The sequence below is a fragment of the Peribacillus huizhouensis genome, assembly GCF_014138605.1.
Lineage (GTDB): Bacteria > Bacillota > Bacilli > Bacillales > DSM-1321 > Peribacillus > Peribacillus huizhouensis.
Window position 1 is genome coordinate 1 of sequence record NZ_JACJHX010000021.1, and the last position, 46,417, is coordinate 46,417.

The following is a 46,417-nucleotide window of genomic DNA, read 5'->3' on the forward strand; positions in this document are numbered from 1 at the left end:
GTAAAAAATTATATTAAGTTTTATAACAATAAACGTTTTCAAAAAAAATTAAATAACCTCAGCCCTACTGAATATAGAGCTAAGGCTGCCTAATAGGTGAACCTTTTTATTAATTGTCTACTTGACGGGGATAAGACCAATTGGAAGATCCTTTTTCAATACCGATAAGTGACTTTATGTTAACTAGTTTTGTATAGAGTATACATTTGATTCTGTGCGATCTTATTGAACTAAAAGGGGAAGGATAGTTGAAAAAGAATTTAGTTCGAAAAATTTATAAATACCCTTGACCTGGAGTTAACTCCAGCTGTTATGCTTTCAAAAGTTAAGGAGGACATTGTTATGATAATTTCAGAAGTAAGCGAAAAATTTGGTATCTCACCTGATACCCTACGCTATTATGAACGAATAGGTCTGATTCCCCCTATTAACCGTAACAAAAGTGGGCTAAGGGAATACACAGAACAGGACTGTCATTGGATTCAAGTAATTTTGTTTATGCGTGACGCAGGTATGTCTATAGAGTTGTTGCTAGAGTATGTAAAAATGGTTCATCAAGGCGATGAGACTATGCAAACAAGAAAGGAACTGTTAATTGAACAACGAAACCAGTTGGTTGCAAGAATTGAGGAACTACAAAAAACCTTGGCACTTTTGAACGGTAAAATTGAAAATTATGAAAAGTCTGTAGTTCCGAATGAAAAAAAACTGAAAAAACAAAAGAATAAGTAATAAACAGAGGAGATAAAACTTATGTCTAAACAGAATAGTTTACTTATAGTTATTTTGACCATAGGAGTTTTCGGTATCCTAACTACTGAGATGGGCGTAATTGGGATATTACCTTCAATTGCTGAGCACTTTGATATCAGTGTAGCCAAAGCAGGTCTGCTAGTGAGTCTCTTTGCACTTACTGTCGCAATATCTGCTCCTATTATGCCGATATTGTTTTCGGGAATAAATCGTAAGAAGATAATGCTACTCGTACTTGGTATTTTCGTTTTAGGTAACATTGTCTCAATATTTGCATCAAACTTTACCGTTTTGCTAATTGCTCGTGTTATTCCAGCTATTTTTCATCCGATTTATTGTTCAATGGCTTTGACAGTAGCTGCCACATCTGTTAGCAAGGAAGAAGCTCCAAAGGCTGTTTCTAAAGTAATTATGGGAGTAACCGCAGGTATGATACTTGGTGTACCAATCACTAATTACATTGCTGGTGAAACCTCCATAGAAATGGCAATGTTATTCTTTGCTATCGTTAATGCAATTGCCTTCATAGCTACATTGATATTTATTCCATCCTTACCTGTTAAAGAAAGGCTTTCTTACGGAACACAAATTAGTGTATTAAAAAAGCCCATTGTTTGGTTAGCTATTACTACTGTCATATTTATAGGTTCTGCAACTTCGAGTATTAATAGTTTCATTGCAGAATATCTTGGAACCGTAACAAATATATCGGGGGGAACCTTAACTTTAGCATTATTTTTATTAGGCTTAGCAAGTCTTTTTGGAAATTTAGTAGGAGGAAGGTTACTTACTAAAAATGCTATGAAAACTGCAACCCTTTTTCCAATCATATTAGGAATCATTCTTCTATTGTCATTCCTTACAGGGAAGTCCACTGGACCTATGTTGATAACGATTATGTTATGGGGGATATTATTTGCTATAGGAAATAATATTAATCAATATTGGATTACTTCTTCGGCTCCAGAAGCTCCTGATTTCGCTAATGGATTATTCTTATCGTGTGGTAACTTAGGGATAACGATTGGAACCGCAGTAGGTGGATTATTTATATCAGGAATGGGTACTCAATATATCGTATTAGGGGGATTACTATTCTTATTAATGAGCTTGGTATCTATTTTGCTAAGAAACTATATGTATAGCCCTACAACAAAACAACTTGCTAGCTAAGAAGTAAAGGTAAGTTTGTGAACATTTGTATTTAAACTTGCTTTAATTGAACAAGTAGCAAAAAGGATCTTCCATCGAAGATCCTTTTTCAGTACCTATAAGCAATTTTATGGAACCTAGATTTGTATAGAGTATTCATGTAATCCTTTAAGGACTTGTTCAATTAAAGGGCCATTTTGTTGAATAATTAAATTCCTATTATTTTGCTACGGTAAATATACTGTGGATATTAAAACTGGTTATTTACGCTTCCTCAACTATAGAAGCATTTTGTAACTTTATAATAAAGTTTGATCAAAAATATCTTATGAGCCTGCATTTTACGGCAAATCAAAAGAAACCATTTTGAAAAAAGTTTGTTCAAAATGGATTCTTTCTTTATCATTTCAAATGTGGTTTTTAAAAAGTTTGATCATTTTCTACCTGTGTCGCCTATAATCGCGCCCTTTAATGGAATAACATGGCCTCATTTAAATTATAATTTTACAGCTTTAATAGGATTAAAAATTTAAAAGGAAAGAGGTATTTCTTTTACCCCTCTTACAACCATACCGGGTCTCCATTCAAGTTCATTCGTATCAACTCTTAATTTGATTTGTGGAAAGCGCTGCAAGAGACTGCTGATAGCAATTTCGCCTTCTAGACGGGCAAGTGGGGCACCCAGGCAAAGATGAATTCCTTTCCCGAAAGCAAGATGAGGACTTTTCTCACGGGTAATATCAAAAACCTCCGGGTCTGTAAATTGATTAGGATCATGGTTAGCGGAATTCAGAGCGATAATCACTAAATCTCCCTTACTTATTTCTTTCCCTTTGAATTCAAAATCTTCACGTGCCCATCGGGATGTGCTAAATTCGACTGGGCCATTATACCGGAGTGATTCTTCAAGTGCTGTATGAATCATTTCAGGATGATCCTGCAAGAGCTGCAACTGATCAGGGTGTTCCAAGAAAGAGAGAATACTATTGCCAATCAGATTTACCGTCGTTTCATGTCCTGCGATAATCAAAAGTGAGACCACCCCATATAACTCTTTCTCTGTTAATTTGTCACCCTCCTCTTCGGCCATAATCAGTTGGCTAATTAAATCTTCCCCTGGACTTTCCCGGACCTTTGAAAACCGGTCTCCCAGATATTTGGTGAATTCTTGCATATGAACTGCCATATCTTTCGCATGTTCACCGTTGGTTCCTTCAATTAATGAATTTGACCATATGCGAAACTTGTCACGGTCTTCTGATGGAACACCTAAAATCTCACATATTACGATAATCGGTAAAGGAAAAGCAAGATCATCGATTAAATTCATACTATCCTTTTTGGCAATTTCGTCTAAAAGATCATCTGTTATCTCCTGAATTCGATCCCTCATTTCTGCTATCATTCGTGGCGTAAATGCCTTTTGAACAAGCCCCCGTAATCTTTTATGATCTGGTGGATCAGAAAAAAGCATATTGTGGGTAAAAATGCTATCGTATCCCTCATTTTCGCCAGTTAACTTTGAAAAATTCTTAATAAGCCTTAAGTCCTTCAGAGCTTCAATGGCATCTTCATATCGTGTAATCATCCAGCCGTACTGACCATCCGGAAGGAGGATTCTGTAAACAGGTTCCGTTTCTCTCAATTTTGCATATGTAGGGTATGGATTCTTTGTGAATTCCTTCGTAAATAAAGTGTTATTAGTTAACTCATTTGAATTCAATTGAAATCTCCTCTCAAATACTTTTTTATGAACGTTCCACTATCCATTTGAAATTGTTATTTTATTTTGCCTTCACTAGTGAGTATGTTATTCAAATGATTGTTTAGATATGTTCTAGATAAGCATTTGCCCCCTTTTGATTATAACTAGGCACCAAACTTTTAATTATTTTAACCTAATCTAAAAACACAAAAACCTAATATATTTATACTTTATGAGTTTTACCATTATGCCTTCTATTTTTTTGGTTCTGGTGCGAAATGTCTGTACCCTTGATCATCCATATATATGTTTTCTTGTTCAATAATCGGGCGCTTTTCTGTAATAAGGAACAGCGCTATTTCCATTATAGGGCCAGATTGTGGAGTAAGTGAGGTAATCAGGTGGTTCATCTTGAAATTGTAAGTTATGCCAGAACAACATGCCGCAAATGAAGTTTTGACTAAAGGGATTATCTATTAAAAGGATTAAATTGGAGGGAATAGAAAATGGATGTAAAGACACTTTTGTTACAGCAATGGGCAAGCTGCTTAGATGAAGAAGATTGGTTTCCACCACTTGAAAAAGTGCTAGAGGATATTACTCTTGAACAGGCAATTTGGAAACCAGCTGATGGGGCAATGAATTCCATTTGGGAATTAGTTTGTCATTTACTTTTCTATGAAAAGAGATTTCTGATACGATTTCTTGGTGAAACAGCAAATGAACCACAGGCAGAAAATAATGAATCTACATTTCGATTACCAACTGAGACGTTAGAAAATTGGAAGGAAACAAAACAAGAATACTTTTATGTTCATCGTGAACTTGAAAAAATACTAGCAAAATCAGAACATGAAGATTTGTATAGACAGATCCCAGGAGAAGATAATTCATTAGTGCTTGAACTGAAGAGTTTAGCATTGCATGACGCATATCATATTGGGCAAATTGTATTCCTAAGTAAAATGCAAGGAGCTTGGCCAGGGAAACGCAGCTTTTAAAAAGCTTAATTAGCTTTATAGTTATTCTACTAAAGGGGTGCGATAGTTGGACAAAGCAACGTCGTTATCTACACACGTTGCTCCTATTTAGTTTATTAGAAATACTTCTGATAAAACTCCTTCCTAAGCCGACCACTTAACTCAGCATTTTTTCGGGTTGTTTCACTTTTAGTTAACTTGAAGGTGATATGCTTTTAATGTTTGTGGCGAAAATCCTTCTATTCGCTTATCCGATTCCCATGCTTGTGATAATAACAAAATACATCTCTCCCTAAAATTCTTTTTTAAAGGAATTATTGACTTGATCCTCGGTCTTGAAACCGAAGAGACTATTCAACTATCGTTGCAGTATAGTGAAAGAAGATTTAAGTATTGTGACTTAAAAACATCTACTGTATAATATAACTCTTGTTTTTCTTTTGTGATTTAGTAATCATTTAAATAAATGACCGATATTTAATGTGACAAGATCACAAGATCGAATTATATAGTATTAAGAAATCAAACATTTACCTATGTAGGAAAGTGAGTTTATATCATAAAAGGGGAACCAAGTAATGATTAGCAGATTGATTAATTATCTATCAGTACGACTATCCAGAGTGAAAAAACTTGATATTGATGTAAATGAATATTTTCCATTAACAGTTCATGATTTTAAGGAATACAAAGGGATTTATACTTCAAAACAAGATAATTTTCCCTTTATATGCCTTAGTGAAAACATGAAAATGATAGATTTTGAAGGAAAGAATACAATATTACAGAACCGAACATATATAAATGACGAAGGCTCTATTTTGTTTTCAGATGAGCTTGTTATTGGAAATAGTAAAGGTGAAGTTTTTGAGTATAGCCGATACAGAAATGGAAAACAAACAGTTCATCCAGTACCGATGGTTTATATAGATACATATAACAAAGGCTTGTATCCAAACAACGTTTTCGTATTTAAATCGTTTGAAACTCAGTTTATAAATGACAAAGAAACGCTGTGTTTATTGGTAACAAAAACATTTTACTCTGGATGGAGATTACAAAGGATTGAAAGATTGTATCTTTTAATGGGAGTTGGGATGGTAAAATATGAGGAAGAATCCCTTTATCCTTATAAATTTAAGCTCTCTTACAAAATATCTGAAGAAAATAGTGGTTATAGAATAATAAATCATGCTATTTTGGGGAATTTATTATATAACCCCAATTCAGAACAATTATCTGGAATGGTTCAAATTGCTTCTGACCATTGGGTGAACCTCATTATATCAACCGAAGCAGGATATAAAGAAGATTCAATTCTTAAAGTAGAAGGGGTTTTAAATGACCTTATTAAAATGGAACACACCCTCAGACATCAAATAGCTGAGGAATTATTAGTCATACATAATGATGAATGGAGCGAAGGGGAAGTTATTACTTCAAAAGAATTTGCTGAAAGAATAAGATTAAATACCATTTCATTATTTGATGATGGAAGTATTGAGACTTATTACGATGATGGAGATCTATTTTGGGGGCATACAATTCTAGCAAAATTGAATAAAGAATTTAGGCTCGAACACGTTGATGCAATTGGTTGATTATGTAAAATTATTGTTGAATATAAGAGGAATACCTACCATACAATATAGTAGTTAATCAAGAAGTAAAAAAGAGTTATTGATAATGGGTAATTAAATGTAAGATATTGATTATATCAGGAGTTGCAACAGCAACTCCTTTTCTAATTAAGCTAAGGATGCAGTTTAGTGAAAGAAAATGGTATGATTTTCAAAAATATTATTGGGAAAAGGGTGAGGTGATAATTTGGAGATTTTTAATGCTTTCTTGAGCTGAAGATCAGAGCTGTCTTTAAGGCAGCTTTTTCTTATGCAACTAAAGGGGTAGAATAGTGGAATAATATGACAAAAACAATTGGTAATTCTGAATTAATCCATCAAAAGAGAAACTTAATTAAACTTTTACATACAACCACTAAATTATGCGAAAAGTTAAATTAATATAAAAACAAGGAATATTCTAATATATATACCAAGGAGGAAGATCCTATGCAAGTACCTAGACAGGTGCTACAAATGCGCCTTAGTGCTTCAACTCTTGTGATCTCTGGAATCTTGTTTGTACTTTATCCAACGATACGACCCTTTTCAGATGAAACATCCTTGCAAGGTGCCTCAGCTTTCGCCTCCACCGATTGGCTTTTGGCACATATACTAGCCATTGTCGCTTTTACACTACTACCATTAGGTTTACTTGGGCTTCACCACTCTTTACAAGGGACAGCCGTAAACTCACTTGCGTCTTGGGCGGTTGTAATGTGTTTGATAGGAATAGGTCTAACCTTGCCGTTTTACGGAGGGGAAACGTTCGGTCTACACGCTATAGGGAAAGAGGCTATAAGGCAACAGGCAGCCTCCCTTGTTAGTTTAGCAACGGTTGTTCGATCTGGTGCAGGTCTCGCAATGTTCCTTGTAGGACTCCTACTACTTGCCATTGCAGCGATTATACTTGCTATCGTAATTTGGCGGTCTGGCAGGTACCCGAAATGGAGTGGTATTCCTTTCGCCTTCGGGATGGGATTATATATTCCGCAATTTTTCGGTGGGCATCCGCTACGAATAGCCCACGGAATTCTGGTCGCCATAGGTTGTCTGTGGATAGCGGTAGGCTTGTGGAGGCAAAGTAACCAGGATATTGATCAGAAGTTACAAATAGTCGACAAATTCGGACTAGGGAAAGGATAACATACTTTATTACTAAAGATTGTGAAGGGACGTACTTAAACTATAGGGTGCTTTAGCTTAGGAGCGGAGCTGTCTTTAACAGGCAGCTTTTTCTTTATGCAACTATCGGGGCAGGTTAATGAAAAAAGGAAAATCATCTAGAGCGAAAGAAATTATATATAAAACAAAAGGGGGAGTGGTTTTCTATGGGGTTCATTAAACCGAAACACTTCGTCAATAAAAACGGTGAACCATACACAATAAGAACGGCATTACCTGAAGATGCGGAGAAGGTATTGAAGTTTAATCAAACCATTATTAGCGAAGCACCTTTTTTACTTACCACGGAAACTGAATTCAAAGTATCCTATGAACAACAAAAACAATTCTTAAAACAGATATTTGATGACAATGGAAAGTTAGCGATAATAGCAGAATATCAAAGCAATATTATCGGGTTTTTAGACTTTCATAATGGTCATAAAAAGCGAATACAACATCAAGGTTCATTTGGTATGAGTATTGCAGACAAATTTAGAAATCAAGGGGTGGGTAAAGCTATGCTAACTTTATTGTTGGCTTGGGCTAAAGAAAATCTTTTAATTGAAAAAGTTTGCCTTGAAGTATTTGCTGAAAATACGAATGCAATCTCTTTATACGCAAAGATTGGCTTTGTTGAGGAAGGTCGTAAAGTAAAAGCTATAAAAGTCAATGAAGATATATATTATGATTTAATCTCAATGGCATACTTTACGAAGTAGTAGAAAATGTTAGAAAATTCGAATTAATGGGTGGGTTAACCAATTATGCAGTGTGAAATGGCACTGATTAATTCACTAAGTGTTTACGGTGAAGGATAATACTTAAACTAACCGGTGTGTTAGTTCAACAAGCTAAAGGCAGCAATCATCATTATCTTGATATTCCACAAAACCAGCCAATAGTTGTCAATATTTTTCAATAAAAATATTAAAAATATCATGTTATACTAAATTTGTGCATACCAAATAACCGTCCAAATACTATATTTGGAAAGTTCTGGACCGATTAGTTAAAATGTTAAATCAAGCTAAATCTAGGAAAGAAGTTTTGTTTTTTAAAAGTGCATAAATCCAATGTAAAAGTTTGTTTGCACAAGCTATCACAGCTACTCTAAAAGGTTTTCCTTCTTCCCGTTTTTTATCATAAAACGCTCGTAATCTCTTATTACGAGGAAGGATTTCATCTGTTGTTTTCTGTTTGCGACAGTCACGAATAGCACATTTAACAGCCATATACAAAGCTTGCCGTAGTCTGCTAGAGCCTCTTTTGGTAATTCGATTGTAAGTACCTTTGAATGTGCCAGATTCAAAGACACTTGGATCAAGACCGGCAAATGCGACTAGTTTCTTAGGATGAGTAAACCTTTCAATTTCCCCAATTTCAGAAATAATCGTGGCTGCGATTTTTTCACCGATACCGGGAATTGATCGGATAATCTTAGATTCTTCAATACCTTTTGCTAAAGCATCTATCTCCTTTTCAATCATGGATAGATGTTTTTTGTATTCAAAGAGCATATTAATAAACATATCTAAGCTCAGGGCAAGACTAGAGTATAAAGCCTTCTGAAAAGGGTTTTGAGTTGCGGCAGTCATTAGCTTTTCAGCCTGTTTGTTTGCCCATTGTAGTGAACGAGTATTACAGAATTCTTTTATTTTTGTTGTTAATGTTTCAGTATCACCTTTCAACACATCTTCTGAAGTAGGAAATGCTTGTAATGTTTTTAAAGAAACGTCCGAATATAAATCTCCAAAAACCTTACTATATTCAGGAAAAACTTGATCCAAAACGGCCTGAAATTGTAATTTGGTTTGTACAAACATGCCTGTAATATTATCGTGCTGTCTTGTAAGGTGACGTAAGTTCATAAGTTGGATACCACGCTTTTTATAAGGCTCTAAATCCTCTTTATAATACAGCTCGCAGAGGTGATTGGCATCAATGATATCTGTTTTTACCTTTCGCAAACTAGAACTTTTTGCTTTATAGGAGATGAGTGGATTTACGATAATGATTAAATAGCCTTTGTCCTCAAAATATTGAACAACCGGTGTGTGATAATGACCCGTTGATTCCATTACGAGAGGGGGACGTTCTCCTGAAATATATTCTATCTCTTTAATAAAATCTAATAAACTAGCTAACCCATCAAGATCATGTTTTACTTTGAAACTTTTCTTGTAGGGCTTCTTTCTTTCCAAGTATGCTTGAATTTGACTTTCACCTTTTGCCACATCCAGACCAACGACTGGATTCATTAAAATTCCTCCTTCAAAAATATAATTGCCGGTAACCCCTGAATCCTCCTCATAGTGTCATAGCTTCGCTTGTTATACGAGATCATTGTCCCAACCAGCCTCAAACATGTTTCTACAAGTAGGGGGCGAACTGTTTTGCGGACGGGGTCTTAGCCCCACGGGCGCGAACGTTCTACCTCGGCTACCGTTATCATATATCGATATAAAAAATGGTCAACCAGAAATAATTTCTGGCTGACCTTATAATACGATCGGGCGGGATTCTTCAATAAAGAAGATCGCTTTTTTCCGTTATAGGGCCAGATTGTGGAGTAACTCCTTTATAGAAAATAGGATATGTATGTTAGAGCTTAGAAGAGATTGTGAAGCTTTGTATTTAAAGTAACGCAGCAGGTTAGTTCAAGAGGAATTTGCTTATTCAAGCTCAGTTATTTATTTTCAAGTTGAAAATATTAAAGAGATTTATGAAAATTTAGTAGGTGAGGAAGTTACTTTTATCGATGAACCACATGTTGTAGCGAAAATGGGACAAACAGATGGATGACATTTTTAAAATATATAGAAAATAATTCTTGTGCTATAATATTTATTACAGAATGCATAATCAAAGGAGTATTGAAAGATTCATATATGTTCATAAAAAGAGTTGGTACCAATCCATTGATCAGAAGAGGATGTAATTGAAATTCCTAAGCGGGATTCATTATCGATTCATGTCCACGAATTATTTTTTTGTGCTTAGGCTAACTCTTTAGAGAAAAACTAGAAGAAGTTTGGAATGAATGAGAACAGACCTAGCTAAACATGGCGGGCTATTTTTTATCAAGTATTTATTTTGCTTTTTAGAGAGGGAGTTAAATTTTGGATAAACGTGTGTATATATTGGCGATTGTCTCGTTTATTGTCGGGATGGTTGAATTAATCATTGGCGGTTTACTAGATATTGTCGCGAATGATTTAGATGTGAGTCTTGGGCAAGCGGGTTTCCTTATCACTGTTTTTTCTATTGCATTCGCGTTAGCTGCGCCCATATTGTTAACAGTAACTCAAAGAGTGGAACGAAAACAGCTAACTTTAATTACTTTGTTTATTTTCTTAATAGGAAATGTCATTGCTGTATTCAGCCCTTCTTATAGTATTTTACTAGTTGGGCGTATCATTACAGCTTCTAGCGGTTCATTGCTTATTGCTTTATGTTTAACGATGGTGCCAAATATTGTAACTGAACAATACCGTGCAAGGGCGATTGGAATTGTTTTTATGGGAGTCAGTGCCTCTCTTGTACTAGGGATACCAATTGGATTGATGCTTGGAAATGCTTTTGGATGGCGGGCACCCTTTATCATGATCTCCATCCTAACCTTAGTATCGATGGCGGGGGTGTTTTTCTTTCTGGAAAGAATGGCACCAAAGCCTTCTATTCCAATTGGAAGACAATTACGTACATTGAAAAATCGAAAAATTCTATTTGCCCAGGTAACTTCCTTTGTCATGTTGACGGGTCATTTAACACTATATGGATACCTAACTCCATTTTTAAAAATGAAACTAGGCCTTGATGGAACATGGGTTAGTATTGTCTATTTAATTTTTGGAATTGCGGCTGTAGTTGGCGGGGGAATTGGAGGCTTTCTGGCTGACCGTTTCGGCCCCAAGCGTACTATAATATCTGTCATTATCCTTTTTGCGGTTTCGATGTTATCAATCCCTTATACAACCTTTGCTTTACCGTTTTTCCTAATCTTGATGGTAATATGGAGTATGCTGAGCTGGGCGATCACACCAGCGATGCAAAGCTATCTGATCGAGCTGTCACCAGAAACCTCGGATATCCAGCAAGCCTTAAACAATTCGGCGGTTCATATGGGTATTGCTTTTGGTTCATTTATTGGCGGAATTGTTATTGAGCAAACCTCTGTCGAGTTCAACCCTACAGTAGGTGGTGTGCTCGTTTTGTTATCCTTAGGAACAGCTGCTCTTTCTGTCATGAATTATGGTCATCAAAAGTTCAAAAAAAGCTGATTTCCCTTTAGCATGGGAGAAAAAAGCTTTTTCCATTAATATTGTCTTAGCGTGGTTTTTTCCTTTTTGCTGGCGGCAGCCGGGTAATACCAGCGTCCGTGCAACCAGAGGCAAAGTAAATCCAATTTTGCTTATATAACCCTATGTATGTACTCCTAAGAAAGGCTTCAGGGAAAATGAAGCCTTTCTGTCATGATTAAAACGTCTGTAAATGTACACTTTTACGAACTTTTTTTGATTGTTACTTCTTTAAAATAGACTAACGGGTGCGTTCGTATTATAAGGTTAGCCAGTTTTTTGCTGGTTGACCTTTTTTTAATAGAATCTATTATATCAGTAGCCAGGGTAGGACGTACGGGTGCGTGGGACATGATCTCGTGAAGTAAACTGTCCGCCACCTACTTGTAGAAACATGTTTGAGGCTGGTTGGGACGTAGATCTCGTATAACAAGCGAAGCTATGACACTACATGAAGGACTAGGGGTACTGGTTAATATATAGAGGAGGAAAAAACTATGAATTCAGTAGTTGGTCTGGATGTGGCAAAGGGAGAGAGCCAAGTTCAGGCATTTTTAGATCAATCAGAACCGTATGGAAAGAGCTTTTCTATAAAGCATACTAGAGAGGAATTAGATCGTTTTATAGGATTTTTAAAAGAAATCGAAGAGGTGACGGCGAAAATGCCTATGATCATTTTAGAATCTACAGGGCATTACCATACTCCCGTTATTCAATACTTGGAGGAACAAGGGGTTCTATATATCTTACTAAATCCGATTATTTCTTATCAGGCAAAGAAGTCCAGTTTACGGAAGGTAAAAACAGACGCAATCGATGCGTACCAGTTGTGTGTGCTGTATTACAAAGAGGATTTTGAACCTCATAAAATTAGAGGAATTCAGCTGTTAGACCTTCGGAATTTGTCAAGACAACAGGAAATCGTAACGAATATGTATGTGGAAGCTAAACTTCAGTTTCATACTATTTTAGATCAAGTGTTTCCTGAATACCGAAAGGTTTTTGGCGATTTATATTCAAAGGTTTCATTATTGATGTTAAAGGAATACCCTACTTCAGAGGCGGTATTAACAGTCGGGGAAAGTAAACTAGCAGAGAGTGTAATGGAGTTCTGTCCTAGCCGATCTGGTCAATGGGCATGGGAAAAAGCCAAAAAAATAATGGATTCCGCATCTCGAAATCCATTTGGAACAAGCGTGTATCAAAGTCACTTAATTAATCTGCGTATGTATATTGAATTGCTTTTTCATTACCAGGGACACCTTTCTGATTTGGAAGATCGTATAGTTGCCCTGGCAAATGAAATGGAAGAATATAAGATGATCCAATCGATTCCCGGTATCGGAGAAAAAATCGCAGCCACGATTATCTCTGAAATTGGTGAAATCGATCGGTTTAATCATCCGAAAAAACTAGTTGCCTTCGCTGGAGTAGATCCAAGTGTCCACTCATCGGGTAAGTTTACGGCAACCATTAATCGTATTACTAAAAGAGGTTCGAGCAGACTACGTCATTCTCTGTATCTTGCCGTTTTATGCGGTATAAGGAGTTCAAGAAACAAAAAGCTTAAAGCGTTCTATGATAAGAAAAAGTCAGAAGGAAAGCCAGCCAAAGTGGCAATCGTTGCCTGTATTAATAAACTTCTTCATTGGATTTACGCTTTATTAAAGAGAAAAGAAATGTTCCTAGATTTAGCCTAATTAACGGTTTTGTGAAACAGAGAAAAATCCTTCCAAAAGGGTTTTGGAGGGTTATTTGTTATGACCAAAAATAGTATATCATAAGGGAAATGAAAATTTTAGAGAAAGATATTGACATCCTATTAGCTGGTTTACTTGAAGATCAGGGCTGCCAACACTGGGGGCTCTTTTTGATTATTGAACTAACGAAGCAGAATAGTTGAATAACGAATCAGAAAAAGGAGGAGGAAAATGGTATCGAACGGAAGGGAAATGATGGATAATGCTTTGAAAAAAGTTGTTATCCCATTTTTACGACAACAAGGATTTAAAGGTTCATTACCTCATTTTAGACGAATGAATGAAAAAAATATTGATTTAATAACCTTTCAATTTAACAAATGGGATGGTTCATTTGTTGTCGAGTTAGCAGTTTGTCCCATACAAGTTGTAACAATGGATTGGGGAGAACAAATACCACCAAACAAAGTTACTGCCCATGATGTAGACAAACGTTTTAGGTAGGGGGCAAAATCCGAAGATGAAGACGGAATATGGTTTGATTTTGAGAATACAATAACCGAAGAAGACTTTGAGAAAGTTGCTTTAAATGTTGTAAATTTATTAAATATTTCAAACCGTTTATGGATTTCTAAGTTATTCCACTAACGGGGTGCGTTAGTTTAATAAGAATTAATTAATTTTAAGACTGAGGTCAAATTTAGTTACTCCATTAAAGGGCGCGTTTGCGTGAATAGAAAAATAAGTATTAAAAAAAGTACAAAATATCTCCAAAAATAGCAATGTAAAATACTAATAAAACTACGTGTCTAAAACTTTTAAATTATAGACGAGTTTTGGAACAAATAATAAAATGTGTGCTTTTTTAACTTTGTTCAGCAATCGGGCCATTTTATGGAATAAGATAGTATCTATACAACTTACGTCAGATAAATTTTATTCTATTTTCAATTTTTAACAAATTAATAACGTTAATTAAAATTAATAATCGGGTTATTATGGTCAAATTATGTATGTTTTTGGCTGGCGTACTCAAATATTGACATACAAAAAAGGGGACAATTAGTGTTAAATTAGATAGCTTTTACAAGTGTGAATAAAGCAGATATAAAAACACGTATGAAATAAAGAAATATACAATATTTTCATTGATTTTAGAATGTAGTTCGTTTTACAGAAATTGGAGGACCTTATACAGTGAAAAATTTAAAATTATCAAAAATCAGAAAACTAATACTAACCATACTTTTCCTTTTTATTACATCATTAAATGAGAAGGCTTTGGCTACTGAGAATCATAATGATGTGGACATTTCTATAATTGATAAATACATGAATAATGAACTTGAGAGACTTAATATCCCTGGTGCTTCAATAGCGATAGTAAAAGATGAAAAGATACAGTATATCAAAGGGTATGGAATGTCAGGTCCTAATGGAAAGGCAATGTCACCAAAGACGCCAGTTGTTCTGGGTTCTGTTAGTAAATCATTTACTGCACTAGCCATCATGCAATTTGTAGACCAGGGAATGATTCAATTGGATCAACCAGTTCAACAATATATACCATGGTTTACTTTGGCAGATGAGGCAGCATCAAAAGAAATTACCATTCGACAGTTATTAAATCATACGAGTGGCATCTCTGAATATGATGGACAAGTTGCTATTTCTCAAGGTGATCAATCGATAAAAAAACTTGTAGAGGGCTTAAGGGAGGTACACCTAACAAAAGTAGTCGGTGAAACATACCAATATTCCAATCTGAATTACAGTATTTTAGGTTTAGTCATCGAAGAAGTCACGAAGACTCCTTATACTGAATATATAAGCAGCAATATTTTTAAACCGCTTCAGATGGAAAATAGTTATGCAGATCCAAAAGAAGATAAAAACAATACGATAGCTGTTGGATATCAAACAATGTTTGGATTTAAAATGCCAACAGAACAATTAAACCATGAAGCGAACGTTCCTCATGGTTATCTCATTTCAAGTGCTGAAGATATGGCAAATTATATGATTGCAATATTAAAAAAAGGACAATTTTATGGTAAGAGTGTTTTATCAAAACAAAGTTTAAACGAAATGCATCAGCCATCATCTTTCATTGGGAATGATATTTATTATGCGATGGGATGGGAAGTAGATAAGAATGTGATTACACATAATGGCTGGACGGAAAATACATATTCAAGAGTCATTTTAGATGAAGAGTATGGAATTACCTTACTGATCAATTCATTCGATTATTATAATAGTAATCGGTACGATGAGATAGTGACGAATCTATACAATTTTATTAAACATAATGAACCTCTTAAAACCAGTGAAGAAAGCCCTTTTATGATTTATATCATATTTGATTTAATAATTGCTGTAGCGATAGCGTACATATTCTTTTCCATCTATAAAATATTTAAACAACAAAAACGTAAAATAACACCTTTCTGGTTGTTTCTTAATGTAGTGTCTTTGATTGTTTTTAACTTCTTAATACCATTTTTACTTTTGTATTTTGTAACTCAAGTAGTTCCATTGTCAGTGGCAACAATATTTGCTCCAGGTATTGGCCATGCTTTATTCATCATTCCATTATTCCTTATAATTATTGGAGTAATTAATATTGGTAAACTAGTACTTGTTAAAGTATGGAGTAGCCAAAAAAAGTTACATTCAAATTATTCTTCATAACTGCAAGAACATCAACTATCAGCCGCAATTATGTCTTCAATAAAGAAGATCGCTTTTTTCCGTTATACGGCCAGGTTGTGGAGTAACTCCTTTAAAGAAAATAGGATATGTATGTTAGAGATTAGAAGTGATTGTGAAACTTTGTACTTAAAGTAACACAGCAGGTTAGTTGAAGAAGAATCGTCTTTAATAATAAAAAATAATTTATAATAAAGATAACGTTTACTGATTGTAGGTGGTGGTTTCTAATGCTTGATGGTGTAGGTGGAATGTTATTAGCCTATTCAGACTTGTTTCTTGTTCAGTGTCCTAGGTGTAGCAGTTGTGCCAGAATTTTCACTCCGAATAACGCAAAAGGTAAAGATGAACCTAGATATTTGGGACATGAATCGAAACGGTTGTTATGTGTCAAATGTGGCTACACCAAAGATATTCATCCCAAAAGAAGATGGGATAATCTATGGGCGTTTAGCCACGAATTATATAATGAGAAACAGGGAGTTGATTGGTACTTTGGTTTGCCCTTGTATCTTCAAACTCAATGTTGTGGGCATAAACTTTGGTTCTTTAATTATGAACATCTTTTCGATATAGAGATTTATATTAAAGAACATGTAAGACCTTCTGGCTTATATTATTTAAGTGCTAAAAGTAGACTACCAAAATGGATGAAACTTTCGAAAAACAGGGATGAAGTCCTTAAAGCAATAACAAAATTAAAATTTCTTTAATAGATTTCATCAAATCAGCTTTTTCTTCTTCCACTAACGGCCAGGATAGCTGTAGAAAGAAATTAATAAATTGAAATTAGCAATTAAAATTAAGTAAGGCAGCCTTAATCATAGCTATTGTGAAAGATGTCAAGATTCAATTGAGAAGAAACAGTAAGTAATGGTTCTTGTTTCACTAATGGAGTGCGATGTTTGAATGAAAATAATAATTTAAAATACTAGGTTAATAAGAGGTTGCTATGAATAGAGAAGAAAGAAAAAAAGATTACAAGATATTATCGAATTAAATAGACAAAATGCCATCAAGCAGGAGTATGAAGAACTTGCTACTGAATTTTGTGATGAACTTTTAGAGAAAGAAAGTATTAATGTGTTAACTGTGGAGCAAAGCGAAGAAACAGTAGATAGGTTTGTGGAAGAATTTCCTTTTGATTCTTCAGGAAGTGTTGCACGAATTGATTGGGAGAAAATGAGTATAAAATTTCAAATAGATGGAGCACATCACCTATCTTCATTCATCAAACAAGGTGGTTTTGAAAATAGTGTTGTTTATCTTATGAGAAAAACATCGTCATCCCCTAACCAAACCCCAGTTATTTCTACAACAATAGAAAATATAATAATCAGTTTCGAAAATATATCATATGAAGAACAGTTTATTTATTGTCCAAGAGAAAAATATGTAATAGAGGTTCTATGGAGTGGAGAGATAATTGCTGGGTGGCAAGAATAATAAACGAATAAGTTCACTTACTGCCAATGAATTAAATTTTCTTATTCAAGTAACTGGGCAATTTAGTTGAAGAAAAGGTAATTAGGTTGTTTAATCGAACGTAAAAAATACGGTCTTAAAGGCGCTTGTCGCGCACCGAAGTTCTCAAAACGTTAATATATCTACGTTCCAAGGCTCTTTTCGTATATGGGAAAGAGTCTTTTTTATTCCTAAAGCATTACCTTCAGCCACCCAAAAACGAAGCACTCTAAACGTAAAAAAATTAAGAAGTTTAGATTTTCCTCTTGCGTTAAAGTGCACTTTAAGGTTTATAGTGAACTCATCAGAAAGGAAAGAGGGAATAATAAATGTCAAAAGTTATCGTAATTACAGGCGCTTCATCAGGTATCGGAGAAGCAACAGCTAAATTATTAGCAAGCCAAGGGAATAAAGTAGTAATCGCAGCTCGTCGTGAAAATCATTTAACGAAAATGGTTGAAGAAATCAAAGCTGAAGGTGGGAAAGCTGCGTACAAAGTTACTGACGTCACAAAACGTGAACAAGTTGAATCACTTGTTAACTTCGTAATCGAAACATACGGACAAATCGATGTATGGATGAATAACGCTGGCATTATGCCAAGCTCAAACTTCGTAGATTACAATTATGAAGAATGGGAAGCAATGATCGACATCAACATTAAAGGTGTAATGTACGGTATTGGTGCTGCCCTTCCAAAAATGCGTGAACGCAAAACTGGTCACTTTATAAATATTTCTTCAATCGCTGGTCATCACGTATGGCCAGGTGGTGGTATCTACTCAGGTACTAAATTTGCAGTTCGTGCAATGAGCGAAGGTTTACGTCAAGAAGAAGCTTTGGCTGGTAGCAATATCCGCGTGACAATCGTTTCTCCAGGCGCAATTGAAACAGAATTAGTTGAAACTATTTCAGACCCTAAAGCGAAAGCTGGTATGCAAGCTCTTTACGATGCGGTTCAAATCCCAGCATCCCGTGTAGCTGATACAATTGCATTTGCGATTAACTCACCAGAAGACACTTGTTTGAACGAGATCATTATCCGCCCAACAATTCAGTTACCTTAAAGTTCACTACAAGTGCATACTAGAAGTATGGAGGTGAGTAGCCTATGAATATCAAAAAAGCTAGTGAATTAACTGGTGTAAAGCCTGAAAACATTCGCTACTATGAGCGTGTTGGATTAATTCCACCGGTTATCCGAAATGAAAATGGCGTTCGCAATTTTTCAGATATTGATATCGGTTGGATTAAATTTTCTAAACATATGCGGGATGCAGGAGTCGGTACGGAAGCCCTGATTGATTATATTTCACTTTTCCAAAAAGGTGATGCTTCAAACATTCAATCACGAAAAGAAATACTTCAAGGTCAATTGGACGAATTGGAAGAACGAATTGAAACAATGGTGCATGCTCGTGATTATTTGAAACTTAAAGTAGAAAATTACGAAGATATCATGGTTCCTTTGGAAAAGAAATTACAAGATGGTAATTGTACTGTATTCGAAGAGAAGAAGGAGGAATTAGAATGGCCGAAAAGGTAACAGCCGGACGTGAATTTTTAGGTGAGTTTGCACCGAAATTTGCAGAATTAAACGATGATGTATTATTTGGTCAAGTTTGGAGCCGTGAAGCAGAGTTGAGCCCACGTGACCGAAGTATGATTACTGTTTCAGCACTTCTTTCAGGCGGGAACTTCGAACAATTACAAGGCCATATGATGAGGGCAAAAGTGAACGGAGTCACAAAAAAAGAAATGGTTGGAGTGATTACACACTTAGCTTTTTACTGTGGATGGCCTAAAGCATGGTCAGCTTTTAATTTAGCAAAAGAAATTTATAAGGACTAAGGGAGGACAAAGCTCATGATTATTAAAGACATGAAAGACACCATTTTATTCGATGCAGGAGAACAAAATCCGTATTCTCAATTTTTCGTTGGGAAAAGTTATTTGAAAATGCTCTCACCTGGACCAAATGCCATTGGAAACGTAACTTTTGAACCAAGTTGCCGTAATAACTGGCATTCTCATGCAGGTGGGCAATTATTGTTTGTGACTGCTGGTGAAGGTTACTATCAAGCTAAAGGTGAACCCGCACAACGCTTAAAAGCAGGGGACGTGGTGAACATTCCAGCCGGTGTAAAACATTGGCATGGTGCAGCAGATGACTCATGGTTTGTTCATTTAGCAGCTGCAGGTGACCCAAGCAAACCAGAAACAGAATGGTTTGAGCCTGTAAATGATGAGCAGTACGCGGAAGCAAATAAAGTGAAATAAAAATTTGGCGTCAGGGTAAAGGAAGTAGTAAAGAATGTCATTGAATGAAAGAAAAATGATGGATAATGCCTTGAACTAAGAAAAAACCTCTCTAAATTCCTCTTAATTAAGGAATTTCATGAGAGGTTTGTTTTATATGCTACTTTTCGAAAAATATTTCTTGGTATCTTTACGTATTTGTTTGGGCAAGACACGATCAAGCTCTTCATTTAACCATGAGAGTGTTTTGCTACGTAAATAATCACGCATTTTTTCTTCTGCTTCGAGCATAGCTAAATTGATGGTGCAAAAGGAGGGAGATGAACAGCAGCCTTCCCTATACAAATAACCATTATCTTTAATATTTTTACATTGAAAAATAGGTTTAGGACCTTCAACTGCTTCAACTACATCCCAAAAGGTAATAACTTCTGGGGACTTAGATAACCTATATCCTCCCTTTACACCGGGGACAGAACTTACAATACCAGCCTTAGATAATTTACCGAAAACTTTTGAAAGAAATGTCTCAGAAAGCCCTTGGAATTCTGCCAAATCCTTTATCCCAACACTTTCTTTGGATGGAACATCAATTAAATAAACCAGACAATGTAAAGCATATTCAACTCCGACACTATATTGCATATAAAATCACCTACTTTTGATTAAGGATTATTAAATTGTATCTTAGGAGTATTTAGAGTTCTAGTCAAATAGAAATCTCTTTTGGTAAATTTTATTCCTTTGACAAAAATAATTATAACATATATTATAGACAATGTTAATCGCCGATTAAGTTAGTCTTTAATCGGAACTTAAAATTCATTTTAAAGGGGAAATAATAATGAACAAAACACTTATCATAAATGCACACCCAAAAATTGATGATACTTCTTCAGTTAGCTTGCAGGTTTTTAACCACTTTTTGAAAGCTTATAAAGAATTAATTCCTGATAGCGAATTAATTGAGCAAATTAACTTGTACAGTGATTTAGTGCCTACGATTGATAAAACGGTTTTAAGTGCATGGGAAAAACAACGTAAAGAACAGGAACTAACTAGCCAAGAACAAAAAGTAATGGAGCGTATGTCAGAAATCTTACAACAATTTAAAAGTGCAAATACGTATGTTATCGTTTTACCTTTGCATAATTTTAATATTCCATCAAAATTAAAAGATTATATGGATAATATCTTAATCGCACGTGAAACTTTTAAATATACTGAAAATGGCTCAGTGGGACTACTTAAAGACGGACGAAGAATGCTTATCATACAAGCAAGTGGATCAATCTATACAAATGATGATTGGTATACAGAAGTTGATTACTCTCAAAAATACCTGAAGTCAATGTTCAATTTCATTGGTATTGAAGATTACCAAGTCATTCGGGCGCAAGGAACTGCTTTACTGGAGCCAAATGAAGTATTACAAAAAGCATATAAAGAAGCTGAAGAAGCTGCTTCAAGATTAGCATCTGAATTAATACTGTCTTAAATGAAAAGAAATATAAGGAGGAATTAAATTGGATCAACGAATTGATTATTATAATGTAGCACCAGAAGCACTTAAAATAATGATGGAAATGGAGAAGTATACGAAAACTACAGGTATAGACCGTAAACTTCGTGAACTTATAAAAATTCGTGCTTCGCAAATAAATGGTTGTGCATATTGTATTAACATGCATACCACTGATGCTAGAAAAATGGGAGAAACGGAACAACGTTTATATTGTATTAGTGCTTGGAGAGAGTGTACATTTTACACAGATGCAGAAAAAGTAGCTCTTGAGTTGACAGAGTACGTGACCTTAATCCCGACAAAACGTGTGCCAGATGAGTTTTATCATCGAGTACGTGAACATTATGACGAAAGACAATATGTTAACCTTGTTCTAATAATCAATCAAATCAACAGTTGGAATAGAATTTCTATTGCAATGGGGAATACAGCAACTGAAATATAATAACTCTCAGTGAACATTTTATAGTGTTCGTTTCGGATACATTTAATAATATTGTTTATCTTCAGCAATCGGGCGGGATTGTTGAATAAATAAATCCCAATTTCTCATTTATTATTACTGAGAGATTGGGATTTTTAATACTTTAAATCCTTAACACTGTAAATCCGTGTTTTGCTGAAGGTACTCCGTTAATAGGTTTGTAAAGTTTTGAGCAGTTTTTGATAGATAATGATTTTTCAGCCATATTAAGCCCGTAGATGCAGATAGCTCTGTATCTTTAATTTTGAAAGCCTGGATATTGTAGTTTTTATATTGTTTAATGACGGTTTCCGGAACAATAGCATCTCCAAAATTACATGCGACTAAATCTAATAAAAGGGAGATGTCAGAGCACTCGGCAATAATATTCGGATGTAGTTGAGCTTTCGAAAATGCTTCCAAAATCATATAATGAACTCCCAGTCCTTCTGTACTCGGTAAAATCAAAGGGTGGTTTTGAATGTCAGCAAGCATAACCTGATGATTAAAAGGTTCGTTTTTCTTTGAAGTAATAAAGAAAAAAGGTTCTGCATGAAGATGGATAGCTGAAAAATCATCTAACTCGAGCGGTAATCGTATAATCGCCAGCTCTACTATTCGGTCTCTCACTAGTTGACAAAGATGAGATGACTCATTTTGATGAATTTTATAGGTAATCTTAGGATGGTTTTTGTGGAATTGGTGAAGTAACTCAGGTAATCCGACTACCGAAAAAGTATTGATACCTATCGTCAATCTTCCACTTACCCCTTTTCCGACATCCTTTACTTCCATTCTGGCTTCTTCCATCAACTGAGTCATTTGTAGCGCATACTTATATAAGGATTTTCCTGCTTCCGTCACTTCTAAAAATCTACTATTTCTCTCCACTAATTTCGTTCCCAATTCATCTTCCATTGTTTTCAGGTGCTGACTTAGTGGAGGCTGGGAGATATGAAGTCTTTCAGCGGCAGCAGAAATTTTTCTTTCTTCTACAATAGCTATAAAATATCGCAGTTGTCTAATATCCATAAGCGGAAATTCACCCTTCCTATATGAAAAACTTTAGTAAAATTAATTTTTTTTATATTTTTCATATACTTCATTCTAAGATATCATGATTTTAGATAAAAAGATATTTCTCGAAACGGCTTTAACAGCGATGATTTTTCGATAGGAAAGTTTTTCAAGGTGTTAGCTAGAACATCGAGATACTTAAATATAAGTTTTTCTTGTTGGAGACCCTTATTTTTCAGCCAAGTAGAACAAATTTCTATTCTCACTAGAAGTCTCAACAATAAACATCATGTATAAGGGTGAAATATAATGAAGCAACAACGTTTTTACAGCAGTTTAAGCATATTTCAATGGTTTTTTTTCTTGCTGGCCACTTCTATTGCATTACCGATCATAATCGGAGGAGTATTTCATTTAACGATAGAGGAAATATCCGAATTAATGCAACGAACTTTTTTTGTGGTGGGCATTAGCTCTTTTATTCAAGGCTGGCTTGGGCATCGATATCCGATCGCTGACGGGCCTGCAGGTTCATGGGTCAGTGTATTTGTCATTTTAGCGGGCATGGCAATTCAGCAGGGGGAAAGTACGAATGAAACTTTACAACTTTTAGAAGGTGGCTTGCTAGTTACCGGATTTTTACTTTTTATTCTCGGTATAACCGGCCTGGTTAATCGGCTGCTGTTTTTGTTCACTCCTTTAGTTACTGGTTCTTTTCTATTGATTCTGACTCTTCAACTTAGTGGTGTTTTTTTAGAGGGAATGCTCGGAATACAAGAACAGTCCAACCTAGATTATGAAATATCCGCGATTTCATTTGGCGTATTTGTTATCGTGATAGTGCTGTCAATTAAAGGAAAAGGATGGATGAAAAGTTACTCCGTGCTGTTAGGAATTTTAATTGGGTGGTTACTATATTACTTATTAGGGAAAACCCCCAATACGATTTCCACACAGGCTTTCTTCATTAAATTACCAGAAATTTTTGCATGGGGGACTCCGCAGTTAAATGCTGGGATGGTTATAACCTCCATTATCTTTACGTTTATTGTAGTCTCTAATACAATAGCTGCCGTTACGGCTGTTAAACAAGCGGTTCCAGAATCAGAAAAATCCGAAAAACAAACCATTAACCGCGCCAGTTGGGCAGGCGGTATTACACATGTTTTATCAGCTCTTTTTTCTACGATTGGGATTGTGCCATTGCCAGTATCGGCGGGATTTATCCGATTAACTGGGCAAAAACGAAAGATGCCTTTCCTAGTAGCAAGTTTAGCCTTAACAGGTATAGCCTGTGTTCCGGCGATCGTCAACTTCTTAGCTATGCTTCCCGGCCCTATTGCTTGTGCCGTAAGTTTAGCATCCTTTGTCCAAATGATCGGGATTTCGTTTCAGTCCCTTTTGAAAGACGAGTTAGATCAACGCCGGTTAACTATATTAGGAATCACATTGCTAATCGGTTTTGGAATAATGTATCTTCCTAAAGGAATATTTCAGAGTCTGCCTACTATTCTCCAATATATTTTAAGCAATGGTCTCATTGTTAGTACGATCATCGTAATTGTGCTAGAACAACTATGGAAAACAAAAAACATTAGTGAAAAAAAACATATTTAATGTTTAACTTTACAAGGAATGTTTTTAAATGATTCACGATGAAGTTATGAATTTGGCAAGGTGATTTTGCTCTTTGGAAAGAAATGAATAAATAAATTACATGTTTAACGGAACATGTTTTCCAAGAGAAGAAGCTGTAGAATATAAATTTCACTTCTCAGGTAAAAAGAACAGAGCAACTATATTAGAATAGAGGCGAATATTTGTTGTTGAAGTGGATGATGGCATTTATAGGATGTATTCTCTTGCTGCAAGGTTGTATGTCTAACATTAGTGGAGAACCGAAAAAAGAAGAAAAGGAGAAGGAAATCGTGAGCGAAGAATTAAATAAACAGTTACTTCAAGCAGCAGAACGTGGAGAGGCAAACACCATAAGCGAACTCATTAAGAAAGATGCGAATATCAACGCACAGGACTCGAAGAGACGGACTGCCACTATGATTGCGACCTATAACAATGATGTAGAAACCGCAAAAGTGCTCATCAAGGCAGGGGCAGATGTGAACATCCAGGATGATATGAAAAACAATCCCTTCCTTTATGCTGGTGCAGAAGGATATATAGATATTCTAAAACTTACGATTGAAGCAGGGGTCGATCCGGCGATTACAAACCGGTATGGGGGAACTGCTTTAATCCCTGCCTCAGAACATGGATATGTGGATGTAATCAAAGAACTTCTCACTCATACCGATATTAATGTGAATCATATTAATAATCTTGGTTGGACAGCTTTATTAGAAGCAATTATTTTGAATAATGGAGACGAAAAGCAGCAGCAAACGGTGCAATTGCTGCTAGAACATGGGGCGGATGTGAACATTCCAGACAATGATAAGGTGACTCCTTTACAACATGCACGTGTGAAAGGGTTTAAAGAGATTGAAAAAATTTTGATAAAAGCAGGGGCAAAATAAATACTTGAAGCTGTTATGATTACCAAACCCAAATAACAGCTTTTTTAAACTCTTATCTGTTCACATAAAGAAAAGAGGATTTATCAGTAAGGGATTGATCCTCAACAAACTGGCGCGATTGTTCAATAAGAACAGTCGCTTTTTGTGCTAACGGTACAGGTTAGTAGGATAAATGGATGATAGTTCACCTCGATTTGTAAACCAATTTACATCCATTTGGGGAATTTAAATGGCAACAGAATCATATAAAATTATGGAAGAAGGAGGTTCTTAAAATGCAGATAATGAACAATTATTTTCGTGCACGTGCGAGTATGGTGTACATGATGACCAATAATGAAGTAATGAATCAAATCATTGCCTTTTCCATGGACATGAATGGAATGCTCACCTTCGCGGGTTCCTTCCCAACTTATGGAAGAGGTACTGGTACAAAGGAAGTTTCCACTGCAACAGCAAACGATGGCGTCGATCCCTTAGCGTCACAAGGCGCCCTAACTTTGTCCCGTGATGGACGTTTTCTACTTGCAGTTAACGCAGGCAGCCATAGTATCAGTAGTTTCATCATAACAGACACAGGAGCACCTGTTCTCGTGGATGTAAAGCCATCAGGAGGTGCTCAACCCAATAGCGTAGATGTGTTTGGTAATCTTCTCTATGTCTCCAATGTAGGTAATGCCGCAAACAATTTTACATCAAATATCACTGGTTTTCACATAGATGATAACGGAAGACTTACTCCTATTCCTGGATCCACCCATTCTCTCAGTACTTTCAATGCTCAGCCGGCGCAGGTTCTCTTCACTCCTGATGGCAGTAAAATCGTTGTCTCCGAGCTTACATCAAACCATATCAGTGTATTCCCTGTAAATAAAAATGGTACGGTTACAGGACCAATCGTTAATGATTCTTACGGTCAAGGACCATTGGGCGTTTATTTTCTATCGTCTGGAATCCTATTAGTTACAGAAGCAGTTTCAAATGCGCTGTCATCTTATTCATTGAGTAACGATGGAATTCTTCATGTGGTCAGTGGCTCTGTACCAAACGGATATCAGACTGCTTGTTGGGTTGTAACAACGAGGGATGAACGTTTTGCATACACTACCAACACCTTAAGCGGCACCATCTCCACCTACCGAATTGATCCCAATGGAGCACTGTCGGTGGTAAGGCATATTACCAGTACACCGCCAAGTACAGCACCAGGTCTTCCGATGGATGTTGGAGTGAGTAAAGATGGACGGCATTTTTACACCCTTAACGGAAATCAGGGTACAGTGTCAGTATTTAATATCCAAGATGATGGTAATCTAGTAAGATTGCAGGTTGCTGCCTGGACTAACTTTCCTTACTTTGGGTCACAAGGTTTAGCTGTTCTTTGATTCTATTAGGTTCACTATACTGCGTGGATTAGAAAAATACAGGAGTTGCTAAAAACAAAGCTACCGACTTAGTGGTGGCTATAGTTATAAGACTACTTAATTGCCAGCAAGATTATGAAGAAATAACTTAAATAAACGGGGGAGTTAGTTTAATGAGAATTAAATGATATTAGTGAGTGTGGTCAGATTTTAGTTATTCAATTAAATGGAGCTTTTCCGTAATATGGTATGCTCCCCTTATAGTAGACACGTTTTAAAAAGCGCATTAATCTGTCTACTAGGAGGGGGTATTTCTTATGGAGAAAAAGCAGAGACTTATGATATATCATTTAAGAAAAAAGCGGTGGATTTATTTCATACTGAAGAAGAATGTAAATACCTTCAAACCTAGCAGCAAAAATTAGATACATTTAATGTGAGGAGTGATTTTTCGGTTAGTCTATTAGAAAACACATTCCAAATATCTGCAATAATCCTACTCTTATGTTCATTCTATTATTAGAGGGGTACCGTCAGGAAGCGCATTTTCCTGACACTCCCCCCTTACTGTTATGACACAATCAACAATTCGAGGTATAAAAGTCAAAATGAAAGAAGCGACCAATGCAAATATGTAGAACAGCTGTCAAAATCACCGCATATTGATGGTTAATCCTCTTCTCGTAACAGAAGGGCTTCCTTTCCCATGACCGCAAGCTCAATGGTTTCAAGCGTTTTGCAATAATTCCCGAATATATCTCCATTCACATCGACTTCCTTATGAATATAGTCCAGAACATGCCAATCCTCAAACCAGTCGCCGCTTTCTGCATCTTCATGAGAAGCATTCGGCCAGGCGTATTTTAACAGTGGGCTGTACAACCGGTCGGCGGCGCCTTTTCTCAACTTACAATTCTTGACCCGAGGTTTATAAAGGGAACGGGGGAAAAATTCGTTTACATCGTTAAACAAATCGGGCCAATAATCTTTTCGTGAACCCGTATGGGGATGATCGTGCGCCCATTTCAAAATGCCCGCTGAAATATTTGTACGCTGAAAAAGAAGGGTATACAATCTTTTACCGAATAAAATTCGTTCGTGAAGCGAAGTGAAATGCCTTGATGTAGCGCCGGCAAGTAAGGTTTGTTGCCTATTTTCCTCTGCACAGTATGGAAAAAGAATGTGATTTAAACGCAAAAAATCATACAACTTGAAGCTGACCGTACGGGTTACGTTTTTTTTAAAATGATTATTTTGGATCACTCTTTTTTCCAAATAACTTTGTTCATTTATCACAGTCGCAATCGCAAGAGTGTAGGAATCCCGACTGTTCCAAAAATAACGCCACATCGTTTCCATAAAGGTAGAAATGTGAAAAAAGGGCAAAAGATGAAACATTTCCTGGTTGGCTTTTACACTTAGGTCATATATCAAACACTGGGGATACACATCCTGAAAAATCAACCAGCTGCCGCGTTCCAAAAAAGAATAAATCGCCTTCTGATCTCTTTCCGGAAGAAGTTTTGTCAGCAAATCCCCTTTTAAATCGGTCATGTTCCAGCCAACGTTCCGCGATACCATATGTCCAAGGAGGGCCCAATGGATTTCTGGGTGCTCAAGGTAAAAATTATAATAAGCTTGAGTCCGTGTAACATTATTTTGATTATGTTGTTTTGTCTGTTCTCTTATATAGTGAATGCGTTGTTTATCGTTTTCGGATAAAGAGGGCAGGAGGCAGGAAGATTTACTTATTAATTTTTTTTTCAAATCCTTCTTTACATCTGAATAGGAATTAAGCAAAAATACATCATCCCTTTTCAACAGTTCATTTTAACTGCGTTCGATTCTCCCATTAAAGAAATGCATATTCATATTGCTAGAGGAATATGAATACAACGTGAGTATTCGAAAGAGGGGGGTAACATGGGACATCGGGTACATGAGGAAATGAACCGAATCGTCGATCAGTTCATTAGGGACCAATCAGATGACGGGTCCTGGCAATATCCTTTCGAGACCGGCATCGGAACAGACTGTCACATGATTATCTTATTGCGGACATTGGAGATAAATGATGAGGCGTTCATAAAAGAACTGGTGGAACGTATTGCAGGGAAACAGCAGAAAGATGGTTCATGGGGTTTGTTTTATGATGAAGGAAAAGGGAATCTTACGTCCACTGTGGAAGCTTATTATGCCCTTCTTTACTCCGGTTACCGGGATCGGGATGACCCGGATATCCAGGCAGCAAGAAGGTTTATCCATGCCAACGGAGGGGCTACAGAAGTCCATATGTTTTTTAAAATCCTGTTGGCTCTAACCGGACAGTGCGAGTGGCCGCCTTTCCCCATTAAGATTGAAGTGCTGCTTATATCGGACTCTTTTCCAATCAATCTTTTTGATTTCTCCATGCCTGGCAGAACGAACATCATCCCGTTTCTGATTCTGGCCAATTTGGGTTTCAGCAGGAGAACGCTACGGTCTCCTGATCTCTCTGATTTGTATCTGAAAAAAGAAAAACGTTTTTTTACAGAAGATCCGGAATTCCGCTCGGTTATCCATTTGATTCAAAAAGGGATAAAAGGCCTGAAAGACTACCCCGGAAACCTTCGCGAGTTAGCTTTATATCGCGCCGAACAATATATGCTGGATAGAATAGAACCGGATGGCACCTTATGTAATTATTTCGGTTCAACTTCTATGATGATTTTTGCCTTATTGGCGAGGGGATATTCGAATACACATCCGGTGATTACCCGTGCCTTGCAAGGCTTAAAAGCGATGACCTGCCGGATTGATGGAGAACTCCACTGCCAATATGCGACGGCTACGGTCTGGAACACAACGTTAATCAGTTATGCTCTGCAAGAATCTGGAGTCCCTTATTCATCGAATACCGTCCAGATGGCAAACCGATATATCCTCTCCCGGCAACATGTCAAATACGGGGATTGGGTCATTCATGAATCAAACCTGTTGCCGGGAGGCTGGGGCTTTGAGGACATGAATACAATCCATCCGGATATTGACGACACAACGGTAGCACTAAGAGCGATTCGAACGTTAGCCATCGAAAGGGTGGATTGTCGACAGGCATGGGATCGGGGAATCAACTGGCTCATTTCCATGCAAAACAATGACGGTGGATGGGCGGCATTCGAAAAGAATGTAAATAAGAAAATATTGAACCTATTACCGATCGAGGGCGGAAAAGATTTGTTGATTGATCCGTCGACGGTTGATTTAACGGGAAGGACATTAGAGTTTTTCGGGAACTATACCCATTTGGATTTTCATCATCCCATGGTGAAACGCGGGATTCGTTGGCTGTTAAAGAATCAAGAGTCGGATGGTTCTTGGGTAGGGCGCTGGGGTGTCTATATTTATGGCACATGGGCGGCGGTAACGGGAATGATTGCGGTTGGGGTTTCCCCGAATAATCCTGCCATTCAGAAGGCTGTAAACTGGTTAAAAGCGATTCAAAATCAAGACGGAGGTTGGGGAGAATCCTGTAAAAGTGATATCGAAAATTGTTATGTGCCTTTGGGCGAAAGTACCCGCACTCATACAGCGTGGGCCCTTGACACACTTATCTCGGCTGCGTCTGAAGTCACACCTGACATTAAACGCGGTGTAGCTTTTTTAGTGGATGGAAAAGAAAAAGATTGGGCAAAGGCCTACCCGAAAGGAAGGGGAATGGCGGGAGCCTTTTATATCAATTATCATTGTTACGAATACGTTTTTCCGTTATTGGCCTTGGCCCATTATCAAAAATTAGCTGAAGTGAGCTAAACAGGGATCTGTGGATTCAAATAGCTTTCAAGTGACTCTTTGCATATTTTTAAAGTCTGTCCCATACAATGAACAAAACTACAACAAGCAGGAGGCAAAAGATGCTTGAAGCTTTCCGCCAATTTTTCGATCTTCATACAATCATTTGGTTGTTCCCAATCATTTTTATTTTCCATGATTTAGAAGAGATCATAACCATTGAATCTTCCATGAAGGCAAGCGAAAATAGGTTTCAAAAATCTTCTTTCGTCCAACTAATATTAAATATGAGGGAAAAACTAGGTTCGACCGCTGTCCAGCTTTCTATTTCGGCTACTTGGATTTTGTTGATTATTTCATTCACTACAGTGGTGACTGCCCATTTCACATTAAACGGAGGGGGCTTTCTTTTATATACAGCTATTCTCAATTTATTTATTCTGCAGGCGATCATGCATATTGTTCAGTCCATCTTTTTCAAAGGCTACACACCTGGCATCATAACGGCGCTATTCCTTCTCATCCCTTACTGTCTTATTGCCTATGACAGTTTGTTCGAATGGGGCCTGTTAGACGGGCATTTACTTTTTGCAAGTCTCCCCGTCAGTCTGCTCATGATCCCGATTTTTCTTGTTGGCAATCTTTTAGGCCGTTATTTCATTCACTAACTTATAAGTAAGCAGTTGCAGGAGGTGAGTAAATTGCATGTTGTTATAACGGGAGGAAGCGGGTTTGTAGGTCAAGCCTTGACTCACCTGTTGACTCAAAAAGGCCATCGAGTAACCATATTAACGCGTCTTCCTAATCATAAAACAACAAGTGAGTTCGTTCATTATGTTGATTGGCTTTCTGCAGATCATCAACCTGAAAACGAACTTAAGGATGTCGATGCGATGGTCAATTTAGCAGGGGAATCAATCAATAGCGGACGGTGGACCCAAAGTAAAAAGGAGGCTATTTTGAATAGCCGTATTACAGCCACAAAAGAGGTCATTCGAATTTTGAGACATCTTCATCCAAAGCCAAAAGTTCTTGTTAACGCTTCAGGTGTAAGTTACTACGGGATGTCAGACTTCAAAACGTTTAATGAGTCCTCCAAAAGTGATGCAAACGATTTTTTGGCCAGTGCTGTAAAGCTTTGGGAGAAAGAAGGGGCAATGGCGAAAGAATTAGGCGTTCGAACGGTCTTCGCGCGTTTCGGCATCATTCTGGGTCAAGAAGGTGCCTTTCCGCGAATGGTGCTAACATATAAATTAGGTATTGGGGGGACAATCGGCAGTGGGATGCAATGGAATTCCTGGGTGCACATTCAAGATGCGGTTGAGATGGTTTACTTCGCCATCATTAACCCCGAAGTAGATGGACCGTTGAATGTGACCTCGCCTCATCCAATACGCATGTCATCATTCGGACAGTCCATTGCAGACGTCCTTCACCGCCCATATTGGCTTCATGTTCCTGGAGTTGTAGTAAAAGTAGTACTTGGTGAAATGAGTCAGTTGGTATTAAAAGGGCAGCGGGTACTCCCTCAAAAAGCACTTAACCACAATTACTCCTTTCAATTTCCAGACGTAAAAAGTGCACTTTCTGATATTCTAGGTTAATGATACATTGCACCGGTATGAAGAAGGAAACTTATAATTAAGCTTTAGTCATGACATTACGGCTGGCCCTCCCTGCGTTGAACAGCACGCCGTGTCCTTAATCAGCTGTACATAGAAAACACTGACTGGCATTTGGAGAGAGCTTTTTTGCATATGGTGTACCGTCAGATAAACGTGGAATGTTGGCGGTACCCCAAAATAAAACTGTTATATGGAATTGGCGTTTTATTATGAGATAACCCTTTATGTGTACCCTCACTATCGCGCTCATATGGGTTATGGGGAAGATCAAGTTGTGATAAATACAAGAGGTGAACTCATAAGTTTTATGCATTTGAAAATAATTGGATTTGGAACGTTTGAAGTACGCGAACGTTGAGCTAGAAAAGGTCGTAATCCACAAACCGGTGAAGAAATAGATATTGCTGCTTCTAAGGTTCCTGCTTATTAGCCAGGTAAGGAATTAAAAGAAGCTGTTAAATAATAATATATCTTAACAGTAAATAACTTTGGTATGAGAAGAAAAGAACTCAAAAATTAGTAATAATAGTTTGTTCTACTAAAGGGCGCGATTCTTCAATAAAGAAGATCGCTTTTTTTCATTATAGGGCCATATAATGGAGGAGGAAACTCACGGAAAATTGAATATTTATATTATTGTTAGAATCGGTTTTTGTGAAAAGTTGTACTTAAACTATAAGTCAGCATTGATTAATTTAAAATGTTCTAAATCAAAATAGGGGTCAGAATTTTTGCAAAGGAAGTGAGTAGACAGTAATGACTCGTAATAATGAATTGATGAAATATCCCTTAGACTATCCATTGCTTTAGTAATCGCCATGGTATTCGGGATATTAATGGCGGTGTTCAAGGGTAACGATAGTGGAATAAGAATGGCTATCGGTAACTCGAGTGCTCCCTGGTTGATATTACCGTTCGTTGCTGCTGCCATGACGACAAGACATCGAGTTTTCCAATCGGCTTTAGTTGGCTTATGTGCCTCGATGATTGGACTTTTTGGTTTCTATTTTGCCAACATATTCGTCCTTGACATCGGGCCACATCCTGAACTTAGTCCGTATCCATTAGTAGCCGATTTTCTTGCCAGCATAAGATCCGGAAAGATCTACTTTATTCTCGCTTGCCTGAGTGGTCCGATCTTTGGAATATTAGGAGGATATCTTCATCAAAAGAGAACCAATATGTTTTTGGTATTTACAGCAACACTGTTTGTACTCGAACCGTGCTTTGGGTTGTTATATGTTCGTTTTTTTTCAGGTTTTACCTACTATGTTGATTATCCTATGGTCTGGTTGGTCGAAGCGGTTTTTGGAGTTATCTTGTTTATTTTTATTATCGTTCGTTTTCGACCAACTCAGCGGAGTTAAGCATTATCGGGGTTCAGCCGAGATATATGTGATTTTGGGTCATAGACTATATTAATGTTGTTCCACAATCGGGCGCTTTTCTGAAAATAAGGAAAGCGTCTTTCTTCATGAAAAGGGCCATATTATTGAATAACATTCTTTTATGAAAGGTTACCAAACGACGCTTTGGGAGCTTTTTAGCTTATAATAGTTTCTTGATTCAATAATATTTTAAGAAGGTGTTAAATTGAATGATAGAACTACTAGGTGCATTTTTATTAACGATTTTAATCTTTATTTTATGTATAGTAGGCATTTTATATATAAGAAAGACTCAAAAAAAGAAACCCTTACCGCTTACTAAATACTATGGAATCCAGTCTGCTCTCTTATTAGATAGCCTTTTATCTCTCACTGTGTTTTGGGATGCCCTAACAGTGATGCCTAAGATTTTAAAGGGAGAACACGAAATAGTAAAAGGTGCTTGTACAGTTGACTATTGGGAAACCACAAAAGATTCTTATTTAAATATTCTATTGTCAGAATATGTATTTTTTAGTGTGCCTCCAAATAATTGGGACAAAGGTTCATTAACAACTGCGTATTGTGAAGTTACCTATTATGAAGGTTCTGAGTTTGGTATACATTATAAAATATATGATAAACAAGATGGTGTATTATTACAGCAAAAATAGCCATTTTAAGTAAGTATCTAATAGCTTACTAGTAATTATGAGACGTTCTGCAATGGTATGTCTCTATTAATAATGTGTAGTATAGTGCAACTTTGAATTATATAATATTCAAAATAATTATAAAAAACGTTCCCAAATCAAAGTTTAGGGACACAGAAAAACACTCTAAACGTTGTACTATCAATGTTTAGAGTGTTTTTTTGCATTTCCTTCATATACAGCTTTTTATGCAAAGGTATATGAACATAGCTACAATAATACTTTTCAAGATTTTGCAGAAAGCGCTGCAGGTGTGCTGTCTGAATAAAACGTGTATAAATAAACAATTTATTAACGCTGTAAATCTGCATTTTTTAATCGGCACCTAAACTTCAACTAACAGGGGTTTAGTTAAATAACGATCATCAATAATCGGGCGTGATTGTTGAGCAACACAGTTAGAAAATGATCAAACTTTTTTATAAAACCGAAACTTATATATGCAAGAGAAGAATCTATTTTGATCAAATTTTCTTTCAAAATGGATTCTTCTTTTTTACCGTAAAATACGGGTTTGTGAGGTATTTTGATTAATCTTTATTTCAAAGCAACAGTTCAATCTTTTTCTTTTACTTCACGTTGATTTAAGGATTGAACAGGTCGATGGTTATCTGGGAAAATTTTGCGGAATTTATCGATTTGTTCTTTAGACATTTCAATAGGTTCCTCTAATACAACCCATTTAACAGCTTCTGAACATGGAGGAGTTGTTAAAGAACCATTATATCGAAACGAATCTTTATCTTTCGGCAATAACCTCATTAAGTCGATGGGTTTTGTCAATTTAACGTCTTCTGTTGTTTCTTCTGTAGGAATGACGTTCCAAGCATTTTCTAGATAAGAATTTGACGCTCCTTCTTTAATCATTAAGCCAAGAACTACTAATTGGTTATTAGCATCCTTATGTACAAAATGTAATTCCATATCAAAATTCTGCCCATTAAATTGGTGTTCACTTGGTGTATGGAAATGGAATTGTGCTAACTTATATTCCTTATTGTCAACGATAAAAGAGTTATCCATGTTTGAAGGGTTGCCCTGAATCGTATGTCCGTTGTTACTTAAGGAGAACCCAGTAGGTTTATAGTTAATATCCAGATCTGCTATTTTTTCATCTTCTATAACTTGTGAAGTTTCGATGTTGATAGGGGACTGCTCTTTCCCGTTTGTACATACTGCGTAATCGGGATTTATGTCACCCCAATGTTCTGGTCCTGTTTCCCCTTCGTAAGACCAATGGGCTGTATGTACTTCATTTGACTTTTTCTCTTCTTTTTCAATATCTTCCTTTGCAACATCATTTTTAGCCACATCGGGTGTAGTAGAAGAACAAGCTACTAAGGACAAAACAAGAAAAGACATTAAAAATGTATAATATATTTTTTTTGCTAGCATAATTTTACCCCTTTTTATTTTGACTGATGTAATATGTGTATTCTACCTCGATTATTTAATTTTAATCGGTTTTCTCTCATTTATTTATTCAATTAAAGAGAGCGTTTGTTGCACAACTCAATAATTTAAACGACTTTATTGTTTTATTTTTGATATAGATAAAGTGTTTTGCGTGAAAAATAAACAACTTTATTTAACACCGCCCACATATACGGACGGTGTTATCTTAGTTTATGGCATTGAAATTAAACGACTTTATTGTTACCAATCATTTGCTGCCTTTTTGTTTACAGTTCAAGTTAAAAATCAGGTTTAAACCTGATTGAAGGCTTATTTAGCGAAGCTGTATCAGGTGCTACTTCTGCAGCTAACTATGAAATTAAAGATGATAATGGAGGACACTGTTGCTATCAACGGTTCTATTACAAACGTAACTGGCAACACTTACTCAATTTCTGTTGCTGCACTTAATGGTGGATCTTATAATTTAACTATTAAGAATATTAAAGATACATCAATTAACCAAAATAAACTTGCTGATTACAGCACTACAGTATCTATTAAGGATATTGTTGCTCCAACAATTACTGACCTTGATACTAATACTTTAGGTACTCAAGCACAACTTCTATCTTCTAAGATAGTAAAAATTGTATTCAGCGAAGTAATGGATAAGGCTTCAATTGAAAATAAACTTAACTACTTATTTGGTGGAGGTGCATTAGACAGCAAAGTAACTGTTCAAGCTATTGATAACAACAAAGCAGTTGTTCTTGACTTCACTGATGTGGCTAGTGGTGCACAAACTACACCTGCTTCTGCAACTTTACAAGTATTACGTGTTGCTGATACTGCTGGTAACCCAATCGCAGCTGCTTCAACTAACGTTTTAGTACCTGCAGGAGTTACTGCTCCATTATTTGATAAAGCAGAAGTAACTGGTAAAAATACTATTAAACTATACTTCAAAGAACTAATTAAATCTGCATATATTATTAACCAATTGATAGGAGAAATTAAGGTTAAAAGAGGAATAGAAAAAGGTAAATGACGGTGGAGTCGATTGTGTTTGATTATCCGGTTTCACAAATAAAAATATGGATGATGCCATCAAAAGTATTGAGGAAAGCTTAAAAGGAGAAAAATTCGGTGTTTAGTGGACGTTTGATATTAAGGAAAAGCTTTAGGAGAAGGTAATAGAATTTCAAAAAGAGATAAAAGTTTTAGAAGTATGTAACCCAAATGAAGCACAAAGAGGGTTTAATGAAAACAAAATGGCTGGATACTTTTTGCCTTGCAAGATAGTTGTTTATTAATAACGCCCGAAAATTGTTCTTAAATTTGGATATATCATTTTTTGACCGCTATGTTAATTGCGATCTATATTTAGTTTAATGAAATATTATCGTTGACAAGATACCCTAAGGGGTATAATATAGAGCTTATCGATGACAATTGTTCATTGAAGGTGGTCTAAATGATATTTGTAATTTTAGCTGCAATATTAATAGCATTTATTTTATATAAAAGGTATTTCCTGGTTATTTATCTACCTTGTATTCAATAGAAAGAGCTTGATTTGGATAGGATTGCTCTTATTGATTTAAGAGAGACTATAATGAATCTTACAAGGACCCAATCAATGGGGCAATAAATATTCCTATTTCTTATCTTAAAAGAAATAGGAATATTTCAAACAATGACTTACATTTAATTGTTAAAGGAGGAAAAACAGTGAATTACAATGATCAAATGAAAAATAGAATAAAGCGTATTGAAGGACAGCTAAGAGGAATTTTGAAAATGATGGAAGAAAATAAAGACTGCAAAGAAGTTATTACTCAATTATCTGCATCAAGAACTGCCCTTGACCGAACAATTGGTTTAATTGTTAGCGCAAATTTAGTCGAGTGTGTTCGGAATGCTGATAAAAATGGTGAAAATACAGAAGAATTAGTAGAACAAGCTGTAAACCTACTGGTAAAAAGTCGATAAAAAAGGGTTGACACCCTCTTTTATTCTACTTAGTATTATACCTATAGAGGTAAAGGTATTTTGGGTCTAGAAGAAATAAAACAATGAAAATAGATAAAGTGGTAGATGCAAAAGGTTTAGTTTGTCCAATTCCTAGTTAAAACAGAGAAGGGTATCTGGTCAAATTATAAAGGCGCTAAGAATGACTTTTCTGCCTGGGCTAAATCGGCAGGTCATGAACTATTGAAACATGAAGAGGAAAACGATGTATTAGAGTTTTGGATTAAAAAAGATAATTTTTTTTAAAAAAATAAATACCTGTACGGGTATATGTATATGAATAAACTTCTAGGAGGTACTAACATGACAGAAAAGAAAAAAACAACAATTGTCTTATTTAGTGGCGATTATGATAAAGCAATGGCTGCTTATATTATCGCAAATGGTGCAGCTGCTTATGACCATGAAGTAACCATTTTTCACACGTTTTGGGGATTAAATGCCTTACGTAAAGATGAAAATATTCTTGTGAAAAAAGGGTTCATGGAAAGAATGTTTGGCAAAATGATGCCTAGAGGTGCTGATAAAATGGGACTTTCAAAAATGAACTTTGCTGGTTTTGGTCCCAAAATGATTAAAAATATTATGAAAAAGCATAATGCTATGCCTTTACCACAATTAATTGAAATGGCTCAAGAACAAGACGTAAAACTTGTTGCGTGTACAATGACGATGGATCTGTTAGGACTTAACCAAGAAGAGCTGTTAGACAACATTGAATATGCCGGAGTTGCTGCCTATTTAGCAGATGCAGAGGAAGGTAATGTTAATTTATTTATCTAAGGGCTTTTCCACTACAGAGGGGGGTACAAATGGATTATCTAAGCTATCTTTTAATTGCATTATTTCTATTCGTTATGTTCAAGAGGTTCTTACTGATAAAAGGTGTTACCCAAATTACCACAACCGAATTGAAAACAGAATTAAATAACAAGAACAAGCAATTTGTTGATGTCCGAACATCTGGAGAATTTAAAGGAAACCATATCAGAGGTTTTAAAAATATCCCTCTTCATCAACTGGCTCAAAAAGCAGCGAAAGAACTTTCAAAGGAAAAGGAAGTAATCGTGATTTGCCAAAGTGGGATGAGAAGCCAACAAGCTAGTAAAATCCTGAAAAAATTAGGATTTATAAACGTAACAAACGTCAAAGGCGGCATGAACACTTGGTCTTAAAACAATCATAAGGAGGACTAAAAAATGAATCAAATGGCTGCAAAAGAAGTAGAGATTTTATTAGACGAAGGAAAAATATTAAATATTATTGATGTACGCGAAGTGGATGAAGTTGCTGCTGGAAAAATTCCAGGTGCCGTTAATATTCCATTAGGTTTAGTTGAGTTTCGCATGGATGAATTAGATAAATCAAAAGAGTATATCATGATATGCCGTTCCGGAGGAAGAAGTGGTCGTGCCATACAAATCCTTGAAAATTATGGATATAATGTGATCAATATGGCTGGTGGAATGCTTGCTTGGGAAGGTAAAGTTGAATAAATTTTTTTAAACAAAAACAATACCCTAATGGGTATAAAATGGAGGTTTTAAAATGGAAAACTTGAAAGCAAACGTGATTTTAGATACCAAAGGATTAGCATGTCCGATGCCTATTGTAAAAACAAAAAAGGCAATGAATAATCTTGAGACAGGGCAAGTATTAGAAATTCAAGCGACTGATAAAGGGTCCAAAGCAGACATGAAAGCATGGTCTGAAAGCTCAGGACATCAATATTTAGGGACAATCGAAGAAGGCGAAGTGCTGAAGCATTATCTTCGTAAATCTTCTAATGATGAATTCAATGAAAAAAAGCACCCTAATGTTATCAATAATGAAGAACTAGAGAAAAAGATAGAAGCAAATGAAAACATCGTGGTTATCGATGTAAGAGAATCTGCAGAATATGTTTTTAACCATATTCCTAATGCAATCTCCTTTCCATTAGATGAATTGGAAAACAAATTAAATGAGTTAAACAAAGACGATGAAATCTACGTAGTTTGTCGAACAGGAAATCGTAGCGATCTTGCCGCGCAGAAATTAACCGAAAATGGTTTTACTAATGTAATTAATGTTGTACCAGGTATGAGTCAATGGAATGGTAATACAACAGGTATCTATGACTTAGGGGGAATAAACAATGAATAAAAAAATAGCGATTATTGCAAGTAATGGTGGATTATTTGATGCATATAAGGTATTTAATATTGCGACGGCAGCAGCAGTAACTGACCAAGAAGTGGCTATTTTTTTACTGTTGAAGGATTAAATTTGATCCATAAAGAAGCACACAAACAACTTCCAATGCCCGAAGGTAAAGGATTTGCGAAAGCAAATGTACCTGCAATTCCGGAATTGGCTACTATGGCAGAAGAAATAGGCGTTGCATTTATAGGTTGTCAAATGACAATGGATGTAATGGGATTGGAAAAAGAAGACTTTGTTGATGGAATTGAAGTAGGTGGTGCAGTAACATTTTTAGAATTTACAAAGGATGCAGATGTAACTTTAACTTTTTAAATCAATATATTTTTTAAATAAATTAATACCATAGGGGGTATTTGGATTGACTGTAAATGTAATGACTTCAAAAGAAGTGACGAAAACAGTTTTTAATAATGAAGAGTTGTTTATTCTTGATGTTCGTAATGCAAGTGATTTTAACGATTGGAAAATCGAAGGAGAAAACTTTGAGTATTTAAATGTTCCTTATTTTGAATTGCTTGATGGTGTAGAAGAAATTATGGAGGAAATTCCGACTAACAAAAAAGTATTGGTTGTTTGTGCAAAGGAAGGTTCATCAGTAATGGTGGCAGAAATGCTTTCTGATGCCGGGTTAAACGTGTCATACCTTAAGGGTGGAATGAAAGCATGGAGTGAACATTTAGAACCGGTTAAAGTGGGCGACCTAAATGATGGTGGCGAAATTTATCAATTCGTTCGAATCGGTAAAGGTTGTTTATCCTACATGGTGCTTTCAAATGGTGAAGCAGCAGTGATTGATGCAACACGTATGACAGATATCTATCTTGATTTTGCTGAAAACATGGGAGCAAAAATTAAACATGTAATTGATACGCACCTTCATGCTGACCATATTTCCGGAGGACGTACAATTGCCGAGAAAACTGATGCTGTCTACTGGCTACCACCAAAGGATGCAACAGAAGTAACTTTTGATTACCAACCATTAGAAGATGGTAATGACATAACAATCGGTAACACAACTATTAATATTGCAGCATTGTATTCACCAGGTCATACCATTGGTTCTACATCTTTTGCAGTTGATAAAAAGTTCTTGATTTCAGGAGATATTTTGTTCATTGATTCAATCGGAAGACCCGACCTGGCAGGTAAGGCGGAAGATTGGGTGGGTGATTTAAGAGAAACTCTTTATAAACGCTACAGAGAATTGTCAGAAGAACTAATTGTCCTTCCAGCACATTTTATGATCATAGACGAGTTAAATGATGATGGTAGTGTTTCAGAAAAATTAGGTGCATTGTTCGTAAAAAATCACGGACTCAATATCGAAGATGAAAATGAATTTAGGAAATTGGTAACTGAAAACTTACCTCCACAGCCAAATGCATATCAAGAAATTCGAGAAACAAATATGGGGAAAATCAATCCAGACATGGATCAACAACGAGAAATGGAAATCGGACCAAACCGTTGTGCAGTTCGATAATACCAAACAAGGAGGAATACAAAATGGAAGCAACAAAAGTATTAGACGCCAAAGGCTTCGCTTGCCCAATGCCGATTATTAAAACCAAAAAAGCAATAGGAGAGCTTGAAACAGGTCAAGTATTAGAAGTTCATACAACTGATAAAGGGGCAAAAAACGATCTAACAGCATGGGCTAAATCCGGTGGACACGAAGTATTAAAGTATGAAGAAGAAAACAGCGTGTTAACATTTTGGATTAAAAAGGGTTAAAAAGTAAAGGGAACCAAATTAGGTTCCCTTTTTCTAAAGAGGGGGACAACATGGATATTAATTTAATAATGACAATCTTCCTAATTGGGTTTGTAGGTTCTTTTATTTCAGGGATGTTAGGAATTGGTGGGGCAATTATCAACTACCCGATGTTATTATATATTCCAGTCATGTTAGGTGTAGGTGATTTTACAGTTCATGAAGTTTCAGGAATTACAGCCATCCAAGTGTTCTTTACGACAGTAGGTGGTGTTTTGGCTTATCGTAAAGGTGGTTATTTAAATAAAACATTAATTACTTACATGGGAATTAGCATTTTGATTGGAAGTTTGATTGGGGGATTTGGCTCTACTCTCATGCCGGAAAGTGGAATTAACATCGTTTATGGAATCTTAGCTCTTATTGCTGTTGTCATGATGTTTGTTCCCCATAAGGGCATTGATGATATCCTTTTAGAACAAGTAAAATTTAATAAATGGCTTGCGGCATTATTTGCTTTTACAGTAGGCATAGGGGCTGGCATAGTAGGTGCGGGAGGCGCATTTCTATTAGTTCCTATCATGCTTGTGGTTTTAAAAATACCAACAAGAATGACAATTGCTTCTTCCTTAGCAATTACACTTATTTCGTCAATAGGGGCTGTTACTGGAAAAATCTCAACAGGTCAAGTACCAGTCCTGCCTGCACTTATTATGGTTGTTGCGAGTTTAATTGCTTCACCTATTGGAGCCAACATGGGAAAAAAAGTGAACACAAAAGTTTTGCAAGGCATAATGGGGATATTAATTCTAGTGACAGCAGTGAAGACTTGGATAGCAATTTTTTAAGTTTTTCAAAATTATACAAGAGAAATAGGCGCTCCTAAGTCAGAATAATTGAAATAGATACAGTTAAAGTTAAGAAGCATTCTTTTTAAATGAAATTGATTTGAAAAACTGTGAGACATTAAAAGATGTGAAACGCGAAGTAAAAAATTATATGACCTATTACAACCATTATCGAGGACAATCGAGCCTAAAATAGATGCCGCCTGCAAAATTCAGACAGTATCTCCTTCAAGTTGCCTAGCTTTTTTTTAATATCCTTTCCAAAGGATACACCTAAGTAATTGAGAGGGGCTTTTGTGTGGGTGTAGTTAATGAAGGACTTATTTCTAGTGGCCAACACTTCTATGAATGCCACCGAAACCACCTACGCCATGTAAACCAGGTATTCCATGAACACCATGAAATCCATGATAATCAATTGCACTTGTCATTCCTACGAAACCAGATTTATGGTTTATATTGCGGAGTGTGCGGACAAACGTGCTTATTGACTTTTGTATCTAAGCCCTATCATTTCTTCACAAAGCCTATTATTTCACCTTATAAATTGGGGATGGTTTGTGGAAAAGAGCAACGGTCCATATGTTGCATTTGATTTATTTAAGGTAAACGTCAAATTGCCTCCAAATACTACATGGGTGGGTGTATTTCGGGACTATGTTTTGTTTGCTTCACTTTTTATCGGTATTCTGCATGCCGAGGGTAAACTAGATGACCACGGCAAGACTTTATCTATTTCTTTTTTATTCGTTAGATCCATATTCGGCAGCGTTTCATACAAATAGCGAAGAAAATTACAGGAACTCAAATCATTCTCTTTTGCCGTTTCAACCACACTATATATGAAATGGAGTAACCCTGAGTATTAGTACATTTCCTTAACATAGTGCATAAGATAATTTGAAAAATTTGTGAAGGCGTTGAGAAAAATGTACGATGCTCCTTTTTCGTATTCCCACCAATATCAATATCCAAATCCTTATTTTTTTAATGGAACAATAAATAACAAAATAATACAGCCCAATTACTGGACTACGCACAACGTTGCTAACCGATTGGATTTTTTTCAAACATCAAATGGAAGAAATAAAGTCGGGCTAAAAGATTATGGACGGAAACCATTTGTAATCAATATTAATGAAGCTACAAAACAAAACAATAACTACCGTAACGCATTATGGACAGGAAATCATTTGCAAGTTACATTGATGAGTCTTAAAGCTGGGGAAGATATCGGTTTAGAAATTCACCCTAACGTTGACCAATTTTTACGCATTGAACAAGGTAAAGGGATTGTTCAAATGGGCAAGAGAAAAGATAATTTAAACTTTGTGCGAAATGTTTATGACGATTCCGCCATTATGATACCTGCTGGAACATGGCATAATGTAACCAATACAGGTAATATCCCGTTGAAAGTTTATTCTATATACGCACCTCCACAACATCCATTTGACACAGTACATGTAACTAAAGCAGATGCTTTGGCTGCAGAACACCGTTTTGATTGTGATATGCACTATTTTCATCCAACAAAGTATCCAAATAGGATTCAAACTAATAATTTTAACATCGTTAAAACTAGCTTTTCTAAAGAGGAGGCAGCAGCGATAGCTTTACTTTTAGGTATTGACTTTGATAAAAGTAAGTTTGATTTAGATGAGTTTTGGATGGGAGTGAATACTGAACTTGAACATGGAAAACAGTCCAGCCAAACGAATGTTACTGGGGATGACCCTATTATTACTGGGAAAATTGCACTAGCTCATCTCAATGAATTTCCTGATTATTACAAAAGATTAAAAATACTTGAGGAAGAAGCAAAAGCATATTGGAACAAATGAAATACAGTATACCCCTGCAAAACTCATATTGAAATAAAATATAAGAACCATCCTGTGTTTCAGGATGGTTTATTTTTGCAATAATGGACTTCTGAATAGAGTTAACTTAGAGAATAATTCTCAAGTGTACCAATCGACTGTTGTTTGTGAAGAAACACACTTAAACTAATGGAGGCGTTAGCACAATAACTAAAGCTCAATTTTTGATACTCTATTAAATTTTTCGATCTTCCACAATCGGGCTCGATTGCGGAACAAAACAAGTAGAAATGATCAAACTTTTTTATAAAAACCTAACCTATATCTGCTGAAAAAGAAGCCATTTTGATCAATCTTTTGTCAAAATGGCTTCTTTTTATTTATCATAAAATATGGGTTTGTGAGGTTTTTTTGATCAAACTTTAATCCAAACTAACAGTTACAAAAACGCCAATCCCTTGATACGTCTAGGTTTGTAGTTTTTGCTAACTTCATATAGTTGATTTTATGTTAACTAGTTTTGTATAGAGTATTCATTTCTAGATCAGATTTCACTTGTTGAATAAGCTGAATTCATACATGAGTTGTTTGAAATGGCATCATAATTCACAAATTAGCATAGTAATATAGGCTCTATTTTCCTATCAAATTATTGTCGCATTAGAACTAAAGTCTCCTTTTAGGCAAGTAAGATGGTTTATATTGGATAAAAATAAGAATGGTATTGTATCATGAAAAAAGATTGAGTGATTTATATGTTATAGGAAAGGGGAATGAAAGTTAATGAATGTATTAATGATAAGCTTTCCAGCTGAGGGGCATGTTAATCCGACTCTGGGTGTAGTAAAAGCTTTAATTGATCGTGGAGATACTGTTCATTACGTAACCACTGAAGAATTTAAAGAGAGAATTGAAGGTTTGGGTGCGAATGTATATCTTCATCCAAATCATTTAAAGGGATTCACACCTCAAAAAGTTACCAGTATTCATGAATTTATGCAAGTCCATTTAAAACTTTCCTATGATATATTGGCTGTTGTTCATGAATTAGCTGATTCCATACCATTTGATTATGTGTATCATGATATGTTTGGTGCGGGACTGCTGATCAAAGACTATTTAAACCTTCCTTCTATCTCTTCATCATCGTCCTTCGCTATGCCTCAGGAGCAATTCCTGAAAATGCTAGAAAGTGGCAGGGGTCTACCTCTAACTCCATCGCTGGAAATAGAGAAAAAAATTCGACTATAACGGAACGGATCCAGGAACGTTTCGGTGTGAAGATAAAGCATCCTCTCCAATTTATGATGAATACTTCTGATTTGAATATTGTCTATACAAGCAGAGAATTTCAACCAGGTGGAGAATATATGGATGATTCATATGTATTTATCGGTCCTTCCATCACCAAACGGGTGCAAACACATGATTTTCCGTTAGAGGAACTAAAAGACCAGAAAGTACTGTATATTTCAATGGGTACCGTCTTGCAAGGGTTTGAATCTTTCTTTCAAACTTGCATAGAGGCTTTTAGAGACTTTGAGGGGAAAGTCATCTTTTCAGTGGGCATGGCTACTGATTTAGCCATGCTGCAGCCTTTACCGGAAAACTTCATTGTACGTAGATATCTACCACAGCTTGAAGTTTTAAAGCATACGGACGTTTTCATTACTCATGGAGGGATGAATAGTACGAGCGAGGCTCTCTATTATGAAGTGCCCCTTGTCGTCATCCCTCAGACCTCAGATCAGCCTATGATCGCTAATCGATTGGAGGAACTTCAAGCCGGGTTTAAAATTGATCCACATGAAGTAAGCATAGAAAAGCTACAAGAATCAGTTCAACAGGTATTGTCCAATCCTACTTATCGGGAAAATGCTAAGAAGTTGAGCAATAGCTTTAAAAAGGCAGGTGGAGAAAAAGCAGCTCTAACGGCTATAGATGAGTACTTAAAAAAGGTAAGTTCGGGTATCTTCCAAGGCATATAAGGGGTTCAGTCAGAAAAATAGTCGATTGACATTTGAATCACTCCTAGTCCTAGAAGAGATTACCGAGGTAACAGGTCAATTGAATCATCTAAAGAATCTTCGTTTTCGTTGAAGATTCTTTTTCATGTGTGCCAGGCATGGCAACTATCTAGGTGGTGAAAGTCCACTGTGGGGGTACACATCGACTAACCACTAAGGAAGCGCAAGGTACTTATCGCGA

General features: G+C 36.1%; 48 protein-coding genes and 6 pseudogenes. 48 read left to right on the forward strand and 6 right to left on the reverse strand.

All coding sequences use genetic code 11. From position 1 onward, the window contains the following. From HNP81_RS24785 to HNP81_RS20415, 3 genes are all read left to right on the forward strand, one after another. A partial coding sequence (locus HNP81_RS24785) for an IS3 family transposase (RefSeq protein ID WP_182503742.1) occupies positions 1-93 on the forward strand: 93 nt, incomplete at its 5' end. 249 nt (positions 94-342) lie between these two features. After that, positions 343-732 carry a MerR family transcriptional regulator gene (locus HNP81_RS20410; RefSeq protein ID WP_028391169.1) on the forward strand — a complete coding sequence of 130 codons (390 nt, stop codon included), beginning with the start codon at positions 343-345 and terminating at the stop codon, positions 730-732. Between the two features lie 21 nt (positions 733-753). After that, on the forward strand, positions 754-1,926 hold the full coding sequence (locus HNP81_RS20415; RefSeq protein WP_028391168.1) for an MFS transporter: 1,173 nt from the start codon (positions 754-756) through the stop codon (positions 1,924-1,926). Between the two features lie 508 nt (positions 1,927-2,434). Here HNP81_RS20415 and HNP81_RS20420 read toward each other — a convergent pair. Then, a complete protein-coding gene (locus HNP81_RS20420; protein ID WP_182503829.1) occupies positions 2,435-3,628 on the reverse strand; it encodes a cytochrome P450 family protein in 1,194 nt (397 codons plus the stop codon). Positions 3,629-4,116: 488 nt separating this feature from the next. On the opposite strand from HNP81_RS20420, the gene HNP81_RS20425 reads away from it, so the two are divergent. The 4 genes from HNP81_RS20425 to HNP81_RS20440 all read left to right on the forward strand — a co-directional run bounded on the left by HNP81_RS20425 (position 4,117) and on the right by HNP81_RS20440 (position 8,095). Then, entirely contained in the window at positions 4,117-4,611 is a 495-nt protein-coding gene (locus tag HNP81_RS20425; protein ID WP_028391166.1) for a DinB family protein, read from the forward strand. Between the two features lie 557 nt (positions 4,612-5,168). After that, positions 5,169-6,191: a DUF2262 domain-containing protein gene (locus HNP81_RS20430; protein WP_182503830.1), complete on the forward strand. Its 1,023-nt coding sequence runs from the start codon at positions 5,169-5,171 to the stop codon at positions 6,189-6,191. A 468-nt stretch (positions 6,192-6,659) separates the two neighbouring features. Next, positions 6,660-7,355: a hypothetical protein gene (locus HNP81_RS20435; RefSeq protein WP_182503831.1), complete on the forward strand. Its 696-nt coding sequence runs from the start codon at positions 6,660-6,662 to the stop codon at positions 7,353-7,355. A 185-nt stretch (positions 7,356-7,540) separates the two neighbouring features. After that, positions 7,541-8,095, forward strand: coding sequence for a GNAT family N-acetyltransferase (locus HNP81_RS20440; RefSeq protein WP_182503832.1), 555 nt, complete (start codon positions 7,541-7,543; stop codon positions 8,093-8,095). Between the two features lie 303 nt (positions 8,096-8,398). Here HNP81_RS20440 and HNP81_RS20445 read toward each other — a convergent pair whose 3' ends face one another. Then, on the reverse strand, positions 8,399-9,634 hold the full coding sequence (locus HNP81_RS20445; protein WP_182503833.1) for an IS110 family RNA-guided transposase: 1,236 nt from the start codon (positions 9,632-9,634) through the stop codon (positions 8,399-8,401). Between the two features lie 400 nt (positions 9,635-10,034). Here HNP81_RS20445 and HNP81_RS24925 point away from each other — a divergent pair. The 11 genes and pseudogenes from HNP81_RS24925 to HNP81_RS20495 form a co-directional block, all read left to right on the forward strand. Further along, positions 10,035-10,234 (forward strand): annotated as a pseudogene (locus HNP81_RS24925) (VOC family protein); the annotation flags it as partial. A 261-nt stretch (positions 10,235-10,495) separates the two neighbouring features. Continuing rightward, a complete protein-coding gene (locus HNP81_RS20450; protein WP_182503834.1) occupies positions 10,496-11,656 on the forward strand; it encodes an MFS transporter in 1,161 nt (386 codons plus the stop codon). Between the two features lie 515 nt (positions 11,657-12,171). Further along, a complete protein-coding gene (locus HNP81_RS20455; protein WP_182503835.1) occupies positions 12,172-13,374 on the forward strand; it encodes an IS110 family RNA-guided transposase in 1,203 nt (400 codons plus the stop codon). Positions 13,375-13,605: 231 nt separating this feature from the next. Beyond that, positions 13,606-13,878, forward strand: a complete 273-nt coding sequence (locus HNP81_RS20460; protein ID WP_182503836.1) for a DUF4304 domain-containing protein — start codon at positions 13,606-13,608, stop codon at positions 13,876-13,878. A 693-nt stretch (positions 13,879-14,571) separates the two neighbouring features. Beyond that, the gene (locus HNP81_RS20465) at positions 14,572-16,068 is read left to right on the forward strand and encodes a serine hydrolase domain-containing protein (protein WP_182503837.1); all 1,497 of its coding nucleotides are present in this window, start codon (positions 14,572-14,574) and stop codon (positions 16,066-16,068) included. 248 nt (positions 16,069-16,316) lie between these two features. Continuing rightward, on the forward strand, positions 16,317-16,799 hold the full coding sequence (locus HNP81_RS20470; RefSeq protein WP_182503838.1) for a hypothetical protein: 483 nt from the start codon (positions 16,317-16,319) through the stop codon (positions 16,797-16,799). A 301-nt stretch (positions 16,800-17,100) separates the two neighbouring features. Next, a complete protein-coding gene (locus HNP81_RS20475) occupies positions 17,101-17,532 on the forward strand; it encodes a CDI toxin immunity protein (protein ID WP_446686514.1) in 432 nt (143 codons plus the stop codon). Between the two features lie 347 nt (positions 17,533-17,879). Beyond that, a complete protein-coding gene (locus HNP81_RS20480) occupies positions 17,880-18,617 on the forward strand; it encodes an SDR family oxidoreductase (RefSeq protein WP_182503840.1) in 738 nt (245 codons plus the stop codon). A gap of 44 nt (positions 18,618-18,661) precedes the next feature. Beyond that, positions 18,662-19,096, forward strand: a complete 435-nt coding sequence (locus HNP81_RS20485) for a MerR family transcriptional regulator (RefSeq protein ID WP_182503841.1) — start codon at positions 18,662-18,664, stop codon at positions 19,094-19,096. Further along, a complete protein-coding gene (locus tag HNP81_RS20490) occupies positions 19,081-19,401 on the forward strand; it encodes a carboxymuconolactone decarboxylase family protein (protein ID WP_182503842.1) in 321 nt (106 codons plus the stop codon). Before HNP81_RS20485 ends, HNP81_RS20490 begins: the two co-directional genes overlap by 16 nt. 15 nt (positions 19,402-19,416) lie before the next feature. Next, positions 19,417-19,830 carry a cupin domain-containing protein gene (locus HNP81_RS20495; RefSeq protein ID WP_028391152.1) on the forward strand — a complete coding sequence of 138 codons (414 nt, stop codon included), beginning with the start codon at positions 19,417-19,419 and terminating at the stop codon, positions 19,828-19,830. A 132-nt stretch (positions 19,831-19,962) separates the two neighbouring features. Here the strand turns inward: HNP81_RS20495 and HNP81_RS20500 are convergent, their stop codons facing one another. Further along, positions 19,963-20,454, reverse strand: a complete 492-nt coding sequence (locus HNP81_RS20500; protein WP_028391150.1) for an RrF2 family transcriptional regulator — start codon at positions 20,452-20,454, stop codon at positions 19,963-19,965. Positions 20,455-20,653: 199 nt separating this feature from the next. On the opposite strand from HNP81_RS20500, the gene HNP81_RS20505 reads away from it, so the two are divergent. Both HNP81_RS20505 and HNP81_RS20510 read left to right on the forward strand, forming a co-directional pair. Beyond that, the gene (locus HNP81_RS20505) at positions 20,654-21,307 is read left to right on the forward strand and encodes an FMN-dependent NADH-azoreductase (protein WP_182503843.1); all 654 of its coding nucleotides are present in this window, start codon (positions 20,654-20,656) and stop codon (positions 21,305-21,307) included. 28 nt (positions 21,308-21,335) lie between these two features. Further along, a complete protein-coding gene (locus HNP81_RS20510) occupies positions 21,336-21,779 on the forward strand; it encodes a carboxymuconolactone decarboxylase family protein (RefSeq protein WP_182503844.1) in 444 nt (147 codons plus the stop codon). A gap of 150 nt (positions 21,780-21,929) precedes the next feature. Here the strand turns inward: HNP81_RS20510 and HNP81_RS20515 are convergent, their stop codons facing one another. Continuing rightward, positions 21,930-22,829, reverse strand: coding sequence for a LysR family transcriptional regulator (locus HNP81_RS20515; RefSeq protein WP_028391147.1), 900 nt, complete (start codon positions 22,827-22,829; stop codon positions 21,930-21,932). Between the two features lie 294 nt (positions 22,830-23,123). Between HNP81_RS20515 and HNP81_RS20520 the strand changes: the two genes are divergently transcribed. From HNP81_RS20520 to HNP81_RS20530, 3 genes are all read left to right on the forward strand, one after another. Then, on the forward strand, positions 23,124-24,431 hold the full coding sequence (locus HNP81_RS20520) for a purine/pyrimidine permease (protein ID WP_182503845.1): 1,308 nt from the start codon (positions 23,124-23,126) through the stop codon (positions 24,429-24,431). Positions 24,432-24,637: 206 nt separating this feature from the next. Further along, positions 24,638-25,348: an ankyrin repeat domain-containing protein gene (locus tag HNP81_RS20525; RefSeq protein ID WP_376766774.1), complete on the forward strand. Its 711-nt coding sequence runs from the start codon at positions 24,638-24,640 to the stop codon at positions 25,346-25,348. Between the two features lie 275 nt (positions 25,349-25,623). Further along, positions 25,624-26,733 carry a lactonase family protein gene (locus HNP81_RS20530; protein ID WP_182503846.1) on the forward strand — a complete coding sequence of 370 codons (1,110 nt, stop codon included), beginning with the start codon at positions 25,624-25,626 and terminating at the stop codon, positions 26,731-26,733. Positions 26,734-27,381: 648 nt separating this feature from the next. On the opposite strand, the gene HNP81_RS20535 is transcribed toward HNP81_RS20530, so the two are convergent. Beyond that, complete coding sequence (locus tag HNP81_RS20535) at positions 27,382-28,536, reverse strand: DUF2515 family protein (RefSeq protein WP_182503860.1); 1,155 nt, start codon at positions 28,534-28,536, stop codon at positions 27,382-27,384. A 99-nt stretch (positions 28,537-28,635) separates the two neighbouring features. Here HNP81_RS20535 and shc point away from each other — a divergent pair, with 99 nt between their 5' ends. The 7 genes and pseudogenes from shc to HNP81_RS20565 all read left to right on the forward strand — a co-directional run bounded on the left by shc (position 28,636) and on the right by HNP81_RS20565 (position 34,149). Then, on the forward strand, positions 28,636-30,504 hold the full coding sequence (gene shc, locus HNP81_RS20540) for a squalene--hopene cyclase (RefSeq protein ID WP_182503847.1): 1,869 nt from the start codon (positions 28,636-28,638) through the stop codon (positions 30,502-30,504). A gap of 101 nt (positions 30,505-30,605) precedes the next feature. Next, entirely contained in the window at positions 30,606-31,151 is a 546-nt protein-coding gene (locus tag HNP81_RS20545; protein WP_182503848.1) for an HXXEE domain-containing protein, read from the forward strand. Positions 31,152-31,184: 33 nt separating this feature from the next. Further along, positions 31,185-32,087, forward strand: a complete 903-nt coding sequence (locus HNP81_RS20550; RefSeq protein WP_182503849.1) for a TIGR01777 family oxidoreductase — start codon at positions 31,185-31,187, stop codon at positions 32,085-32,087. A 211-nt stretch (positions 32,088-32,298) separates the two neighbouring features. Further along, a pseudogene (locus HNP81_RS24395) lies at positions 32,299-32,415 on the forward strand (DUF3888 domain-containing protein); the annotation flags it as partial. Positions 32,416-32,421: 6 nt separating this feature from the next. Then, positions 32,422-32,538: pseudogene (locus HNP81_RS24125) on the forward strand (HU family DNA-binding protein); the annotation flags it as partial. 370 nt (positions 32,539-32,908) lie between these two features. Further along, entirely contained in the window at positions 32,909-33,475 is a 567-nt protein-coding gene (locus tag HNP81_RS20560) for a DUF6518 family protein (RefSeq protein ID WP_312859712.1), read from the forward strand. A 230-nt stretch (positions 33,476-33,705) separates the two neighbouring features. Further along, positions 33,706-34,149 (forward strand): flavoprotein, encoded by a 444-nt coding sequence (locus HNP81_RS20565; RefSeq protein ID WP_182503851.1) that lies wholly within the window; start codon positions 33,706-33,708, stop codon positions 34,147-34,149. Positions 34,150-34,743: 594 nt separating this feature from the next. Here HNP81_RS20565 and HNP81_RS20570 read toward each other — a convergent pair. Continuing rightward, entirely contained in the window at positions 34,744-35,583 is an 840-nt protein-coding gene (locus HNP81_RS20570) for a carbonic anhydrase (protein ID WP_182503852.1), read from the reverse strand. A 373-nt stretch (positions 35,584-35,956) separates the two neighbouring features. On the opposite strand from HNP81_RS20570, the gene HNP81_RS20575 reads away from it, so the two are divergent. From HNP81_RS20575 to HNP81_RS24145, 18 genes and pseudogenes are all read left to right on the forward strand, one after another. Beyond that, complete coding sequence (locus HNP81_RS20575; protein WP_182503853.1) at positions 35,957-36,634, forward strand: hypothetical protein; 678 nt, start codon at positions 35,957-35,959, stop codon at positions 36,632-36,634. Between the two features lie 163 nt (positions 36,635-36,797). Beyond that, positions 36,798-36,899: a DUF302 domain-containing protein gene (locus HNP81_RS24505; RefSeq protein WP_312859713.1), complete on the forward strand. Its 102-nt coding sequence runs from the start codon at positions 36,798-36,800 to the stop codon at positions 36,897-36,899. Positions 36,900-37,317: 418 nt separating this feature from the next. Continuing rightward, positions 37,318-37,578, forward strand: coding sequence for a metal-sensitive transcriptional regulator (locus tag HNP81_RS20585; RefSeq protein ID WP_028391134.1), 261 nt, complete (start codon positions 37,318-37,320; stop codon positions 37,576-37,578). An 83-nt stretch (positions 37,579-37,661) separates the two neighbouring features. Then, positions 37,662-37,863, forward strand: a pseudogene (locus tag HNP81_RS20590) (sulfurtransferase TusA family protein). A gap of 57 nt (positions 37,864-37,920) precedes the next feature. Continuing rightward, on the forward strand, positions 37,921-38,400 hold the full coding sequence (locus HNP81_RS20595) for a DsrE/DsrF/DrsH-like family protein (RefSeq protein WP_028391132.1): 480 nt from the start codon (positions 37,921-37,923) through the stop codon (positions 38,398-38,400). A 29-nt stretch (positions 38,401-38,429) separates the two neighbouring features. Beyond that, entirely contained in the window at positions 38,430-38,792 is a 363-nt protein-coding gene (locus HNP81_RS20600) for a rhodanese-like domain-containing protein (RefSeq protein WP_182503854.1), read from the forward strand. 24 nt (positions 38,793-38,816) lie between these two features. Next, complete coding sequence (locus tag HNP81_RS20605) at positions 38,817-39,113, forward strand: rhodanese-like domain-containing protein (RefSeq protein WP_028391130.1); 297 nt, start codon at positions 38,817-38,819, stop codon at positions 39,111-39,113. A 52-nt stretch (positions 39,114-39,165) separates the two neighbouring features. Beyond that, positions 39,166-39,762, forward strand: a complete 597-nt coding sequence (locus HNP81_RS20610) for a sulfurtransferase TusA family protein (protein ID WP_182503855.1) — start codon at positions 39,166-39,168, stop codon at positions 39,760-39,762. After that, positions 39,755-40,134 (forward strand): annotated as a pseudogene (locus HNP81_RS20615) (DsrE/DsrF/DrsH-like family protein). Before HNP81_RS20610 ends, HNP81_RS20615 begins: the two are co-directional and overlap by 8 nt. Positions 40,135-40,180: 46 nt before the next feature. Further along, the gene (locus tag HNP81_RS20620) at positions 40,181-41,308 is read left to right on the forward strand and encodes an MBL fold metallo-hydrolase (RefSeq protein ID WP_182503856.1); all 1,128 of its coding nucleotides are present in this window, start codon (positions 40,181-40,183) and stop codon (positions 41,306-41,308) included. Positions 41,309-41,331: 23 nt separating this feature from the next. Next, positions 41,332-41,559 (forward strand): sulfurtransferase TusA family protein, encoded by a 228-nt coding sequence (locus HNP81_RS20625; RefSeq protein WP_028391127.1) that lies wholly within the window; start codon positions 41,332-41,334, stop codon positions 41,557-41,559. Between the two features lie 50 nt (positions 41,560-41,609). Continuing rightward, positions 41,610-42,386: a sulfite exporter TauE/SafE family protein gene (locus tag HNP81_RS20630; protein ID WP_182503857.1), complete on the forward strand. Its 777-nt coding sequence runs from the start codon at positions 41,610-41,612 to the stop codon at positions 42,384-42,386. Between the two features lie 100 nt (positions 42,387-42,486). Beyond that, the gene (locus HNP81_RS20635) at positions 42,487-42,582 is read left to right on the forward strand and encodes an IS3 family transposase (protein WP_161632340.1); all 96 of its coding nucleotides are present in this window, start codon (positions 42,487-42,489) and stop codon (positions 42,580-42,582) included. Positions 42,583-42,946: 364 nt separating this feature from the next. Beyond that, positions 42,947-43,171 (forward strand): hypothetical protein, encoded by a 225-nt coding sequence (locus HNP81_RS20640; RefSeq protein ID WP_182503858.1) that lies wholly within the window; start codon positions 42,947-42,949, stop codon positions 43,169-43,171. A gap of 144 nt (positions 43,172-43,315) precedes the next feature. Further along, positions 43,316-43,891 (forward strand): annotated as a pseudogene (locus tag HNP81_RS24130) (cupin domain-containing protein); the annotation flags it as partial. Positions 43,892-43,900: 9 nt separating this feature from the next. Then, a complete protein-coding gene (locus tag HNP81_RS24135; RefSeq protein ID WP_246399514.1) occupies positions 43,901-44,230 on the forward strand; it encodes a DUF5661 family protein in 330 nt (109 codons plus the stop codon). Between the two features lie 762 nt (positions 44,231-44,992). Then, a complete protein-coding gene (locus HNP81_RS24140) occupies positions 44,993-45,460 on the forward strand; it encodes a glycosyltransferase (RefSeq protein WP_246399510.1) in 468 nt (155 codons plus the stop codon). 26 nt (positions 45,461-45,486) lie between these two features. Beyond that, positions 45,487-46,197: a macrolide family glycosyltransferase gene (locus tag HNP81_RS24145; protein ID WP_312859711.1), complete on the forward strand. Its 711-nt coding sequence runs from the start codon at positions 45,487-45,489 to the stop codon at positions 46,195-46,197. Positions 46,198-46,417: the final 220 nt, after the last annotated feature.

Excerpts from the sequence above, each read along its gene's own strand:
- HNP81_RS20455 (WP_182503835.1), top strand. The coding sequence starts at position 12,172 with ATGAATTCAGTAGTTGGTCTGGATGTGGCAAAGGGAGAGAGCCAAGTT.
- HNP81_RS20520 (WP_182503845.1), top strand. The coding sequence starts at position 23,124 with ATGAAGCAACAACGTTTTTACAGCAGTTTAAGCATATTTCAATGGTTT.
- HNP81_RS20630 (WP_182503857.1), top strand. The coding sequence starts at position 41,610 with ATGGATATTAATTTAATAATGACAATCTTCCTAATTGGGTTTGTAGGT.
- HNP81_RS20430 (WP_182503830.1), top strand. The coding sequence starts at position 5,169 with ATGATTAGCAGATTGATTAATTATCTATCAGTACGACTATCCAGAGTG.
- HNP81_RS20515 (WP_028391147.1), bottom strand. The coding sequence starts at position 22,829 with ATGGATATTAGACAACTGCGATATTTTATAGCTATTGTAGAAGAAAGA.
- HNP81_RS20415 (WP_028391168.1), top strand. The coding sequence starts at position 754 with ATGTCTAAACAGAATAGTTTACTTATAGTTATTTTGACCATAGGAGTT.
- HNP81_RS20480 (WP_182503840.1), top strand. The coding sequence starts at position 17,880 with ATGTCAAAAGTTATCGTAATTACAGGCGCTTCATCAGGTATCGGAGAA.
- HNP81_RS24135 (WP_246399514.1), top strand. The coding sequence starts at position 43,901 with ATGCACTATTTTCATCCAACAAAGTATCCAAATAGGATTCAAACTAAT.
- HNP81_RS20625 (WP_028391127.1), top strand. The coding sequence starts at position 41,332 with ATGGAAGCAACAAAAGTATTAGACGCCAAAGGCTTCGCTTGCCCAATG.
- HNP81_RS20495 (WP_028391152.1), top strand. The coding sequence starts at position 19,417 with ATGATTATTAAAGACATGAAAGACACCATTTTATTCGATGCAGGAGAA.
- HNP81_RS20470 (WP_182503838.1), top strand. The coding sequence starts at position 16,317 with ATGCTTGATGGTGTAGGTGGAATGTTATTAGCCTATTCAGACTTGTTT.
- HNP81_RS20575 (WP_182503853.1), top strand. The coding sequence starts at position 35,957 with ATGAAATTAAAGATGATAATGGAGGACACTGTTGCTATCAACGGTTCT.
- HNP81_RS20490 (WP_182503842.1), top strand. The coding sequence starts at position 19,081 with ATGGCCGAAAAGGTAACAGCCGGACGTGAATTTTTAGGTGAGTTTGCA.
- HNP81_RS20445 (WP_182503833.1), bottom strand. The coding sequence starts at position 9,634 with ATGAATCCAGTCGTTGGTCTGGATGTGGCAAAAGGTGAAAGTCAAATT.
- HNP81_RS20600 (WP_182503854.1), top strand. The coding sequence starts at position 38,430 with ATGGATTATCTAAGCTATCTTTTAATTGCATTATTTCTATTCGTTATG.
- HNP81_RS20565 (WP_182503851.1), top strand. The coding sequence starts at position 33,706 with ATGATAGAACTACTAGGTGCATTTTTATTAACGATTTTAATCTTTATT.
- HNP81_RS20500 (WP_028391150.1), bottom strand. The coding sequence starts at position 20,454 with ATGCAATATAGTGTCGGAGTTGAATATGCTTTACATTGTCTGGTTTAT.
- HNP81_RS20570 (WP_182503852.1), bottom strand. The coding sequence starts at position 35,583 with ATGCTAGCAAAAAAAATATATTATACATTTTTAATGTCTTTTCTTGTT.
- HNP81_RS20440 (WP_182503832.1), top strand. The coding sequence starts at position 7,541 with ATGGGGTTCATTAAACCGAAACACTTCGTCAATAAAAACGGTGAACCA.
- HNP81_RS20485 (WP_182503841.1), top strand. The coding sequence starts at position 18,662 with ATGAATATCAAAAAAGCTAGTGAATTAACTGGTGTAAAGCCTGAAAAC.
- shc (WP_182503847.1), top strand. The coding sequence starts at position 28,636 with ATGGGACATCGGGTACATGAGGAAATGAACCGAATCGTCGATCAGTTC.
- HNP81_RS20605 (WP_028391130.1), top strand. The coding sequence starts at position 38,817 with ATGAATCAAATGGCTGCAAAAGAAGTAGAGATTTTATTAGACGAAGGA.
- HNP81_RS20545 (WP_182503848.1), top strand. The coding sequence starts at position 30,606 with ATGCTTGAAGCTTTCCGCCAATTTTTCGATCTTCATACAATCATTTGG.
- HNP81_RS20410 (WP_028391169.1), top strand. The coding sequence starts at position 343 with ATGATAATTTCAGAAGTAAGCGAAAAATTTGGTATCTCACCTGATACC.
- HNP81_RS20460 (WP_182503836.1), top strand. The coding sequence starts at position 13,606 with ATGGTATCGAACGGAAGGGAAATGATGGATAATGCTTTGAAAAAAGTT.
- HNP81_RS20595 (WP_028391132.1), top strand. The coding sequence starts at position 37,921 with ATGACAGAAAAGAAAAAAACAACAATTGTCTTATTTAGTGGCGATTAT.
- HNP81_RS20435 (WP_182503831.1), top strand. The coding sequence starts at position 6,660 with ATGCAAGTACCTAGACAGGTGCTACAAATGCGCCTTAGTGCTTCAACT.
- HNP81_RS20530 (WP_182503846.1), top strand. The coding sequence starts at position 25,624 with ATGCAGATAATGAACAATTATTTTCGTGCACGTGCGAGTATGGTGTAC.
- HNP81_RS20425 (WP_028391166.1), top strand. The coding sequence starts at position 4,117 with ATGGATGTAAAGACACTTTTGTTACAGCAATGGGCAAGCTGCTTAGAT.
- HNP81_RS20610 (WP_182503855.1), top strand. The coding sequence starts at position 39,166 with ATGGAAAACTTGAAAGCAAACGTGATTTTAGATACCAAAGGATTAGCA.
- HNP81_RS20505 (WP_182503843.1), top strand. The coding sequence starts at position 20,654 with ATGAACAAAACACTTATCATAAATGCACACCCAAAAATTGATGATACT.
- HNP81_RS24140 (WP_246399510.1), top strand. The coding sequence starts at position 44,993 with ATGAATGTATTAATGATAAGCTTTCCAGCTGAGGGGCATGTTAATCCG.